Raw genomic sequence first — 54,640 nt, forward strand, 5'->3', positions numbered from 1 at the left:
AACGAGGCCTCGGTGAAGGAGACAGCCGAGGAGTGCGGCGGTGACGTCCGTACGTCGGTCGTGGACGTGGCCGACGCCGGGCAGGTCGACGCGTGGGTCGCCGGCACGATCGCGTCCTTCGGCCGGGCGGACGTCCTGGTGAACAACGCCGGGGTCATCCGGGACAACCGGCTGGAGCGGATGACCGACGACGAGTGGAACGCCGTCGTCGATGTCAGCCTGCGGGGCATGTTCCACTGCTGCCGAGCCGTCTTCCCGCACATGAAGCAGCAGGGCTACGGCCGGATCCTGTCCTTCTCCTCCATGTCCTGGCGCGGCAACTTCGGACAGGTCAACTACGCCGCCGCGAAGGCCGGTGTGGTGGGCATGGCCCGCACGATCGCTCTCGAGGGCGCCCCGCACGGCGTGACGTCGAACGCGATCGCGCCCGGCCTCATCGACACCCCGATGCTGGCCTCGATGAACGAGGCCGGCCGCGCGAAGCTCGCCTCCCGGGTGCCCATGAAGCACATCGGCGACCCGACGGACATCGCCGAGGCCGCGGCCTACCTGTGCTCGGAGGCGGCCCGGTACGTGACGGGCGTGGTCCTCGACGTGGACGGCGGAATCAGCATCGGCAGCGCCCTGCGCTGACACACCACGGATCGACGGGAAGGGCACGACAACATGGCTGACACCGCTGAACTCACAGTAGAGAACGACGTGATGGTCCCGATGCGCGACGGCGTCCGGCTGCGTACGGACATCTTCCGACCGGCCGGGCCGGGTCCCTACCCGGTGCTGCTCCAGCGTTACCCGTACACCCCCCGCGACGGGATCTCGGCGATGTTCGCGCAGATCATCGCCCGGCAGGGCTACGCCGTGATCGTGCAGAGCTGCCGCGGCCGGTACGGCTCCGAGGGTGAGTTCTATCCCTTCGTACCGGATGTGGAGGACGGCTACGACGCCGTCGAGTGGGCGGCGGCCCAGCCGTGGTCGAACGGCAAGGTGGGCATGTGGGGCATGTCCTACAGCGGCTTCTCGCAGTGGGCCGCCGCCATCGCCCGGCCGCCGCACCTGGTCGCGCTCGCCCCGTTCACGTGCAGCTGGGACTGGGGCGAGAGCGCGTGGTACTACGCGCCCGGCGTGCTCCATCTCGGCCTCGCACTGAGCTGGAGCGGCCTCATGACCACGGAGGAGGCCGACCGCCGGGGCGTTCCCTCGCCGCTGCCCGGCTTCGCCGCCGCCGGCGCGATCATGGACAGCAGGGGCCTCGGCGACCCGGCGAAGCTCGCCGAGATGGCCCGGCTGGAGGTGGAGGCCACCTACAGCATGCTCGATCGCCGCCCGCTGCGGGACGTCGAGGAACTGCGGGAGCTCGCGCCGTGGTTCCGCGACCACTGCGACCACGACGACCGCGACGACCCGTACTGGGAGCAGATCAGCGCCGCCGCCCACGCCGACGACATCGACCTGCCGATCTTCCACCTGGGCGGCTGGTACGACTTCTTCGCCAAGGGCAACCTGGACGCCTACACCGCGCTGGCGCGGACCCGCGAGGGACAGCGTCTGCTCGTCGGTCCGTGGAACCACAACTGCGTCCAGCAGCGGCCCGACGCCGACGCGAACGCCGGATACTTCGTCGACTTCAGCCCCGAAGCGCCGGTCATGCGGTTCTTCGCCCACCATCTCAAGGGCGAACTGCCCACCTACGAGGCGCAGGAACCGCCGGTCCGGCTGTACGTGATGGGTGACAACGTCTGGCGCGAGGAGCAGGAATGGCCCCTGGCCCGGACCGAGTGGACCCCGTACCACCTGCACTGCGCCGACGGTGACCGCAGCCTGTCGACCCTGCCGCCGTCCGACGAGCAGCCCGACGAGTACGTGTACGACCCGAGCGACCCCGTGCCCGGCTCGCTCCGGACCGGCGCGGCGTACAACGACCCGGTGGACCTCGACGCCGTCGCCCTGCGGTCCGACGTGCTCGTCTACACCACCCGCGCGCTGGAGGCCGAGGTGGAGGTCACCGGTCCGGTGGCGCTGGAGCTGTGGGCGTCGTCGTCCGTGGAGAACACCGACTTCACCGCGAGGCTCGTCGACGTCTTCCCCGACGGCGCCGCCGTCACCGTCTGCCAGGGCGTCGTCCGGACGGGACACGGCGTGGCGGAGCCCCGGACGCCCGGAACGGCGTACCGCTACGAGATCAGCCTCTGGTCGACGAGCACGGTCTTCAAGGCCGGGCACCGCATCCGGCTCGACATCTCCTCCAGCGAGTTCCCCACGTACGACCTCAACCCGAACACGGGCGAGCGCATCACCCACGCCACCTCGGACAGGACAGTGCCGGCCACCCAGCGCGTCTTCCACGACGAGCTGCACCCCTCGTGCCTGATCCTCCCGATCATCCCTCGCTGACGAACCGTCAAGGAGCGCCATGGAACCCGTGATTCCCGCAAGTCTGCGCCGTTCCCCGGACGACGGCTCGGCGACGTTCGCCCCGTACGGCACCCACGTGCCCTCCCTCGACACGTACGACTACGTCGAGGAGGAATGGATCGCCACCGGTGAGGAGGACGGCCACACCTACGCGACGACCGTGCTCGTACGACGGCCCCGGGACCGGGCGCGCTTCAGCGGCACCGTGGTCGCCGAGCCGCTGCATGTCCACGGCATCGCGCCGATCTGGATCTACAGCGGCCCCTACATCCTGCGGTCGGGCCACGCGTGGGTGGAGATCACCGCGCAGAAGACCACGCTGGACCTGCATGTGAAGGCGTCCAACCCGCAGCGCTACGAGTCCCTGCACATAGAAGGGCCCGACAGCGCGGACTTCGACCTGAACGTGAACCTGGGAGACCGCGAGCATTCGAAGACGTTCTTCGCCGAGCTGGTACGCCGGAACCGGGCGACGAGCACGATCCTCGCCCAGGTCGGCGCCGCCCTCCGATCGCCCGAGGGACCGTTCGCGGGCACCGAGCCGGCCCAGGTGGTCCTCGCCGGGCACTCGCAGACCGGCTGGGTGACCACCAGCTTCATCGACGACACCCACGACGTGCTGCGCCTCGCCGACGGCTCGCCCGTCTACGACGGCTTCTTCCCCTCGGGCTTCCCCCTCGACCCCTTCCACGACGTCGACGTACCGGTCGTGCAGGTCATGAGCGACGGAGACGTCTCCGTCCCCTCCTACTCGTTCGTCCCCGGCTACGAGGGCCGCCAGTACCGTCGCGACGACAGCGACAAGCCCGGCGACCGCTTCCGCCTCTACGAACTCGCCGGTATCCCCCACATGGGCACCCGTCACGCGCCCTACGACGACGCGTCGCTGTGGAAGGCGAACTTCCCGGACGACGACGTCACCTTCGGCCCGAAGATGAACAGCCTGCCCCACTTCGAACTCTTCAACATGGGCCTGCACCACCTGGTCGAGTGGGTGGCGAACGGCACCGTGCCGCCCCGCGCCGACCGCCTGGAGGTCGGCCCGGACGGCTACTTCGCCCAGGACGAGCACGGCAACACCCGGGGCGGGGTACGCAGCGCCCAGCTGGACGTACCGCACTCCACGTACCGGCCCAACCCGACCAACCCGGACGGCACTCCGAGCTATCTGACGGTCGGCAGCGACGAGCCGTTCGACGCGGGGAAGCTGCGGGAGCTGTACGGGAACTCGTCCGCGTACGTCGAGCGCTTCGACAGCCGGCTGGACGAACTCGTCGCCGAGGGCTGGCTCCTCGCGGAGGACACCGACGACATGCGGCGCGAGGCGCGGCAGATCGAGATCCCGTAGCGGAAACCGGTCGGCGGCGGACGGTGCGCCCGTTCCCGCCGCCGGACTCGCCGGCTGACTGGTCAGCTTCTCGCCCTCGACGTCGACATGAGGCAGCGTCCGGACCACGAACGCGTCGAGCAGGACGCCGCCCGCCAGGGCCAGACCCATGCCCTTCGTGACCTGCACGTCGACGAAGACGAAGGAGCCGAAGACGACCACCAGCCGTCCACCATGGCCGTGACCGGGCTCTTGCCGCGCGAGTACTCCTCGCGCATCCGGGAGACGAGGAAGACCTCGTAGTCCATGGCGAGGCCGAACAGGATGCCCATGATGGCGAGGAACGGGATCCGTCAACCGGATGCTGGATCACATCCACGCCGCCCTCGACGCCGACGACGCCTCGAGAGAACGGCTGCGCCAGTTCGTAGGGGACGCCTCCCACGAACTGCGCGCCCCCCTGCAGTCGATCCGCGGCTACGGCGAGCTCTGGACGATCCGGCCGACCTCGAACCCGGGGACCTGCCAACTACGCGGAGTCGTCGCCAACTTGCTGGCCAATACTGCGTGTCGCCCACGAGGGTCCGGGCATCCCTTCCGAGGCGCTCCCCCACGTCCTCGACCGCTTCTACCGCGTCGACAAGAGCAGAAGCCGCGCCCGCGGCGGCAGCGGCCTCGGGCTCTCCATCGTCGCGGCCATCGCCGACCTGCACGGCGGCACCCTCCACATCGACAGCCCATCGGGCAGAGGAACCCTGATCGAGGTGACTCTTCCCGTCCTGTGAGCGTCGCTCGCCCCGGACACGACCTAGGCGCGCATCGTGGTACCGCCGTCGACGGACAGGATCTGACCGGTGATCCACTCCGACAGGTCGGACAGCAGGAACGCCACGGTGGCACCGATGTCCTGGGGCTTGCCATGACGCGGCGCCGGCGTCCCCGTGAGGATCATGTCGCGGAAGTCCTCGGGCAGGTTCAGCTTCGTCTGCTCCGTCAGCACCAGACCCGGCGCGACACCGTTGGCGCGTATGCCGTCCTTGCCGTACTTGCGCGCGACGTGCCGGGTGAGCGCCCCGACCCCCGCCTTCGTCACCGAGTACGCGACCTTGTCCGCCATCCCGGCGTAGGCGGCGCCGGACAGGGTGTTCACCACGGAGCCGCCACCGCTCGCGATCATGTGGGGCAGGGCGTGCTTGAGGGTCAGCAGATAGCCCGTCAGATTGACGTCGATCGTGCGCTGCCAGGCGGCCAGGTCGATGTCCACCGCGTTCGTGTCCTTGGCGACCTCGTCCGGATGGATGTTGGCGGCCACGTTGAAGAGTCCGTCGATCCGCCCGTACTCCTTCATCGCCCGGTCTGTCTGGCTCTTGACCTGGTCCTCGTCCGAGATGTCGACGACCATGGCGATGCCTTCTCCCCCGGCGTCCCGGGCAACCTGCAGCGTGGCCTCGGCCGAGGCCTCGACGACGTCGCTCACCACGATCGCGGCACCGCCGCCCCCCAGGAACCTTGCCGTAGCGGTGGCGAGCCCGCCCGCGCCGGCGAGGACGACGACCTTGTTCTTGAGGCCTTCCATCAGCAATCTCCTTCAGGTTGGGCGCCACGACCTCAGGCTGGGCGCCACGACCCAAGAAACGTACATGCGTGTACGGATAATGACCAGTAGTCTGCGGTGCATGTCAGACGACGTTCGGCGCCCGAAGCGGCGCGACGGGGCCCGCAACCGGGAGCGGCTGCTGGCAGCCGCTCGTCAGGCGTTCGCCGAGCACGGGCCCGACGTGGCCTTCGAGGAGATCGCCCGCGCCGCCGAGGTCAGCCGGACCACGCTCTACCGCAACTTCGCCACCCGTGAGGAACTCGCGGCGACGGTCTTCGAGGACAACGTCGCGCGCATCGAGCGCCACGCCGCCGAGCTCGGCGAGCGACGGGACGGCATCGTGCGCCTCTTCGACTTCGTGCTCGCCATGCAGCGAGACAACCGGAGCCTCGCGCACGTCCTGTCCGGCGCGGACATCGAGTGGCTGACGGGTCTGTCCGCCCGGACCGTGGCGGCGTTCCGGTCCCACCTCGAACGGGGCCGCGAGGCGGGGCTCGTCCATCCGGACGTCGACGTCCAGGACATGATGCTGGCCTTCCCCATGGCGGCCGGAGCCATGGCGGACAACGACGTCGTGCACCGCGAACAGCTGAACGACCGCGTCCACGCCATGCTCCAGCGGGCCCTCTTCACCGACCGGGCGCGACCCGACTGACGGTCGGGCCCCTCGACACCGGCGGATCGGATCATCTGGACCGCGAGGTGATCGACGTCTCGGTCGTGGGCAACTGCGGAATCCAGTGAAGCGACCGCCGGTCAGCCGAGTTCGTCGCCGTCCCGGTCGGCTCCCGCCAGCACCAGCACGGCCGTTCCCGCCACGATCGTCGAGCCGGCCATGGCCACGGCCATGGGGACGGCGGTGTTCTCTCCCCCCAGTCCGACCAGCGGGGAGACCGTGGCGGCCAGACCGAACTGCAGAGCCCCGACGATCGCCGATGCGCTCCCCGCCGCCTGCGGGGCCCGGGCGACGGCGAGCGCCGTGGCGTTGGCCGCGATCAGACCGAGCGACGACACCGTCACGAAGACCAGCGGGACGGCGACGTCGCGGACGAGCGGTCCGGTGGCGGCGAGCAGGCACAGCATCGTGGCGCACACCGCCATGACGACGAGGCCGACGCGCAGCAGGAGACGGGCGCCGAAACGCGGGACGATCCTCCGGTTGAGGGCGCTGGTGGCGGTGAATCCGATGGCGTTGACGGCCAGGATCACGGCGTAGGTCCGGATCGAGAGGCCGAAGACGTTCTGGTAGACGAACGGAGACGCCGCGAGGTAGCTGAACAGGGTGCCGAACCCGAAGGCGAAGGCGAAGGCGTAACCGAGGAACGGGCGGTCGGCGAGGAGGGTGCCGGTGCGGCGGAGGGTGGTGGCGAGCCCTCCGCCGCTCCGCCGGTCGTGCGGCAGAGTCTCGGGGACCAGGAGGAGCGCGCCGAGGAACGTCAGGGCCGCCAGCCCCGCGAGGACAAGGAAGATCCCGCGCCAGCCGACGGCACCGACCAGTGCTCCGCCGATCAGCGGGGCGACGACCGGTGCCACGCCGGCCGTCATCATCAACAGTCCGTACGCCCGGGCCGCCCTCGCCCCGCGGGCCCGGTCACCGACCACGGCGCGGGCGATGACGATGCCGGCGGCGCCGCTGACGCCGTGCACGAAACGGGCCGCGACGAGCAGTCCGGCGGAGGGCGCCGCGGCGCAGAGCAGCCCCGCGAGCACGCTCACCGCGGTCCCGGCCAGCAGCGGCCGACGCCGGCCCCAGCGGTCCGACAGCGGCCCGATGACCAACTGCCCGACGGCCAGGCCGGTCATGAACGCGGTCAGCGTCAGCTGGACGCTGGTGGCCGAGGCATGCAGGTCACGCGCCATGCGCGGAAACGCCGACAGATACATGTCGATGGCCAGCGGGGAGACTCCGTAGGCCCCGGCCAGCGCCAGCAGCATCGCGGCCGGCAGGTCCGTTCCGTGTTCCACGGACGCGGTACGACGGTTGAGTCGTTCGGACCGTGCCCGCCTCGCGCGCATGGCCGTCACGCGGAGTCGGCCGCCGGCCGCGCGTGCCCGTTCCGCAGGGAGTCCAGCAGCCTCGGTGATGCCTGGAGTGCCGTTCGCTGCATCAGGTCGACGACGCCGCGCGTGCCGCCCATCTCCGATCCCCCGCCGGCCCGGCCCGGGCCCCCGTGGCGCAGGGCGGGGAGCGGGGATCCGTGCCCGGTGGTCTGCGCCATGTTCGTGGAGTCCAGCAGGTGGAGCCGCCCGTGCCAGGGGGCCGCCTCCCGGACGAAGGCGGTCGTCCAGGCGAGGTCGTCGCCGACCACGGAAGCGGCGAGGCTGCCTCGGCCGCGCGCGATCAGGTCCGTGGCGTGGGCGGTGTCGCGGTACGCCAGCACGGTGGCGGCCGGTCCGAAGGGTTCGACCTCGTGGGGTGCGGAGGCGTCCGGGTCCGCGGAGATCAACAGCGTGTCCAGGAAGGCGCCCTGCTCCGGGTCGGCGTCCACCACACGCACCTTGCCCGGGTCTCCGTACACGAAGCGGCCGGACTCGGCGATGGCGCGCACTGCCCGACGTACGTCGTCGCGCTGCTCCAGGCTGACGACCGCCCCCATCCGGACGCCCTCCGCAGCGGGGTTGCCGATGGTCACCCCGGCCAGCCCGGCCGAGATCGCGTCCAGGGCGGCGAGTTCGTGCTCGCGGGGGACGAGGACCCGGCGGATCGCGGTGCACTTCTGGCCCGCCTTGACCGTCATCTCGGTGATGACCTCGCGGACGAACGCCTCGAACAGCGGGGATCCGGGCTCGACGTCCGGCGCGAGGACGATGGCGTTGACGGAGTCGGCCTCCGCGTTGAACCGGACGGAGCGGGCCACCAGGTCGGGGTGGGTGCGCAGGGTCGCGGCGGTGGCGGCCGAGCCGGTGAAGGAGAGCACGTCCTGTTCGTGGAGCAGCTCGAGCGCCGTGCGCACCGAGCCCACGACCATCTGCAGGGCACCGGGCGGCAGGACTCCGGCCTCGGCCACGATCCGTACGAGGTGTTCCGTGAGGTACGCGGTGGGTGTGGCCGGCTTCACCACGCTCGGCATACCGGCCAGCACCGCCTGCGCCAGTTTCTCCAGCGGGGCCCAGACAGGGAAGTTGAAGGCGTTCACCTGGAGCATCAGGCCCGGCGAGGGGGTGACGAGGTGGACGCCGAGGAAGTCCTCACCGCGCGCGAGGCGTTCGGCGGGTCCCTCCAACAGGTAGGGGGCGTCCGGGAGTTCGGCCCTGGCCCGGGCGGCGTAGTCGCGCAGGACGCGGACGCCGCCGTCGACGTCGTAGCGGGCGTCCGTCAGGGTCGCTCCGGCGCGGGCCGACAGGGCGTAGAGCTCCTCGCGGCGGGCACGGACGGCGGCGGCGACCGCGTCCAGGAGGTCTGCTCGCTGCGGGAAGGTGAGGTCACGCAGGGTGGGACCGCCGACGTGTCGCGCGTGGGCGAACGCCCCGGCGACGTCGAGCCCTTCGGAGGAGACGTGGCAGACCGTCTCGCCGGTGACCGCGTCGCGTACGGTGACCGCCGACGCGGGCCCGGCCGTGGGGGTGACCCAGGTGTCCTGCAGAAAACTCTGGAGCATGGGATGCGGCTGCTTTCGTCGAGGGCGGATGGGCGCCAGGGCGGATGGGAGCGAGGGCGGGACGGGAAGGTCCGGGCACGTTCGGTCCACGGAATGGAGGCTCGGGACTGTCAGTCCACGGGGTGGTGGCCCCAGATGTCGGCGGTGTAGGTGCGGCTCACCCAGGTGCTCTCGTCGACCTGCACCCCGCCCGCGCCGATCTCGATGCCGAAGCCGGCGGGCGACTTCATGTAGAAGGAGAACATCCCGTCGTTGGCGTGCTTGCCGAGCGTCGCCATGAGCTCGACGTCGTGCTCGCGCGTCCGGTCCAGGGCCCGGCCGACCTCCTCCGGGCTGGTCACCTCGCACAGGATGTGATGGGTGCCCTCGTTCTTGTACGACCTGATGAAGGCGATGCTGTGGTGGCGGGGGTTGCAGCCCAGGAAGTAGAAGGTGCCCCAGGGGTAGTCGGCGGTGTCGCTCAGCCGGAAGCCCAGGATCTCGCAGTAGAAGTCCACCGCCTCCTGGACGTGCGGCGTCTTCATCACGACGTGCCCGAGGCCCTGTTCGCCGGTCACGAAGTCGACGCCCAGCGGTGAGACGAACTGGCTCGGGGCGAGGCGCCGGCCGCAGAACAGCTCGGTGCGGATGCCGAGGGGGCCGGTGAAGTGCACCATCCGGGCCACCTGACGGTCCCGGCACTCCTCGTCCGTACCGGCACTCACGTCGACCCCGGCCTCCTTGAGGCGCACGGTCATCGCGTCGATCGCGGCCGGGTCGCGGACCTCCCAGCCGATGACCGTCACACCGCCGGTCTCCGCCTCGGTCAGCCACATGCGGAACGGGTGCTGGTCCATCCGCAGGCGGTGGCGTGCGAAGTCATCGTCCGCGGCGGAGCCGCTGTCGGCCGCAGCCCCCGGCTCGACCGCGAGGCCTATCACTGTCCGGGCGTACTCGGCCCATGCATCCGGATCGGGCGCACCGATGCCCACATACCCAAGGCTCTGGATCGTCATGACGAGGACGATATTTGTCAGACCCTTGACGGTCAAGGGTCGTACGAATACGTTGACGCCATCGAGCCGAGGAGGTCTCCGATGTCGGGAGAAGTGCCCGAGAAGGCCCGCCTGCAGCCCGTCGACGAGGGCGAGCTGCACGAGAAGACACTGGCGTCACTCGCGCCGTACCGCGATCAGGACGGCCGGATCTTCACGATCTGGGCGACCCTCGCCCACCACGAGGACGCCCTGCGCCGCTTCATCGTCTTCGGCAACCACGTGCTGGGGAAGAACACCCTGCCGCTGCCGTCCCGGGAGCTGATGATCCTGCGGATCGCCGCCCGGGCGCGGGCCGCGTACGAGTGGGACCAGCACGTCCGGATCGCCCGTCGCGCCGGGCTCACCGACGACACGATCCTGGCCGCCGCCACCGGCGACTGGCACGGGCTGGCCGAGCTCGACCGGGTGCTGCTCACTGCCACCGACTCGCTCCTGGACCGCCAGGGCGTCGACGACGAGCTGTGGGACCGGCTGACGGCCCACCTGAGCACCGAGCAGGTCATCGACGTCCTCTACACCGTCGGCCAGTACCTGACCATCGCCACCGTCATCAACACCCTCGGGGTCCAGGTCGAGGGCGACCTCGCACTCCCCCTGCCCGAACCGACCGAGAAGAAGGAAGAAGCCGCATGAAGCTCGCCAACCTCGCCGGCCGCCCGGTCGTCGTGCGCGACGACCTCGCCCTCGACATCGCGGACGCCAGCAAGGGAGCGATCGAGCCGCGCCTTGAGGTGCTCTCCGACCTCTCGCTCCAGGACGAACTGCGCGCCCTCGCCGAGCGGGCCGAGGAGGCGGACTGGAAGCCGTTCGAGCCGCGTGACCTGGGCAGGGTGGCCAGGCCGTACAAGGCGATCGGGGTCGCCCTCAACTACCGCGCGCACGCCGAGGAGTCCAACCTGCCCGTGCCGGACGAGCCGTCGGTGTTCGCCAAGTTCGCCTCGTCCGTCGTGGGACCGTACGACGCCGTCGTGGTGGAGCCGCAGTACGACAAGGTCGACTACGAGGCCGAGCTCGTCGTGGTCATGGGACGGACCGGCAAGAACATCACCGAGGCCGAGGCATGGTCCTACGTGGCGGGTGTCACAGCAGGTCAGGACATCAGCGACCGCAAGGAACAGTGGCGCAAACCCATCAACCAGTTCACACTGCCGAAGTCGTACGACACCTTCAGCCCGATCGGCCCGTACCTGGTGACGGTCGACGAGTTCGAGGACCCGGACGACATCGAGGTGGCCGGGTGGGTCGACGACCTGGAGGTGCAGCGGGGCCGTACCTCGGACCTCATCTTCAGCGTGCCCGAGCTGATCGCCTGGCTGTCGAAGCGGGTGACGTTCGAGCCCGGCGACCTGATCTTCACCGGCACCCCGGCCGGCTGCGGTGTCCGCCGCACTCCTCGGCTGTACCTGACCGAGGGTAAGGTCCTGCGCACCGAGGTCACGGGCGTCGGCACTATGGTCAACCCGGTCGTCGGCGGCTGACTGCGGTCCGGTCGGACCAGAGAGGGCGGAAGATCGTGACGGACACCGTTGGAGAAGCGGAAGCCACGCGTCTGCGCCGGACCCGGGAGTTCTCGGAGCTGCTGCGCCACCACCATCGCGAGCTGGGCACGACCGATCCCCGGGATCTCGACGCGATCGAGATGGTCACCGACCTCACCCGTCTCGAAGCCCGGCTGACCAAGGACTTCGAGAAGCACGTCCACCGGCCGCTCGGTCTGACCTGGGCGGGCTTCCGCATCCTGAACGCCCTGTGGGCCTACGACGGTCTCGCCCAGCAGGACATCGGCCGGGTCTCCGGGTCCACGCGCGCCAGCATCTCCAGCGCGCTGACCACCCTGGAGAACCGCGGCCTCGTCACCCGGCGTCGCGTGGAGACCGACCGTCGCCAGCTGATCGTCGAGCTCACCGACGAGGGCCGCGAGACGCTGCGCAAGGCCATCGAGGCCCAGACCCTGCGGGAACGGGCGTGGACCGCCATCCTGCGCGACGACCAGCTGAGTGAGCTTGTTCACCTGCTGCGAACCCTGGTCAATCAGGAGACCCCGGCCGCAGACTGACCGGCACATACTGACCGCTCACACCCGAACTCACCGCGAACCCCCACATACCAACCGCACGCAGACGCGAGTCCATGCGGGTTGCGACATCCGCAAAATCATCAGGACTCTTACTGTCACACCTCTAACCTCCCAGTCGTTCCTCAGCAGGGTTTCTCAAAGGAGAGAATCATGGTCCGTCGTGTCGTCACCGGTGTCAGCCCGAGCGGCAAGCCCGTGATCGTCAGTGACGGCGAGCCGCCGCGCACCCGCCAGTACACCCACACCCCCGGCTTCGCCCGGTCCGTGGTGTGGAACACGGCGGCGCCCGCCGTTCCGTCGGCCGACCCGACGGAGTCCCTGAAGACGTTCGTTCCCGCCCCCGGCGAGACGATAGCCCTGACCGTCACCTTCCCGCCGACCAGTGTCTACGCCGACCCGGCCTGGGACCCGGCGGCCGCCGCCGGCGAACAGCTGGCGGCCACCCCGGGTCTGGCGGAGCTGTTCGAGCCCGACAACCCCGGCATGCACACCACCCCCACCGTCGACTACGGCGTCGTCCTGACCGGCGAGATCGTCCTCGACCTCGACGGCGGCGAGGTCGCCACGCTGGGGCCCGGCGACCTCATCGTGCAGAACGGCACCCGGCACGCTTGGCGCAACCCCGGCACCGAGCCCGCCACGGTCTTCTTCGTCCTGATCGGCGCCGGCGGCACCACATGAGCGCGCTGACGACCGCCGCCCCGGGTGCGCCCGTCGTCGAGCTCGATCTCGCCGAGCTGCGCGACGACCCGTACCCGGCCTACGCGGAGCTGCGCCGCACCGCACCGCTGGCGTGGGTGCCTTCGGTCGGACGGCATCTGCTGACCCGGTACGAGGACATCGTCCACGCGGAGAAGCTACCGGAGGTGTTCAGCTCCCGCGAGGAGGGTTCGCTGCTGCTGCGCACCGTCGGCCCCAATCTGCTCCGTGAGGACGACCCGGAGCACCGGCGGCTGCGGGCCGCGGCCGAGCCGCCGACCCGCCCCCGCCAGGTCCGCGACCTGTGGGCCGAGACCTTCGAGCGCAACGCGCACGACCTGCTCGACCGGATCTCCGGGCGCGGCGGGGGCGACCTGATCGGCGACTTCGCCGAGCCGCTCGCGGCGGCCAACCTGGCCGTGGTCCTGGGGCTGCGCAACGCGAGCGCCGACGACATCTCCGGCTGGTCGCGGGCGATGATGGCCGCGAACGGCAACTACGCCGACGACCCGGACATCTGGCTGCGTGCCGAGCAGGCCACCCGGGCCATCGAGGACGCGGTGGCCGAGATGGCCAAGGCCGTCCGCCGCGAGCCCGACGGCTCGGTGGTCTCCTCCATGGTCCACGCGGCCGACCCGGTGGAGCTGACCGAGATCCAGAACAACATCAAGGTCATCATCGGCGGCGGCGTCAACGAACCGCGCGACGTCTTCGGGGTCGGTGCCCAGGCACTGCTGCAACGCCCTGACGTACTGGAGCGGGTCGTGGCCGATCCGGGGCTCTGGAAGCGGGTCTTCGAGGAGACCGCGCGCTGGATCTCCCCGATCGGCATGTATCCGCGCCAGCTCACCCAGGCATACGAGATCGCGGGCGTCGCTCTCCCCGCCGGGAGCCGCGTGGCCCTCGTCATCGCCTCGGGGAACCGGGACGAGTCGGTCTTCGAACGAGCCGACGAGTTCGACATCGACCGGCCGCACCGGCCGCATCTCGCCTTCGGCGGCGGTCCGCACTTCTGCATGGGCGCGTGGGTCGCGCGCCACGAGGTCAGCGCGCTCGCCTGGCCCCTCGTCTTCAGCCGCCTCAAGGGACTCCGCCTCGTCGAGGGCGCGGACGACCTGATGGAGGGCTGGGTGTTCCGGGGTCTCACCTCCCTGAACGCCTCCTGGCAAGCCTGAGCCCGCCGGGCCCGTGAGCCCGGCAGGCCCCCCGAGCCGTCCCCATCGGGAGGACTTCATGCCCATCGTCATCTTCGAGTTGCCCGACGGCACCCAACGCAAGGTCACCGCCGATTCCGGGACGGTGCTCATGCAGGCGGCCGTGTCGAACGGCGTCGACGGCATCGTCGCCGAGTGCGGAGGAAACGCCTCCTGCGCCACCTGCCATGTCTACGTGGACGCACGGCACGGTGAACTCGTGGGGCCGCCGAACGACGTCGAGGACGAGATGCTGGACTTCACCGCCGCCGAACGCCGGCCCACCAGCCGGCTCAGCTGCCAGGTCCAGGTCTCCGACGCGCTCGACGGGCTGGTGGTCCACATCCCCGAGGAGCAGGTGTGAGCGCCACCGGCTCAGGCGTGGTCGTCGTCGGCGGCGGACAGGCCGGCTTCAGCGTCGTCCAGGCCCTGCGCGGCGCCGGGTACGACGGCCCGGTCACCGTCTTCGCCGACGAGCCCCGGCTGCCGTACCAGCGGCCCCCACTGTCCAAGAAGGCCCACACCGAACCGGAGGGCCTGGGCGTTGACCTGGTGCCGGAGTCCTTCTACCGCGAGCGGGACATCGGTCTGCGGCTCGGCGAGTACGTGGCCGCCATCGACACGGCCCGCTGCACGGTGACCACCGGCTCGGGCGGGCGCGTCCCGTACGAGCACCTCGTCCTGGCGACCGGCGCACGCAATCGCCCGCTGCCCGTCCCCGGCGCCGCGCTGAAGGGCGTCCACTCGCTGCGCTCCCTCGACGACGCCCTCGCGATCGGCCGGGCGCTGACGACGGCCCGGGACGTGGTGGTCGTGGGCGGCGGATTCATCGGGCTGGAACTGGCCCGGGTCGCCCGGGCACGCGGAGTACGCGTGACGGTGGTCGAACTGGCCGACCGGCTGCTCAGCCGGGCCGTCTCACCTCAACTCCAGGAACATCTGCGGGAGCGGCACGAGCGCGACGGCGTCCGGATCCACACCGGAACGGCCGTCGAGCGGATCGAGGGCAAGGGCGGACAGGTCCACCGGGTCGTCACCGACCAGGGTCCGCTCCCCGCCGGCCTCGTGGTCTACGGCATCGGGGCCGCGCCCAGGGACGAACTGGCCCGCGAGGCGGGTCTGGCGGTCGACGACGGGGTGCTCGTGGACGAGCAGTTGCGGTCGGTCTCCGATCCCAGGGTCTTCGCCGTGGGCGACTGCGCCCGGCATCCGCATCCGCACGCGGACGGGCTGGTCCGGCTGGAGTCCGTGCAGAACGCCATCGACCAGGGGACGCTCGTCGGCCGCCGTATCGCCGGGGGCGCCGCCGGGCCGTACGAGAGTCTGCCGTGGTTCTGGAGCGACCAGGGTCCGGTGAAACTGCAGATCGCGGGGTTGCGGGCGAGCACCGACGAGGTGCGGGTGGTGCCCGGTGACACCCCGGAACGGCTGGCCGCGTACGCGTTCCGCGCCGACCGGCTGGTGGCCGTGGAGACACTGAACTGGCCCGCAGAGCATCTGGCGGCCCGTCGGCTGCTCCAGCAGGACCCGCCCGTCTCCCCCGCCGACCTCGCGGGGTCCACCCTCGGCGCCCTCGCCCGCGCCCGACGTACGAAGGAGGTGCGCGCATGACCGCAGACTCCACCGAGGTGTGGTTCGGCGCCCACCTCGTGACGAGCGCGGCCGATGCCGGCTCACGGACCGCACTGGTCTTCGCGGACAGGTCCTGGACCTATGCCGAGCTGGACCTGTCCGTACGGCGCACGGTAGCCCGTCTCGACAAGTTCGGGGTGCGCAGGGGCGACCGGGTGGTGATGCAGGGGGCGGCCCGGCCCGAGGCGCTGATCACGCTGTTCGCCCTGACGCGGATGGGCGCGGTCCTCGTTCCGGTCCATCCCCAGGTGACCGGCGGCGAGCTGGCGGTGTTCCGCGAGGAGACCGCGCCGCGTGCGGTGGTCGGTGACGAGCGGTTCCTGAGCGCGGGGCCGGGCGACGGCGGTGGTACGTGTTTCCGGCTGACGTGGGGCGATCTGCACCCCGGCGACGAGGCATCGGCGCCGGCCGCCGATCCGGAGCCGCCCGCCGGATCCGATGTCGCGATCATCGCGTTCACCTCCGGGACCTCCGGCCGCCCCAAAGGGGTCGCGCTCACACACGACAACCTGCACTGGAGCATGGTCAACGGCCTGTCCCTGCTGCCTGTCGGCGAGAACGACATCGCCCTCGTCTCCACCCCGCTGGCCCATGTGGCCGTACTGGGCGGGCTTCCGCAGTACACGTGGGCGCGGCGCGGGACGGTGGTGCTGGCGCCGAAGTTCGACCCGGACCTGTTCAGCGACCTGGTCCGTGACCACCGGGTGACCTGCGCGTTCGCGGTGCCAGCCATGGCCGCGCTGCTGACCCGGCACCCCCGCTTCAGCAGCGGTGACCTGGACACCCTGCGGTGGATCCTGTCCGGCGGGGCACCGGCCCAGACGGCGACCCGGGCCCAGCTCCATGAGCGCGGCATCGGGGTCGCCGACTCCTACGGGCTGACGGAGACCTGTGCCGGAGTGACGTACTCGCCGCTCGACGCGGCCGCCGCCGTCGCGGGGCGTGCCGTGCCCCATGTCGAACTGCTGGTCGTGGACGGGGCGGGAGCACCCGCCCCGGCGGGTGTCGCCGGTGAGATCTGGGTTCGCGGGCCGTCGGTCGCCGCGCACTACTGGACGGCGACCGGGCCGCGGCCCGCCACCGACGCCGAAGGCTGGTTCCACAGCGGCGACCGGGGACGGGTAGACGCCCAGGGCCGGCTGGAGGTCGTCGGCCGGGTCAAGGACACGATCATCACCGGTGGCGAGAACGTCGACCCCGCCGAGGTCGAGAACGCGCTGGCCGACCTTCCCGGCGTGGTCGAGGTCGCGGTGTCCGGGACGCCGGACGAGGTGTGGGGCGAGGTCGTGACCGCCTTCCTCGTCTCCGACTCCGGCGAACCGACGCTCGACGACGTCCGCGCCCACCTCGAAGGACGGCTGGCCCGCCACAAGTGGCCCCGCCGCCTCTGCGTCGTCCCGGCACTGCCCCGAGGGGCGACCGGGAAACTCCAGCGACAGCGGCTGACGACGCTGCTGCACGACTGAGATCACGCCAACAGCCGCGGCGACGCCGTATCGACGGCAACGGTGCCGTTCGACGGCCGACATCGACACCCCAGAGCCGCACCTCCCAGCGGCCCACACCCAGAGAGCCCCACGCACATCCCGCACCCCCACACCCACATCCCCGACCCATGAGATGGGGGCCGGCTCCACCGGCGACATCTCCACACCACGAAGGAGTGGCCATGAGTGCGACCATGCGAGCCGCGCGGATGCACCAAGTCGGCGAGCCCATGCTGATCGAGGAACTCCCCGTTCCCGAGCCGGGCCCCGGCGACGTCCGGGTGTCCGTGCACGCCGTCAACATCGTCCCGAACCTCGCCAACATCCTGAGCATGTGGACCACTTGGTTCCCGCACAGCCCCCTGCCCACCCTCCCGGCGACCTTCGGTCTCGACCCGGCAGGTGTGGTCGAGGCGGTCGGCGAGGGCGTCCAGGGCTGGAAGGTCGGCGACCGGGTGTACGTCAACCCGGGCCGCAGCTGCGGGTCCTGTCGCTCGTGCCGGGGCGGCGACTCGATCAACTGCGCCAGCTACGCCTTCGCCGGCTACTTCGGCTTCTCCCCCACCGCGCTCGACCTCCTCGACCGCTACCAGGGCGGCCTCGCCGAGTACATGGTCGCCCCGGCGTACTCCCTGGTGAAGCTCCCCGACAACCTGTCCTTCAACGCCGCCGCCCGCTTCGGCTACCTCGGCACCATGTACTCCGCCCTCCGCAAGGCCGGCGCCGGTCCGGGCAAGTCGGTCCTGGTCAACGGCATCAGCGGCACCCTCGGCATCGGCGCCGCGCTGCTCGCGCCCGCCATGGGCCTGACCCACGTCTACGGCACCGGCCGCGACCGGGGCCTGCTCGACCAGGTCGACAAGCTGGCGTCCGACCGACTGCGTCTGCATTCCCTGAACGACGGCCCGCTGGACGACTGGATCCACCAGGAGACCGACAAGTACGGCGTCGACATCTACATCGACGCGCTCGGCCCGGGCGCCCCGCACGAGACGTTCCTGGCCGGCATGCGAGCCATGGCACGCGGCGGAATCGCTGTCAACATCGGGGCCGTCGCCGGTGACCTGCCGATCGACATCCACCGGATGATGGACCAGCAGCTGCGGCTCATCGGCTCGGCGTGGTTCACGTCCGGCGAGGGGCAGACCATGGCCGACATGGTGGAGGCGGGCCTGCTCGACCTGAGCCCGCTGGAGCACCAGGTCTTCCCGCTGGAGCAGGTCAACGAGGCCATCAGCGGCATCGCGGAACGCAACGGCGGCTTCAGCAACTTCATCATCAGCCCTACGGCGACGTCCTGATCCACATGACCGGGGGCCGTCGGTCAACTCCCCCTTAGGACCGGCGGCCCCCATCCCCATCCCCCTTCATCTCTGCTCTCGTCTCTCCTCGCTTTGGAGCCCCGATGCACGCACAGCACGCCCCGCGCCCGGCAGACCCCCTCGACCTCGTGGAACTCGACAACCTCCTGACCCCGGACGAACGCGCCGTCCGGGACGCCGTCCGCACCTTCTGCGACCGGCGTGTAGAGCCGCACATCGCCGAGTGGTTCGAGAACGGCGAGATCGAGGACATCCGCGGGCTCACCAAGGAACTCGGGGAGCTCGGCCTGCTGGGCATGCACCTGGAGGGGTACGGCTGCGCGGGCATGAGCGCCGTCGACTACGGGCTGGCCTGTCTGGAACTGGAGGCGACCGACTCGGGTCTGCGCTCGCTGGTCTCGGTGCAGGGCTCGTTGGCCATGTTCGCGATCCACGCGTTCGGTTCCGAGGAACAGAAGGAGGAGTGGCTGCCCCGCCTCGCGGCGGGCACCGCCATCGGCTGCTTCGGACTCACCGAGCCCGACTCCGGCTCCGACCCCGGCAGCATGCGCACCGCCGCCCGCCGCGACGGCGACGACTGGATCCTCGACGGACGCAAGATGTGGATCACCAACGGCTCGGTCGCCGACGTGGCCGTGGTCTGGGCCCGCACCGACGACGGTGTCCGCGGCTTCATCGTGCCCACCGACAGCCCCGGATTCTCGGCTCCGGCCATCAAGCACAAGATGTCGCTCCGGGCATCGGTGACGAGCGAGCTGGTCCTGGACTCCGTACGCCTCCCAGGGAGCGCCATGCTGCCGGAGGTACGGGGGCTGAAGGGCCCGCTGTCCTGCCTCAACGAGGCCCGGTACGGCATCGCCTGGGGCGCCATGGGCGCTGCCCGCTCGTCGTTCCGAGCGGCGCTCGCCTACGCGGGCGACCGGGTGCAGTTCGGCCGCCCGATCAGCGGCTTCCAGCTGACACAGGCCAAGCTGACCGACATGGCCGTCGAGTTGGCCAAGGGCACACTGCTCGCCTTCCACCTCGGCCGCGCCAAGGACGACCGCGGGCTGCGCCCCGAGCAGGTCAGCTTCGGCAAGCTCAACAACACCCGCGCCGCGCTGGAGATCTGCCGCACCGCCCGCACCATCATGGGCGCGAACGGCATCTCGCTGGAGTACCCGGTGATCCGGCACGCCAACAACCTCGAGTCGATCCTGACCTATGAGGGCACCGCCGAGATGCACACGCTGATGATCGGCCAGGCGCTCACGGGGCAGGCGGCGTTCCGGTGAGCGCAGGGCCGGGCACGGACGTGCGCAGGGTCGGTGTCGTCGGCTGCGGGCTGATGGGCGCGGGCATCGCCGAGGTCTGCGCCCGGGCCGGGCTGGACGTGGTGGTGCACGAGGTGAACGAGGAGGCGGCGAAGGCCGGTCGGTCCCGGCTCGCCGCCTCGCTCGACCGGGGTGTACGGCGCGGCAAGCTCACCGGCGAGGAACGCGACGCCGCGCTCGCCCGGCTGCGGGTCGTCTCCGACCTCATGGACCTGTCCGACCGGGACCTGGTGGTGGAGGCGGCGACGGAGGACGAGGCAGTAAAGCTCGACCTGTTCGCCGCCCTCGACCGCATCGTCGTACGCGAGGACGCGCTGCTCGCCTCGAACACCTCCTCGCTGCCCATCATGAAACTGGGCATGGCCACCACCCGCCCGCACCAGGTGATCGGGGTGCACTTCTTCAATCCGGTCCCGGTGCTCCGCCTCGCGGAGATCGTGCCATCCCTGCTGACGAGCCCTCAGACCCAGGCGCGGGCGGAGGCGTTCGCAACCGGCACGCTCGGCAAGCAGGTGATCCGCTCCCAGGACCGGGCGGGCTTCGTGGTGAACGCCCTGCTGGTGCCGTACCTGCTCTCCGCGATCCGGATGCTGGAGTCCGGCTTCGCCTCGGCGGAGGACATCGACAACGGCATGGTCCTCGGCTGCGCCCACCCCCTGGGCCCGCTGAGCCTGGCCGACCTGATCGGCCTGGACACCCTCGCAGCGATCGCCGACGCGATGTACACCGACTTCAAGGAGCCGTTGCACGCCGCGCCTCCGCTGCTGTTGCGCATGGTGGAGGCCGGACTGCTCGGCCGGAAATCGGGACGAGGCTTCCACGACTACTCGGGTTCCCAGAAAGGCAGTTGACCCATGGCGCAGGAAGTACGCGGCGTGATCGCACCAGGCAAGGACGAACCGGTGCGGGTGGAGACGATCGTGGTGCCCGATCCGGGGCCGGGCGAGGCCGTGGTGCAGGTGCAGGCGTGCGGGGTCTGTCACACCGACCTGCACTACAAGCAGGGCGGCATCAACGACGACTTCCCGTTCTTGCTCGGCCACGAGGCGGCCGGTGTGGTGGAGTCGGTCGGCGAGGGCGTCACGGACGTCGCGCCGGGCGACTTCGTGATCCTGAACTGGCGGGCGGTGTGCGGTCAGTGCCGGGCGTGTCTGCGCGGGCGGCCCTGGTACTGCTTCGACACCCACAACTCCAGGCAGAAGATGACGCTCACCTCGACCGGGCAGGAGCTGTCTCCGGCCCTGGGGATCGGCGCGTTTGCGGAGAAGACACTGGTGGCAGCCGGACAGTGCACCAAGGTGGATGCGTCGGTGGCGCCGCAGGTCGCCGGGCTGCTGGGATGCGGGGTGATGGCCGGGATCGGCGCCGCGATCAACACCGGCAACGTCGGACGCGGCGACACGGTCGCGGTGATCGGCTGCGGTGGTGTCGGGAACGCGGCCATCGCGGGCTCGAACCTGGCCGGCGCGGCGAGGATCATCGCGGTGGACATCGACGACCGCAAGCTGGCTACCGCCCGCACGATGGGCGCAACCCACACGGTCAACTCCAAGGAGACCGACCCGGTGGAGGCCATCCGCGAGCTGACCGGCGGGTTCGGCGCCGACGTCGTCATCGAGGCGGTCGGCCGCCCGGAGACCTACCGGCAGGCCTTCTACGCCCGCGACCTCGCCGGCACGGTCGTCCTGGTGGGTGTCCCCACCCCGGAGACGAAGCTCGAACTGCCCCTCCTGGACGTCTTCGGACGCGGCGGCACCCTGAAGTCCTCCTGGTACGGCGACTGCCTGCCCTCCCGCGACTTCCCGATGCTCATCGACCTGCACCTCCAGGACCGCCTGGATCTGGGGGCGTTCGTGACCGAGACCATCCAACTCGACGAAGTGGGGAAGGCCTTCGAGCGCATGCACCAGGGAGACGTCCTGCGCTCGGTGGTGACGCTGTGAGCGGGACCGTACGCGTCCAGCGGGTCGTCACCGCCGGGACCTTCTCGAACTGACGGTCCTGCACACCCCCGGGCACACTCAAGGCGCGGTATGCCTCCACGCCGAGGAACTGGCCACGGTCTTCACCGGGGACACCCTGTTCCAGGGCGGGCCGGGGGCCAACTGACGTTCGTACTCGCGCTTCCCGACGATCATCCGCTCGGGCTGTTCACGCACCCTCACCCCGAACGTCCGCCACACCCGGGTCTGCGGCTACGGGAACTCGGGCGGGTCCAGGGCCAGCTCCGCCCAGATGGTCTTGCCTGTGCCGGTGTGGCGCGTGCCCCAACCACGGCTGACTTGCGCCACGAGCAGCAGGCCGCGACCGCCCTCGTCATAGGTACGGGCACGGCGCAGGTGGGGTGCGGTGCTGGTGCCGTCCGACACCTCGCAGATCAGGTGGCGGCCTCGGAGCAGTCGCAACTCGATGGGCGGTTCGGCGTGCCTGATCGCATTCGTGACCAGCTCGCTCACCACCAGCTCGGTGACGAAGGATGCCTCCCGCACATTCCACGCATCGAGTTGCGCGGTGACGAGCTTGCGCGCGCTGGCCACCACGGCGGGGTCGGCCGACAGGTCCCAGGTGACAACGTGCCGGGGATCGAGGGCCTGGGTGCGGGCGATGAGCAGAGCGATGTCGTCAGCGGGGTGCTCGGGTGGCACTGTGGCGAGCACGTTGTCGCACAGAGCGTCCAGGGACGTCGCCGGGTCGGCGAGGGCCCTACTCAGACGCGCGGTCCCCTCGTCGATGTCCTGCTCGCGGGACTCGACCAAGCCGTCGGTGTAGAGAGCGAGCAGGCTCCCCTCGGGGAGGCTGACCTCAATGGTTTCGAAGGGCAGCCCGCCCAGACCCAGCGGTGGACCGGTCGGTACATCCAGGAAGTCCACGGCGCCCGCACTGGTGACCACGGCGGGGACCGGATGTCCCGCACTGGCCACCGTGCAGAGACGGGAAACCGGATCGTAGACCGCGTACAGGCAGGTGACACCGAGGCCAGCGGCCATCTCGGCGGACTGGTCGCGAGGCGAGGCGCCGTCCGTGTCCGTGTCCGCCGAGAGCCGGATGACCAGGTCGTCGAGATGGGTGAGCAGTTCGTCAGGCGGAAGGTCGATGTCGGCAAGGGTGCGGACAGCGGTCCGCAACCGTCCCATGATCGCCGATGCCTGGACGCCATGCCCGACCACGTCGCCGACGACCAGGGCGACTCGGGCGCCGGACAGCGGGATCAAGTCGAACCAGTCGCCGCCCACCCCGGCGAGGGTGTCCGTTGGCAGATAGCGGAAGGCCGCATCCACCGCAGGCTGCACGGGCAGTCGCTGGGGAAGCAGGGCCCTTTGCAACGCCAGCGCGGTCTCCCGCTCCCGGGTGTACCGGCGCGCGTTGTCGATGCAGACCGCGGCCCGGGCAGTGATCTCCTCGGCCAGCAGCAGATCGCCCTCGGTGAAGGACTCCGGTCGTTGGTGACGCAGGAAGACGGCCACTCCCAGGGTGTGGCCGCGGGCCGTGAGCGGCACAGCCATGACTGAGTGGATACCGAAGGCACGGACCGACTCCTCCCGGCCAGGATGCCCCACCGACCAGTCGGCGGAGTCAGGGGCGAATTCGGCATGGAGCACAGCTCGGCCAGTGGCCAGGCACTCCGCCGTCGGGGAATCGGCGGCGTAGCCGTCCACCTCGCCGGGGCGGAGCACCGCCTCGGCCATGTTCGGAAGCACGGACTGCTGGGCAACGCGGCGAAGCACGAACGAGCCTTCCGCACTCGGCCCGGCCATCGCACCCTCTGGTGGCACCGCCTCAGCCCGCTCGACGTCCGGAAGAAGATCGACGGTGGCACGCTCGCCGATCTTGTCGAAGTGGTCTGCCGCCGCGTGTAGCGGTGGCGGCGGACGAGCAGGAAACTGTGCCCGGCATCGAAGCCGGGCGGGGTGTCGTCGCCGATGATCTCGATCATCGCCCAGTCGTGGTGGCGGTCGCCCTTGGTGCCGTGTCCGGTCCGTATCCGCTGCCAGGCCCGACGCGGCAGCTTCGCGAGCACGGCAGCCGTGTCGAAGCGGCCGGCCGGGGTAGTGACCCGGTGGGTGGCGGGCACCGCAATCGCGTAGCCGAACCCCAACTCACGTATACAAAGGCGCAGGTCACGGCCGCCATAAACCTCATCGGCCGCCACCCAGCGGGCCGGGAATCCCTGCGCCCGAGCACGCGCGAGCATCACGGCGGCCTGCTGCGGCTTGGTCGCGAAGGCCACCTCGTCGGGCACCCCGGCCAGCTCGCGTCGCTCGTCGTCGAAGGCCCAGTCCCGCGTCAGGTACAGGGCCCGGTCGATCAGCGCGCTCCCGGCGGCGCTCGCGTAGGTGAGGTGGACTGCGACCTGGCACAGACCCACCCCGCCCAGCGCGCCGGAGTACTGCCGCGCCGCCCCGACCGCATCGGTGGAGGACTTCTCATCCCCGGTCTCGTCCACCACCAACACCGCCTGCGCGTCAGCGAGATGGCCCACCGCTAAAGAGGCGACGCACGTGCGTACCGTCTCGTGGTCCCATACCGCCCGCGACAAGAAGTGCTGCAGCCGGTGCGGACCGCAATGCCCCAGCGCCTCGGCCAACGTCCAGCAGTTGAGCCGCTGAAGCCCCATCAGCACCGCCTCGACCGTCTCCCGCAAGGTCTGCCGGGACTCGCGGCGCGGGAAGCAGTCCGCCACCAGCCCCATGAACGCCCCGGAGGAGTCCCGCCACACCGCCCGCGCCAGCGTTGCTTCCACGGCCACCGCGCTCTGATTCTTCGTCACAAAAGATCATGATCACGGTGGCCGTACCCATGCCCACGAGCACCCTCGACAGATCGCTGACCAGCGACGATCCGGCCACCTACCGGGAACTACAGCTGCCATGACTGACACCAGGTCATTTCGCATGAGACATGTGCGCGAAATCTCGAAAGGACGGCCGATTTTGATGCGGCGGCCCCTCCGTCCCCCGGCGGGCTGTTGTCAGTCGCACATCACCTGAACGACGCGGCCCTGGGTCCGGGGCCGAGGAACGACGACCGGCGGGTAACTGTTTCGAAGTTCAGTTCGACCTTGCGCTGGGTACGGTGATCGCTGGGCGGGAGGAGCGCCCGGAGAGCATCTCGCAAGCAGCATCGCGGTGTTGACCCACGGAGAGCAGGCCGGGGGCTCCGCCAGTGTCCAACCTGCACGTCCCTTGTTCCTCAATGTGACGCAGGAGAAATCATGGCATCCGTACCGCTCGCGCCGAAGCCGCTCCCCCTTGCAGGGCACACCCTGTCCTTATTACGCACCCCCTTGGCCTTTCTGAACTCTCTTCCCGAGACCGGCGACCTGGTCGAAGTCAGGTTCGGCACTGTGCAGGTGTACTTTGCCTGTACGCCGGAGCTGGCCCGGCAGGTCATCATGGATGAACGTACGTTTGACAAGGGCGGTCCCTTCTACAAGAGGACCCGGGAGATCTTCGGCAATGGCCTGGGAACGTGTCCCCACGCGGAGCACCGGCGCCAGCGTCGACTCATCCAGCCGGCGTTCACGTCCGCGCGCTACGGCCATTACGCCAAGGTGATGACCGAGCGGATCGGTGAGGTCGTCGGAGGGTGGCGCGAGGGGCAGTCCCTCGACCTCTTCCCCGAGATGCAACGCATCACCGCGTTCACTGTCATGACCACGATGATCGGGCCCCAGGCGCTGGGGCCGGACATTATGCCCCGGGTCATCGAGGACATGAACACGGTCGTCAAGGGAATGTACTTCCGGATGTTCCTGCCCTCCGCGCTGGACCGGGTCCCCCTTCCGTCGAACCGTCGGCATGAGCGCGCCATGGCGCGCCTTCGATCGGATCTCGGGGCCGCTATCGCTCGCTACCGTTCCGTCGAGGACGATCAGCAGGACTTGATGTCGATCCTTGTCCGTGCCCAAGATGAGGAGAGTGCCGAGGACGGCCGGACGCGGCTGACCGAGGAAGAGCTGGTGAGCCAGGTCGAGACCATCTTCGTGGCGGGCGCCGACTCCACCGCCGGGATCATCGCCTGGGCTCTGCACCTGATCGCTTCTCGTCCCGGCATCGAGGCCGCACTGCAGCAGGAGGCCGACGAGGTGCTCGTCGATGGCGCTGCCGGCTTCGAGGACCTGCCCAGACTGAAAGTCGCCGGCCGCGTCATCACCGAGACCTTGCGCCTGTACCCACCGGGATGGCTGCTGACCCGGACGGTCACACGCGACACCCGCCTGGGCGAGTACGACCTGAAGGCAGGATCCATGGTTGCCTTCAGCCCCTACCTCATCCACCACCGCGCGGATCTCCATCCCGACCCGGAATCCTTCGACCCCGACCGTTGGGCCGGAACCACCCCTGCCAGGGCGCCGGTGAACGGCTCCATGATCCCGTTCGGCGGTGGCGGGCGGAAATGCATCGGTGACACTTTCGCCACCTCCCAGGCAATTCTGGCCCTGGCCATGGTGGCCGCACGCTGGAGTCTGCGCGATGCCCCCGGCGCCCGGCCCCGGCCATCACTCAGCGGGCTCCTGGTGCCGAAAGGGATCCGAATGATCCCGTCCGCCCGGCAGGCTTGCCGCACCTAGGGCGTTTCTTTTGGATCGGCCAGGGTCCCCGGCGCCCGGCACGGCACCTCGCGGCGGTGTCGCACGACGCGAGTACGCCCGGTCCGTCCAGTGCGCGGATCATGCTCCGCCTTGCGACGTACCCCCACAGCCCGAAAACGCGGGAGGTGCCCCACCACCGGACACCGCGGCCTGATCCGCCCTGATCCCAAAAACGCCCCAGTGCCTGCTGCGGCACCAGCCGACATCACAGCACGCCACGGCCCCTGGATCACGGCACCGACGCCGACCTTGCCCGGTAGCCGACCGCCCGGATCGCCGCCCGCTACCTGGACCTGATCACCGCCAGGATCCCGGGGGATCCTGATCTGTACGGGCGCTTCGTCCATGTCCAGCACATGCGCTCAAGCCCGGCCCTGTTCATCGCCTCTGGAACGACGCGCAGGTTCCTGTCGACGCCGAAGGGGGATGACCCGTGCCCCCGTGCCCGCACGGCCTGGTGCGGCTGCGAATCGATCTCCTTCGCCTGTCCGATCACGTGCACGAACCACGGAAGCGGCGCTTGCCCGCACCGAAGCCTCAAGGAGCGAATGGCCTTGGACGAGTTGCCCGAACGGAGCCGCTGAATGCCACAGAACATGGATCTCCACATCCCCTTCCCCTCCAGGATCAGCCCGGACTTCGAGCGAGCCTGTGCCGAGCAACTGGTCTGGGTGCGCGCGATGGAGCTGATCCGATCGGACGAGGCTGCCGAACGTCAGTTACAGGGCGACTACGCCGAGTTGGGGGCGCGGCTCTACACGTCTGCCGTCGGCGCCGATCTCGATCTGGGCGTCGACCAGTGCAACTGGTTCTTCCTGTTCGACGATCTCTTCGACGGACCTCGGGGCGAGGATCCCGTCGAGGCCGAAGAGCTGATCAACGCGACGGCCGGTGCCCTCGATCGATGCCCCCCTGACGCGGCTCCGATCGTCCGGGCGATGGCAGACATCTGGAGCCGTAGCCGCGAAGGGATGTCACCCGCCTGGCAGGAACGTGCCGAGCGTCACTGGCGCCTCTACCTGGGCGGCCACATAACCGAGGCGGAACACCGAAGACGTGGAATCATGTGCACCTCCGAGGAACACATGGTGGTGCGGCGGGCCACGGTCGGCGTTCAACCCGTACTGGATCTGGTGGAGCGAACAGGCCACTTCGAGGTGCCGGCTCGCGTCTTCGGCAGTCCGGTCATGGCAGAGATGCGGCAAATCGTCGAGGACGTGGTCATTCTCCAGAACGAGATCGTCTCAGTGGAGAAGGAAATGGCCAGGGGCGAACAGAACAACCTGCTGGTCATCGTTCAACACGAACGCGATTACACCTTGCCCCAGAGCATCGAGCACGTCCGTCGGCAGGCACATGACCTGGTACAGAAGTTCCTAACGATCGACGGACGCCTGTTCGAACTGCTCCAGCCCCTGGAACTGAGCGCCCAGGAGCATCGAAGCGTCGACAGGTACCGGGTCGAGGCACTGCGGACAACCATGCGCGGCTGCTACGACTGGCACGCCCGATCGGGCCGCTACACGGCCTCGTACATTCGGCCGCCCGACGTCCTCGGCTACCTCGAAGACGTCGGGATGCCCCCTGTGGGTCGGCAGGGTTGACCCGAAGTCGGATCAATCATGTTGAGTTGCCGGTCAGGACCCGCGGAATCTTGTCGGACCAGTACGGCGGACACCCGGCCTCCGGGCGGGTGACCACGTCGCGTTCGCCCTCTGCGGTGCCTACGCATCTCCTCGGCCAACAGCTGAAGCCGCGTACGTCCGGTCCTGCCCCAGCTACTGAAGCCCCATCAACCCGGATACACCGCCTGAACGACGCCGCCCTGGTGTCAGTCGTGCCGGGCGAGACGTCGCCCGGTGCCCAGCCGCGGAAGTAGGACACCTCGCCGGTGTAGCGGTGTCGCCGCGCGACCAGCACACTCGTCCCGGCCTCCTTCTCGTTCCGGTTCTCGTCGGGAGCGTCGTCGGGGCGGACATCGAGCCAGGCCCAGTCGTACTCGCGGGTGCCCTTGGTGCCGTGTCCGGTCTGTCGGCGCGTCCACTGCCCGGGCCGCACCTTGTTGATCAGTTTGCGGGCTTCCCACCGACGGCCGGACCCGTCGCTGACCTGATGCGTAGCGGCGATTCCGACCGTGTAGCCGAGTCCCAACGCCCGTATCCCCCGGCGCAGTTCGCGTCCGCAGTACACCTCGTCGCCCGCGAACCAGCGGGCCTCGGCCCCGGCCGCGAGCGCATCGGCGACCATGGTCAACGCCTGCTGCGGCTCCGTCGCGAAGACGATCTCCTCCGGCACCCCGGTCACCCCGCGGCGCTCCTCGTCCGCGGCCCAGTCCGCCGGGAGATACAGGGCCCGATCGATGATCACCTTCGTCGTCGCAGTGACCACCGCCAGATGTACCGCCACCTGGCGCAGTCCCACACCGCCGAGCGCACCCGAGTACTGCCGGCCGGCACCCACGCAGTCCGTGGACGACTTCGCATCTCCCGTCTCGTCCACGACCAACACCACGTCCTGCCCGGCGAGTTCACCGATCACCAGGCCGGTGATCTCCTTCCGGGCCTTCTCGTGGTCGAAACGGGCGCGGGACAGCAGATCCTGGAGCCGGTGCGGGCCCGGGTGTCCCAGCGCCTGCGCGAGCGTCCAGCAGTTCCGCGTGCCCACTTCCAGCAACAGTCCAGCGATCAACTCCGCCGCTGTCCTGCGCGCCTCACATCGCGCGAAGCAGCCCGAGACCACCGCCATCGCCCTCCCGAACGTCTGGCCCCACGCCCGCTCGACTATCGTGGCCTCTACGGCCACCGTGTCTTGATACGTCGTCACAAACGTTCATGATCGCGGTGGCCGTCCCTGTGCCCGCACACACCCCGGCAAGCCGCTGAACAGCGAAGACAACGGAACTACAGCTCCCGTGATAGAGGGTTGATGGCTATTCAGAAGGCGTTCCGTCCGTTTCTGGTAGCGGCCTCGTCCGGGTTGGGTGAGGAAACCTTGGCGGGTGAGGCAATGCCTGGCTGGGGTGCTGGTTGAAGGCGTTCACGATGGCCTGGTGGGCAGTGCTCGACTCGGGCGGATCCGGTGCGTCCCCGGTGGGGAAGCGCGGCCCCGTCATGCGCCGACGCCTCGCAGTGGTCGAGCGATGTCGATGTCCCGCCGAAGTGCGCTGAACCGGGGCGGCTCCCGACTCGCATCGAGAACGACGGCGCGCAGCCGATCTCCGCCCCGGCGCGGTGTGCCCTCATACCACCATGAGGGATGCTTCACTCAGCCGACGAACCCGATCTCGCCGGCATCGACCTTCGCTCCGAGCATGTCGAGCGTGGCCGATGTTTCCCATCAGACAGCGACGAGCTCCATGCCGAAGTAACCGCCACCGACGGGGTACGTCTTCGAGCGGCGCCATCCCGCGGCTGTGAAAACGGCGTCGAATTCAGTCAGGTCGCGTTCCCTGCCGTTCGTCATGGCGAGCATGGCCATGTCGGACACGGTGGCGAAGTCGGGGCGGCCGAGCTCGCCGACGACCAACTCGACGACCAGTGCGCGTCCACCCTCGTTCACGGCAGACCGGCAACTGCGCAGAATGGTTACGCATTGGGCATCGTCCCAGTCGTGCAGGATCGTCTTCACCAGGTAGAGGTCCGCCGAGGGAACCTCCTGGAAGAAATCGCCCGCCACCGCGGAGAAGCGGTCGGACAAGCCACGCTTCTCGGCTTCGGCGCGTGCACCGTCGACGGCGTGCGGCAGATCCAGGACCTGGCCGCTCAGCTCGGGGTCGGCTTCCATCAGCGCCAGAACGAAATCACCGTGCGCACCGCCGACGTCGACAACGGTGGACACGCCGGCGGTGGAGAGCGCGGCCACGGCACCCTGTGTCACCAGGCCGGACATGTTGCCCATCGCCTGAGAGAAAAGGGCTGCTTCCGCAGAGTTCTCCGGCCGCGCGAAGTACTCGAAAAGGTCCATTCCCAGCGCCTTCTTGGTCTGGGTACTTCCTTGTCGCACAGCCTCGGTGAAGTGGGCCCAGGACTGCCAGTGGCCGGGGCTGGTCTGGACCAGCGCCATGGAGCGCATGGAACCGGGCACATCCGAACGCAGCAGTCGGCCCAGCCCGGTGAGGCGGAAGCGGTGCTGCCCCTGATGGTCCAGCATGCCCAACGACGAAGCCGCGCGCATCAGACGGTACGTGGTCTGCGGATGGCTGCCGGCGCGCTCGGCCACTTCTTCGGCCGTCAGGGCGCCGTCAGCGAGGTGATCGGGTATGTGCAGCTCAGCCAATGCCCCCAGGACCTGGGCGGCGACGAGGCCACCCAGCAGGTTGAAGACGGCGCCGGCATCGGCTGGAGGATCGCTCGGTGTGACGTTGGTTCCCTTGGCCGTACCAGTCGTGCCAGCCACGTCGCTTATGCCAGTCACGTCGTTCATGCCAGTCACATCAGTCATGTTGGTCAATACCTCTCAAGAGAGTCGATGCCGGCCGGCAGTCGCCAGGCGGTCGGGGTCGAGGCGTCCGGGCGAACACCTCCCGCCGATCGCGCGGCAGAGCCAGTTCCGCTGTCGCCTCGCCGCCGTCGGTCGGCGCGTCGCCAGACCATTCCGCTCCGGTCAACTTCCCCACCCGTGATTCATGTGGGGAGTGCACCCTGAAGACACCAGCGGCCCGTCCGCCGTAACAACCCGCGTATGTGGCGTAGGGCACACCGAGCGGGCGTTAAGCCCCTTCTCTCTTTCGGGACATGGATCGAAGACCGTATCCGAGTGACTTGTCGGACGAGCAGTGGGCGTTGGTGGCCTGGCTGTTGCGGCAGCGATCCGGTGCGGCCGTCAGGGCTTGGCCGGCTTCACCTTCTTGTCGATGCCGTTCACCCGCACGGTGACGTTCGCCCGGTTGCGCGCGCGGTCGGCCACGATGCTGTACGAGGTGACCTTCCCGTCCCGCCACTTGCAGCTGACCTCGTAGCCGCCGCGGGCGCGGAGCCCGGTGAAGGAACCCCTGGCCTCCCAGTCCTCCGGCAGGGCGGGCAGCAGGTGGATGACGCCGTCGTGACTTTGCAGGAGCATCTCCGCCACGGCGCCCGTGATGCCGAAGTTGCCGTCCATCTGGAAGGGCGGGTGGTTGCCGAACATGTTGGGCAGCGTGTTGTAGGCCAGCAGTCCGCGCAGCATGATCTGGGCGCGATGCCCGTCACCGAGGCGGGCGAAGAGGGCCGCCCGCCAGGGCCAGGTCCACGAGCGGCGGCTGTCGCCCGACACCGTCGCGGCCGTGAACGGGACGCCTTCCTTCTCGCCGCACCGTGCCTTGAGCGAGACGAGGGCGGCGGCCGCGAAGGCAGGCGTCTTCGGGGTGATCTGACGGCCCGGATAGACCGCGAAGAGGTGCGATGTGTGGCGGTGGAAGTCGGTGGGGCTGTCGATGTCCTCCTGCCACTCCTGCAGCTGACCCCACTGGCCGATCTTGTTCGGCGCGAGGCGTGCTTGCATGTCCGCGACCTTGGCCCGGTAGGCGGGATCCGCCTTGAGCACCGCCTCGCAGTCGAGGTAGTTCTGGAACAGGTCCCAGATGATCTGCTGGTCGTACATGACGCCGTCCTCGCGCGGCCCGTGCTCGGGGGACCAGCCGTTCGGCGAGACGAGGAGTCCGTCCTCGCGCTCCTTGAGCTGGTCCTCCCAGAACTGACAGATCTCCTTGATCATCGGGTGGGCGACGGTGCGGAGGTAGCCCAGGTCCTGGGTGAACGCCCAGTGCTCGTAAAGGTGTTGGGCGTACCAGGCGCTCGCGACGGTGTTCCACTCCCATGAGTTGCCGCCGAAGATGCTCTGACTGGTGCGGGCCGTCCAGCCGCGCGTGTCCTCGCCGAAGGCGTTGCGGGTCGCCACGCGGCTGGGCACCGCCACCTGCTCGACGAACCCGACGAGCGCCTCATGGCACTCCGACAGGTTCGTCGTCTCGGCTCCCCAGTAGTTCATCTGGACATTGATGTTGGTGTGGTAGTCGGAGGCCCACGCCGGCTGGTTGCTGTCGTTCCACAGACCCTGGAGATTGGCGGGCAGGCCGTTCGGGCGGGAGGAACTGATCAGCAGGTACCGGCCGTAGTCGAACATCGACTGCTCGAGCGTCGGGTCCTCGCCGCCCGCCGCGTAACGCGCAAGCCGGGCGTCGGTCGGCAGAGCGACGACGGCTTTCTCGGAGGTGCCCCAGTCGACCGAGACACGGTTCATGAGGGTGCGCATCTCGTCCGTGTGCTCGTCGCGCAGCTCGTGGTAGGACCGGGCGGTCGCCTTGGCGAGCGTCCTGGCGACGATCGGTTCCGGATCGGCTCCGCGCCACCCGGCGGCGGCGTCGAGCCTGTAGTCCGTGCGAGCGTCGAGGAACAGGGTCAGGGTCGTGCAGCCGCTGAACCTCAGCACCGACCCGTCGGCGCGCAGGTCGCCGTCGGTGTGCACGGCCCGGACGGTGCACGTGTGCTTCAGTCCGTTGCCCATGACACCGCTGAAGGCGATCCGCCCGGCGCCGGCGTCGACGGTCGTCGGGGCGTCGTCCTGGGCGGACGTCAGCGATATCGCTCCGGAGAGTCCCCGGGCGCCGTCCGACGTGTACCGGAAGACCATGACGTCTGCGGACCGGCTGGCGAAGGCCTCGCGCACGACGCGTCGTCCCGGCGCGCCGAATCGGGTGACGTGAACGCCCTTCACAAAGTCGAGGCTGCGCCGGTAGTCGACGACGGTCCGCTGTGTGCGTGTGTCGAAGCCCTTGCCCTCCAGCGCGATCTCAGCGACCTGGAAGCCGTTGGAGGACGCGCCGGGGGTCAGGGTGAGCCGGTAGACACGGTAGGCGGTGGTGTTGGTGATCCGGAAGGTCCGGGTCTCGCCGCGGCCGGCGAAGGGCGCTTGGGGGTTCTGCGTGTCGAGAGTCGTCCAGGTACGCCCGTCCTGCGACGCCTCCAGCACCCATCGCCGGGGGTCGTCCCGCGGCCGGTCCGGGGCCGCCGTCAGCGCGTACGAGGTGACGACGACCGCGCGGGGCAGGTCGGCCTGCCAGACGACCGCCGGTGCGGCGGCGTCAACCCGCCAGACCGTGGCCGGATCGCCGTCCACCGAACACGAGATGTCCGTGGCCCGCGACCGGGCCCTGGCACCGGCACCGGCACCGGCACCGGAGCCTTTGGAGTGCCCGCTCGGCGACGACAGGTAGATCGAACCGCCCCCGCCGAGGTCGACGCCGGACAGACCGATCTCGCTCACCTGAAAGTGGCTGACGCCCGCCTTGGGGATGAAGTCGAACCGGTAGAAGCGGTAGGCCGCAGGATCGGCGCAGGTGAATTCCTTCGTCTGGAAACGGCTCTCGAAGGGCGCCTGCAGAGTGCGGCTGTCCAGCGTGGTCCAGGTGGCGCCGTCGGCGGAACCGGAGAACGTCCACTCCTGCGGGTCGCGCTGCGGCACGTCGTTGGCACTCGTCAGACGGTAGGACGCGACCGCGACGGGTTCGGGCAGCTCGACCAGCCACTGCACCTTCGAACCCGGTCCCTCGATGCACCACTTGGTGCTCGAATCACCGTCGTACGTCTTGTCGACACCCTCCGACGAGGAGGAACTGTACGGTCCCCCCGGGGCCGTGACCTTCGGACTCGCACGGGGAGCGAAGGCCACGACGACGTCACCGAAGTTCCGGTACGAGCCGAAACCGGTCATGCCGGTGTCGAAGTCACTGTCCGGCTTGCCCGCGAGAGCGTTGTCGTAGTTGTTGACCCCGCCCCACAGGCTCTGTTCGTTGAACTGGATGCGCTCCTCGTAGGGATCGGCGAAGAGCATGGCGCCGAGCCGGCCGTTGCCGATCGGCAGGGCCTGTGACTCCCAGTCCATGGCCGGTACGGAGTACTTCAGCGCCTTGCGCGACAGGGTCGGCCACTGGACGCCCGCCGGCGCTACGGTCCCCGCGGCGACGGCCTGCCCCACGGGGATACCACCGGCCAGCTGAGTGATCAGAGGGGCAAGGGCGAAGGCACCGCCGAACTTGAGGATGCTTCGTCGCTGCGGTTGGGACTCATTGATCACAGTGAAATCTCCCGGCCCAGTCATCGGCTCTTTCACAAAGGAAACGGCTGCACATCGATCTCCATCGAGGGCGCGATCATCGTCACCGGAGAATAGATCGGATGTCTATAGGCGTGCGCCACCGACTCGTCTGTTGCCTCCCATTCGCTGTCGCGGCGGGTGTGGCGCGCCTTCCATGCCGTGGTGGCCTGCTGATTCACGGGGGTGCGCCGTGGGTGCTCGGGGCGCCGGGGTGGAGTGGTGGCGCGGCTACCGTGGGTGCACAGCGTAGGTCAGGTGCGTCACCCGCGACGACGGCTCCGAACGGACCGGCTCCAGCGCGACCCTGGACGCGTCCACGCCGTCGAACAGGCGGGTGCCGGCGCCGAAAAGCACGGGTGACAGCGCGATCGAGAACTCGTCGACGAGGCCGGCGTTCAGGTGCACTGGGCAGCCGCCGGATGAACACGTTCGACCACAAGGTCGTTGAGGGCTTCATCCAGACCATGGAACGCAACGGCATCGGCCTGGCCACGCAGTCCAATGCCTTCGACAAGCTCACATCAGTCCTGCTCGACGCTCACCGGTTGGGTCTTTTCGCCGAGAGCCCTCTCACTGGTGATGAGCGGCTGTGGTCTGCGCAATGGCGAGGCGGCTGCGGTCAATCTCCGCAACATCGTGGCTGACGACGTCTACCGGATCACGCAAGCCATCGCCAAGAGGCAGGCCACCGCGACCGCCGGCCATCTGTCTGCTCACCGGGCTCGCCAGCGCTGCGCGCTCAGTGGCAATCGCCCCGGAGGTTCGGGGGCTCTTCGCAGTCGAGGGTGCGGACGCTGACGGCTGGTCGCCGGGCTCGACGAGTCTTGGTTTGGTCGTCGTGGGGCAACGCTGTGAGCCTGATCGTGCGGTCCTGGCTTGTCGCGTGGTCAAGCCGATGGTGGGTGCCGCCGCTGTAGTTGTGCGGGAATCGCGAGGCACACGGGGGTCATCTCCTGTCCGATCGCGGACCACATCGGCCCGGGGTGCGAGGACGAATCAATCGGGGGACTTGAGCACCGTCGGGAGTTGAGATGCGCGGGCGGTGGTCCGGCGACTGGTTCGGTAGCGGCCCGGGGTCGTTCCGACGATGTTGGTGAACGCCGCGATGAAGCTGCTGGGGTTGGCCCATCCGCAGGCGTAGGCGGTTTGGGTGGTGTCGTGGCCGTCGGCGAGGAGCACGAGCGCGTGGTAGATGCGTAGCTGCGTGCGCCACTCGTAGAAGGTCATGCCGAGTTCGTTGCGGAACAGTCGGCTGAGGGTGCGGGTGCTGGCTCCGATCGTCTTCCCGAGTTCGGCGAGCGTGGCGTTGTCTGCCGGCCTCTCGTGCAGCATCCGGGCAATGGCTTGCAGTCGGTCGTCCCGCGGCTCCGGCAGGTGCAGTGGCTGTTCGTGTGCTTCGCGGAGTTCATCGACGAGGACTCGAAGGAGGCGAGAGCGCGCGGAGCGACTGTAGTCGGGCGCGGCGGGGTCGTGGTTGCGGGGGCCGGTCAGGGCGAGCAGGACCTCGCGGGCGAGGCCGGAGGCCAGGAACACGGCGGGATGCTCTGGTATGAGCCGGGCGATGGATGGCGCGAGAAAGACGATCCGCATATCGGTGTCGCCGTGGGCGCGGTGGTAGTGCGTGAACCCGGCGGGGGTCCAGGCGACCCGGTTGGCGGGAACGATCGACGTGCCGCGCTCGGTGTGAACTGCCAAGACGCCGCTGGCTGCGTATACCAGGTGTCCCCGTGCGTGCGACTGCACTGCGCTTGTTTCGCCGGACGGCCAGAGGTGGCGCCCGCCAGACGGCCACACATATGACGTCACACCGGCGATCAGGCGAGTTTGGCGGCGAACAGGCATCGGTTGGCAGCCTAACGGTAGTAAGCCACACCTTGGCCTGGTGACACTGCCTCCATGCGGAGTGGTCTTCAGCCGCGCGGAGCGCCCGACCGCACCACATGTCATCGAGGCATCGTGCCTCGATGGCGCGGCTCGAGAGAAGGAGAAACGCATGGCGACGTTCGTCCTTGTGCCCGGCGCCTGGAAGGGTTCCTGGTCGTTCGAGGCGGTGGTTCCGCTGCTGGAGCGTGCCGGTCACACCGTTCACGCCCTCACCCTGACCGGTCTGCGGCCGGACGACGACAACGCGACGGTCGCGACCGCCAACCTCGACACGCACGCCGACGACGTATTGCGGCTCCTCGATCGCAACCACATCACCAGCGCGACGCTGGTCGGCCACAGCTACGCCGGGATGGTGATCGCCGCCGCCGCCGACCGCGCCGGCGGCCGGATCTCACGACTGGTGCATCTCGACGCCTACGTACCGCGCGATGGCGAGTCGTGCTGGTCGTCAACGAACGAGCACTTCCGGCAAGTGTTCGCTGGCGGCGCTGCGGCCACCGGCTACGCCGTCCGACCGCCGGACGGCGGCGATCCCCGCCGCCGTCCCCATCCCCTCGCCTCGTTCCTGCAAACGATCCGGCTCACAGGCACGCTCGCCCAGGTCCCCCGCCGGGAGTTCGTCTACTGCTCGGGATGGGAAGACCGGACGCCGTTCGCTGAACTCCGCACCCGACTCCAAGCCGATCCCCAGTGGCAGGTTCACGACCTCCCAACCGGCCACGACGCAATGCACGAGGCCCCGGAGGCGGTCGCTGCACTGCTGCTCGGCGACTGCATCGCGGCTACGTCGACGCACAGATGACAGGCCTGCCGGCGAGGGCCGCACAAGCCCAGTTCATCCGGCCCCCATCATTCATGACTCTTCCGGGGCCACGGCGTCCCCGGGGGCCACCCACTCCGCGCGCATGGCCGAGATCGGGAGGCCGCGTAGGGGCGCAGAGGACCCATCGGAAAGACCTCGACGTGCTTGACGCTACCTAGGACCGTCCCGACCTGACCATGTTCGGCCGGCTCGACGCGCTCGGCCTCGAAGTCACCGGGCAGTGGCTCGACCCGGATCACGCAGTGCCGGCGTGCCGAGTCGTTGAACCGGACCGGTGGTGCCGCCGGTGCGGCTGTGAAGGATCGCCGCGCGCCACGGTGACCCGGCGGCCGGCGGTACGCGCTCGCTTGGTGGACCGGCAAGGCGGGAGACCCAGCCGCTGCCGTGGAGGCCATGAGGGACCTGCTGAGCCGACTGGAACGGATAGCGAGCCCCGACCATCCCGATCTCCCCTAACGGCTCGGCCGCTCCATCCAGGACCTCATCGCGATCGTGTCCGGCCTGCGCAAGCACGGCGTCGGATTCACCTCGCTGCACGAGGCGCTCGACACGACCACGCCCAGCGGGTGCCTGGTCTTCCACGCCTTCGCGGCCCTGGCGGAGTTGAGCCGCGAACTCATCGTCCGGGACACCAACGAGGGCCTGGACGCCGCCCGCGCCCCGAGGTGCTCGCCTGGGCCGCCCGCCGTATCCCGCAGGAGCGGGCGTCGTACACAGGCCGCCGGGCAGCGTGGCCAGTGCGCGGTGCGGGTCCTACCGGAAGGCGGCGATGTTGCGTCGGGCCCAGTCGGCGAAGGTGCGGGGCGCTCGGCCGAGGACCCGCTCGACGTCGGGGCTGATCCGCTGCTCGGCGGGGTTGGGCTCGCCGATGGCATCCAGGGTGGTCTCGACCACGGCCTCGGGCATGAACCGCAGCATCTGCGCGCGGGCCTCCTCGCGGGTCTGCTCGATGAACCGGACCGGCTCGCCGAGCGCGTCGCCGAGCGCCTCGGCTCCTTGCCGGGGTGTGGTGAGGGCGGGCCCGGTCAGCTCGTAGACCTGGCCGGCGTGGCCGTCCTCGTGCAGGGCTGCGGCGGCGACTTCCGCGATGTCGGCCGGGTCGATGGTCGGCAGGCCGACGTCACCGAACGGCGCGGCGACCGTCCGATGCGCACGGACCGTCTCCGCCCAGGCGTACGCGTTGGAGTTGAAGGCACCAGGCCGCAGGATCGTCCAGTCCAGGTCCGACTGCCGGACGGCGTCCTCGATGGCCCGCATCATGCCTCCATGGGATGCCGACCGGGGCCGGGTAGCGACTCCTATGGAGGACAGCAACACGATGCGGCCGACTCCGCCGGCTTTCGCGATGTCGAGGATGTCCCGTGGGCTCAACAGATGGGCACTGGCACCGCCGTCGTGCAGGAACAGCGCGTCAGCGCCGTCAAGGACGGGCCGAAGGCTCTCCGGGTCGGTCAGGTCGGCCTGCCGTTCTCGCACGCCGTCCGGTACGGCCGCGTCCGAGACCCCTCGGGACACCGCGGTCACCTGCCCGCCGACTGCCGCGAGTGCCCGCACGAGCGGCCGGCCCACGTTACCGGTCGCTCCCGTCACTACGATCATGAGTAACTCCCCCTGTCAGTTCACCTGGTGGTGCTCGCCCGAGCGGGCGAGCACGTCGCGGTTCGGAATGACCTCGCTGCGACCCGGTGAAGCTAACACCGTCGGTATAGTAGGTACCTACAGGAAAGTGACTATCCATAAGGGGCCCCATGGCTGGCGACGCGACCTGGACGGCATCCGCACCGACAGACCCCGAACTGGCCTGTCCGATCAGCCCAGTCGTGGACATCGTGTTCAGCCGGTGGACCACACCGATCCTGTGGTCCCTTCACATGCACGGTCGGCAACGGTTCGTCGAGCTGGAACGCCGGATCACCGCGATCACACCGAAGGTGTTGACCCAGCGGCTGCGGCAGCTGGAACGCGACGGCCTGATCGTGCGCACCTACCACCCAGAGGTCCCCCCTCGGGTCGAGTACGAGATCAACGAGCTGGGCCAAAGCCTCGCCCCGCTGTTCGCCCACCTCGCCGAATGGGCCGCCGGCAACCTCGACAAGGTCGACCTGGCCCGGCACGACTATGACGCCAGGCCCTCGACGTCGGTCATCCGCTGATCGCTTCACAGCTGTCGGCGACTCGACAAGAAGCCGTTCGCGAGGGCTACCACCGCTCGCGCGAGTACTTCCCGGAGAAGCGGGCCGGACGGAGAGCGTGCAGCCGTACGCCGCGTTCACGCCAGGTCGTCGACGTGCTCCTCGGCCGGCCGTGCGAGCGGTCGGGGGTGGCGAGGCCGGGGATCCGTCGGCCAACGAGTACGTGACGGTGCCGTCGTAGGCCGCGAGGAGCAGTCCTCCGGTGTAGGGGCCGACGAAGACGCCGAGCTGGGCAAAGGTCTGCGCGCCGAAGTAGGAACCCCGACGCTCCTCCGGCGCGATCCGGTCGACGATGGCGAACTCCGCCGGGTAGATCAGGATCTCCCCCAGCGAGAACACCACCATCGCGGCGACGAAGTGCCAGGTCACCTCCGACAGCGCGAAGCCGACCATACCGAGGACGGTCAGCAGGCCACCGGCGGTGATGGAGGTGACGCGGTTGCGCTTCTCCATGAACCGGGTGACGCCCAGTTGCGGCTCTGTCCGGTCGTCGGGGACCGCTGGTGGCTGAGAGACACCCCGCACCTGGGCCGACGACCGGGTCGACCGGCGGATCGAGGTGCCGCTCGATGCGGCGGGCCTGACGCGCTGACCGGCCTCACTCCTCCCAGCCGGGCTCCGGGACCGGTTTGCCCGGCGGGGTGAAGGCCGCGAGGACCGTGGCGGTGATGTGTGCGGCGGCGCGGTCCGGGGTGAGGTTTCCGGTACGGACCTCGTCGGCGGCGCCCTTCATGATCGAGTACAGGACGTTGATGAGCCACGGGATCGACAGGTCGGTCCGGAAGGCGCCTTCGGCGCGACCCCGGGCGATCAGGGTCTCGACCCGGGCGGCCGGGCCGTCGTGCAGTTCGCGGATTCGGCCCGGCGGGAGTTCTCGCTGGGCGGCGACGAGCAGCGCGCGCGCCCGGTCGACGAGGTGCCAGCTCGCGTCGACGAGGCGGGCGAGGGCGAGCCCTGGGTCGCCGGTCAGGTCGACGTGGTCCAGCGCCGCGTTGCCCTGCCCGATGGCCCTGGCCATCGCGGCGTCGACGAGCTCGGCGCGCGAGGCGAAGTGGGAGTACAGCGTCACCCGGCCGACGCCGGCGGCGCGCGCGACCTCGCTGAGGCTCGCGTCCGGGTTGTGTCCCAGGTCGATGCTCCGGAGGGCGTCCGCGCGCTTGGCGGTGCTTCGCGTACTCATGCCGCGAAAACCGCAGACGCCTACGCACCGGGAGAACCCCATCCGATGCGCTGGCTCACTCTGGGCCTGCTGGGGCCGGCCCAGCTCATGCTGATCCTCGACCTCACCGTGGTGGCCATCGCGCTCCCCCACATGGAGGCCGATCTGCATCTGGGGCGCGCCGCCCTCACCTGGGTGGTCAGCGGATACGCCCTGACCTTCGGCAGCCTGATGCTGCTCGGCGGCCGGGCGACCGACCTGTTGGGCGCCAAGGGCGTGGCCCTGGCCGGACTCACCGTCTTCACCCTTGCCTCCCTCACGGCCGGACTCGCGACCGGTGCGCCCATGCTGCTCACCTCCCGGGTGGCGCAGGGCGTCGGCGCCGCGCTGTTGTCGCCGGCGGCCCTGTCCGTGGTGGTGCGGCTCTTCGACGGCGACGAACGCAACAAGGCGCTCGGCATCTGGTCGGCGCTCGGCGGCGGGGGCGCCGCCCTGGGCGTGCTGCTCGGCGGGGTCATCACGGCCGGGCCGGGCTGGACCTGGGTGTTCTTCATCAACGTCCCCGTCGGCCTGGTCATCCTCGTCGCGCTCGTCCGCCGGCTGCCGGACGCCTCCCCCAGCAGCTCGGTGCGGGTGGCGACCATGAGCGCGTTGACCCGGATGCCCTGTCGGCCGTACTCGGCGGCGGCACGGGTCGGTCCGAGCACCGCCCGCTCGGCGGCGACGTAGGTCGCGGCGGCGCCGGTGGCGAACGGCCCGGCGGTGCTGGAGGTGTTGACGATCACCCCGCCCGTCTCCCGCCCGAGCAGCACGGGGATCTGCTCCCTGAGGCAGTTCCAGACCCCGCGCACGTTCACGTCCATGATCCGGCGTAGAGGGCGTCGTCCGTCTCGTGCAGCGGTGCCCCGCGCACACCCCACCCGGCGTTGTTGAACGCCGCGTCCACGCCGCCGTACGTCTCGACGGCGAGCCGTACGGCCCGCGCGACCTCGGCGCGCGAGGTCACGTCGGCCGGTGCCGCCGACGCCCGGCCGCCCGCCTCCCCTGTCTCCGCCACGAGCACGTGCAGCCGCGCCTTGCGCCGGGCGACGAGCCCGACCGAGGCCCCCTCGGCTGCGAAGAGCCCGGCAGCGGCGGCGCCGATCCCGCTGGACGCCCCGGTGATTTCCGGCGGGCGGGGGTACCCGGGGCAGATGACGTCCTACGAAGCGGCAGCGGCGAGTTCCGCGTTCGGTGTGGTGGCCGTGCTCATCGGCGGTCTGGTGATCACCGGCGCGCTCATCTGGGCGGTACGCCTGGGCACGAAGGTACGGCGGCAGGAGTCGCGGCCACCGCGGCCCTCCGAGCAGCCCACCCGCCCGGCGCCCGGCACCGGCCAGGACAGCCATGAGAGGCGGGAACCGAACGAGATGCCCCGCGACGGCGCGCGCCTCACGCCCCATGAACTCGGCGCCTCCGGCACCCGACGCAGCGACGACCAGACCCGCCCGCGCTGGAACTCGGGTGCCGACGGCTCGTCCGGCGACGGACCCGGCAGGACTTGAGCAGGACTGACGGCGGTCATGAGGAGGGCGGAGCCAGAGCCGGCTCCGCCCTCCTCATGACCGCCGTCAGTCCTCGCTCCGCATGACGTTCCCCTCGTTCCCCCACCGCTTCGGTTCCGCCTCCGCGTCGGCCGTCGCGCGGACGCAGGTGCGGATGCCCTGCCCGCGCAGCCGGCGCGCCCTCGCCCAGCCCGTCTCGGGTCGGCGGAGGGTGTCCGTCTCCTTCGCTTCCGCAGTCACAACGGTTCATCTTCCTTTCTGTGCACGGTCCGTTCCCCTCGCTCCACCTGTCAGTCACCGAGTCTCCACGGACCGCCCGAAGAAACACGGAAACGGCGGTTCCACAAGCCCTCCCCCGATCCACCCCCTCCTCGCCGGCCCGACACTCTGACCGATTTATCCGCATTCAATGAGGTTTGCACGGAACTGGGCGGGCCACTCGGACGAAGAGGTGGCCATGTCCAACACCGAGAACACCAGAAACAGCAGGCCGGAGCCGATGGAAGTGATGCGCCGGGCACGCGCCCAGTTCGCGGAGCTGACCGGCGTCGCCGCGGAGACCGTCTCGTCCTTCGAGCGCACGGAGGAGGGCTGGGTCCTCGAGATCGAGGCCCTCGAACTCTCCAAGGTGCCGGACACCATGAGTCTGATGGCGGGCTACCAGGTCGAGCTCGACCCGAAGGGACGGCTCACCGGCTACCGGCGCGTCCGCCGTTACGAACGAGGGCGGGCCGACGCACATCGGCCCGGCGGCCGATAGGGCCGCCGGATCACCCGTTACCACCGGAGGAGGCAGCACCGGCATGACCGTTGTCCCGGCACAACAGACCAGCGGTGGAGGCGGCAGCAGCCTCTACGACGTGCTGGAACTCGTCCTCGACAGGGGTCTCGTCATCGACGCGTTCATACGCGTCTCCCTGGTCGGCATCGAGATTCTCAAGATCGACATACGGGTCGTGGTGGCCAGTGTCGACACCTATCTGCGGTTCGCCGAGGCATGCAACCGCCTCGACCTGGAGGCGGGGCCGCGCAAGGCCCCGGGCCTGCCCGACCTGGTCGGCGAGATCACCGAGTCCGGCGCCCGCGGCAAGTCCAAGGGTGTACTGGCCGGCGCGGCCGAGACCGTGTCCGGCGCCGTCAAGCAGGCCCGCGGGGAGGCCGAGACCGAGACCGGGCCGCGCGACAGCGAGCCCCGGCCACGCGACGCCGAGTCCCGCCCGCGCGCCCGTAAGAGCACGGCCTCGCGCCGCAGGGAGCGGGAGGAGGAGCGGGAGTGACTACGTACGTCTATGGCATCACCACCGCCTCGCATCCGGCTCTCCCGGACGGCATGGCGGGAGTCGGCGACCCCCCGGTGACCGTGCGGGTCCTCAAGAAGGGGCGGCTGGCGGCCGTCGTCAGTGACGCGCCCGAGGGACTGCGCCCCAAACGCCGGGATCTGCTCGCCCACCAGGCCGTGCTCGCCGAGGCGGGCGGCGCCGGCTGTGTGCTGCCCATGCGGTTCGGCAGTGTCGCTCCCGACGACGACGCGGTCACCGGCGTGCTCGCCGAGCGCTCCGAACACTACGAGGAACGGCTGCGGGCCCTCGATCACAAGGTCGAGTACAACATCAAGGCCACCCACGTCGAGGACGCCGTACTCCGCCGGGTGCTGACGGACAACCCCGAGTTGCGGGCCATCGCCGAGGCCAACCGGCAGGCGGGCGGCGGCACCCACGAACAGCGCGTCCAGCTCGGCGAGATGATCGCCGCCGCGGTCAGGGCGCAGGAGGCCGAGGACTCGGTCCTCGTACAGGAGGCTCTGGAGCCGTTCGCCGCGGCCGTCGGCGTGGGGCCCGAGTCGACCGGCTGGCTGGCCAATGTCTCGTTCCTGGTGGACCGGGACGCGGCGGCCGACTTCGTCAAGGCGGTGGCCGGGTTCGGAGAGTCGCAGCCGCACCTCGATGTGCGTATCAACGGCCCCCTGCCGCCGTACAGCTTCGTCGAGCCGGGCCCGGCGGTACCCGCCGGCACGGGCCGGGGGAGGTAGGTGGGTGTCATGGGACTGATCGGAGAGATTCTGCTGCTGCCGTTCGCCCCGGTGCGGGGCAGCGGATGGGTGCTCGAACAGGTCCGCCGTGAAGCCGAACGGATCTACTACGACCCCGCCGCGATCCGGGCCGAACTCGCCCGGCTGGAGGAGCAGTTGGAGCACGGGGAGATCACGGAGGAGGAGTTCGACCGGGCGGAGGACGAACTCCTCGACCGGCTGGAGATCGCGATGCGCGAGAACCGCGAGAACCGCGGGAACACAGAATCGGACGGGAGAACAGCGCCATGAACGGCATGGGACTGGGCCTTGCGCTAGGGGCCGGATACCTCCTCGGACGCACGAAGAAACTGAAATTCGCCCTGGCCCTCGGCTCTCTGGCAGCCGGCAAGAAGCTGAACCTGACCCCGGGCGGCGTCGCGGAACTGGTGTCACAACAGCTGCGCGACAACCCGCAGTTCAAGGAACTCGGGGAGCAGCTGCGCGAGGATCTGCAGGGCGTCGGCAAGGCCGCCTCCGGGGCGATGGTCGAGCGCCGGATGGAGTCGCTGGCCGACCGGCTGCACGACCGTACGTCCAAGGTCCGCGACCAGCTCTCCGGCGTCGTGCCCGAGGACGAGGAAGAGCCCGACGAGGAAACGCCCGTCGACGAAGAGCCTGACGAGGAAGAGCCCGAGGAAGCAGAGCCCGACGAGGAAGCGGCCGACGAAGAAGAGCCCGCCGAAGCAGAGCAGGCGGAGTCCGCCGAGGAAGACGAGGAGCCTGAGGAGCCTGAGGAGCCCGAAGAAGCTGAGGAGGACGAGGCCAAGGGTGCCTCCGGTGGCGGCGACCGGCCGCGGCGGAAGCGTACGGCCCAGAAGACGGCGCCGAAGAAGCCCGCCCGCAAGGCGCCGGCCAAGACACCCGCCAAGAAGGCCCCGGCACGCGGTTCGGCCGGCAAGAAGACGGCGGCCAGGAAGAAGACCACGGCTTCCAGGGCCCGATCGGCCAAGGGAGGCGAGGACCGATGACCAGGACCCCTGGTGCGAACGACGCCGGCCCCCTGTCCGAGCTGGTGCAGAGCGAGGCCGCGGACCGGCTCAAGGAAGAGGTGCAGGAATACCTCGCGGCCCAGGCCCAGCGCATGCTCATGGGCGTGGGGCACAAGCTGGGCGATACGACGGCCAGACTCAACGGCATCGCCGAGGGCGGCAGCTCGGGCGGCCTCGGCCGGCTGCTCGAAGGCGGACGGAAGCTCGCCGAAGGCAAGGGCCCGCTGCGCTCGGTCCTGGAACTCGGTGCCTCACACGCGAAGGACAGCGTCATGGGCGCATTCAAGAACCTCGGAGGCGGCGGCAAGGGCAAGCCCAAGGGCGGTCCGAGCAAGAAGCCCACCGTCATCATCGAGCAGATCGACGTCGGCGTACCGCTGCGGACCGCCTACGACCAGTGGACGCAGTACCAGGACTTCAGCACCTTCGCCAAGGGCGTCACGAACGCGAACCGCGCGGACGACATCCAGTCGGACTGGCAGCTGAAGGTCCTCTGGTCCAACCGCAGTTGGAAGGCCACGACCACGGAACAGGTCCCGGACGACCGGATCTCCTGGACGTCGGAGGGCGCCAAGGGCACCACAAGGGGTGTCGTCTCCTTCCATGAGCTCGCCGAGAGCCTCACCCGCGTCCTGCTGGTCATCGAGTACTCCCCCTCGGGCTTCTTCGAGAAGACCGGCAACATCTGGCGCGCCCAGGGCCGCCGGGCCCGGCTCGACCTCAAGAACTTCGCCCGCTTCATCACCATCAAGGGTGAGGCCGAGGACAGCTGGCGCGGCGAGATCCGCGACGCCGAGGTCGTCCGCTCGCACGAGGACGCGGTCGCGGAGGAGAACGAGGAGAACGAGGAGAACGAAGAGGGCGAGGAGGAATACCAGGAGGAGGACGCGGAGGGAGCCGCCCCGGACGACGAGTACGACGACAACGAAGCAGAAGCGGAGTACGAGGAGGACGAGGACGAGCCCGAGGACGCCTACGAAGAGGAAGAAGAGGCTGAAGAGGGCGAACCGGAGCCCGCCGAGGCCGGTGCCCGCCGATGACCACGCCGGGCAGGCTGCCGGAACCGTACGGCCAGGGCGGAACCAGTCTCGCGGACGTCCTGGAGCGCGTCCTGGACAAGGGTGTCGTCATCGCGGGCGACATCCGGATCAACCTTCTCGACATCGAACTGCTCACGATCAAGCTGCGCCTTGTCGTCGCCTCCGTCGACAAGGCGAAGGAGATGGGCATCGACTGGTGGGAGGACGACCCGGCGCTCTCCACCCGCGCCCGGCGCGACGCGCTGGCCCGGGAGAACGCCGAGTTGCGCGAGCGGCTGACCCGGCTGGAGGAGCTGGATCCCGGGCTCGCCTCTCCGGACGTCCGCGAGAGGAGTCGAGACGTCCGCGAGAGGAGTCGAGATGACGGCACTGCGTTACGTGTACGCCGTGTGCCGGCCCCTTGGTTCGCCCCTGCCCGCCGGTCTGACGGGCGTCGAGGGAGATCCCCCCACGCTGCTCGCCCACCGCGGCATGGTCGCCGTGGTCGGCCGGGTGGCGGAGGAGGACTTCGCCGAGGAGCCGCTCCGCCGGCATCTGGAGGATCTGGACTGGCTGGCGGCGACCGCCCGCGCGCACGCGCAGGTCGTCGAAGCGCTCACCGCCGTCACCACACTCCTGCCGCTGCGGCTCGCCACCGTGTTCCGGGACGACGACGGCGTACGGCTGATGCTGGAGGAACGTGAGGACGACCTCCGCCGGACCCTGGACCGGCTCGCCGACCGGGTCGAGTGGGGCGTGAAGGTCTACGTCGAGGCCGGAACAGAGGCCGAGGCCGCGACCGAGACCGCCGGCACGGGCCCGTCGGCCAACAGACCCGCCTCGGGCCGGGACTACCTGATGCGACGGCGCCGTTCGACAAGGGCTCGGGAGGACGCGTGGCAGCGGGCCGAGGAACTCGCGGGCCGGCTGCACGCCACCCTCCGCACACGGGCCGAGTCCTCCCGCCTGCACCCGCCGCAGCACCCCGCCCTCTCCCGGACCACCGGACAGAACGTGCTCAACGCCGCCTATCTGGTGCCGCGTTCGGATTCCGAGGAATTCGTGGAAACAGTGAGCGGTATCAAGGGCGAGGAGCCCGGAACGCGCGTCGAACTCACCGGCCCGTGGGCGGCCTATTCGTTCGTGGACACAGAAGGCGTGGACACAGAAAGCGACGTGGACACAGAAAGCGAAGAGAAGACGACGGGCGAGGAGAGGCAACGATGACCGCCACAGTGGAGCGCCGAGAGGTGGCTCTCGTGGACCTGCTCGACCGGCTGCTCGCCGGTGGGGTGGTGATCACGGGAGACATCACCCTGCGCATCGCCGACGTGGACCTGGTCCGCATCGACCTCAACGCCCTCATCAGTTCCGTGAACGAGAACGTCTCGTCTCCCTGGGGGGATACGCCGTGACCGCTCGCCGCAACCGACTCGACCTCGAACCCGACACCGTCGAGCGCGACCTCGTGAAACTCGTCCTCACCGTGGTCGAGTTGCTGCGCCAGCTGATGGAACGGCAGGCGCTGCGCCGCTTCGACCAGGGCGACCTGAGCGAGGAGCAGGAGGAGCGCGTCGGACTCACGCTGATGCTGCTCGACGAGCGGATGACCGAGCTGCGCGAGCGCTACGGGCTGCGGCCCGAGGACCTCAACCTAGACCTCGGCCCGCTCGGCCCGCTCCTCCCCCGCGAGTGAGCGAGGTCGTCCCCTTCGCGCGCGCGGCTCCGGGGGCCCTGCGGAGTACGGGGCCCCCGGAGCGCCTGGTCCCGTGGGACCGGTGAGCGGTCGAGCGGTCAAGCGGTTCGGACCTCAGATCGGACCTCATTCGGACCTCAGAGGGGTGAGCCGGAGTCCCCGGGGCGGACGCTTCCGCGCCAGCCACCGCCCTCGCCGCCGCTCTCGACGTATTCCTTGAATCGGTGCAGGTCACCCTTGACCCGCCGGTCGATCACGCCCAGCGCGTCCGCGCCCTTCTCGGCGACACCGCTCGGCTCGATGTCCATGGTGAGCGCCACCCGGGTGTGCGCGTCGTCCAGCCGCTCGAACCGGACCGAGCCCCGCTGCCGGGTGCCTCCGCCGACGGAGCGCCAGGTGATCCGGTCGTCCGGCTGCTGGTCGACGATCTCCGTGTCGAACTCGCGCCGTACCCCGCCGATCTTGGTGGTCCAGTGGTTGTGCAGGTCGTCGACCTGCCTGACCTCCTCGACGCCCTCCATGAACTTCGGGAACTCCTCGAACCGGGTCCACTGGTTGTATGCCAGGCTCAGCGGAACCGCGACGTCCACCGCTTCCTTGATCGTGCTCATGGTTCCTCCTCCGGTGTGAGGTCACCGAGTACCCGGGAAACCAGGGCGGAGACGTCTGTGGCCGCTGCCGCCGCCACGCGTGTCACGGCGTCGCGCCGGGCACTCGGTGGCGATGAACACGAAGCGAGCGATCCGTGGGTCCTACTGGCTCGAGTCCGCGCCGCCCGGCGCACCCGATCCCCCGCCGGCCGGTGACCTCGCCGTCGAGGTCGCCGTGGTCGGCGGCGGCATCGCCGGACTGAGCACGGCCTGGGAGCTGGCCCGGCAGGGACGCGAGGTGGCCGTCCTGGAGGCCGGGCGCCTCGCCGCCGGGGTCACCGGGCACACGACGGCCAAACTGACCGCCCTGCACACCCTGGTCTACGACCACCTCAGACGCACCCGGGGCCCGGAGGGCGCCCGGCTGTACGCGCGCTCGCAGACCGCCGCGATCCGGCACGCGGGCGAGATCGTCGGCGAACTCGGCGTCGACTGCGACTGGGAGGAGGCCGCCGCCTTCACCTACGCCGAGGATCCCCGGCACATCGGGGAACTCCGGGCGGAGGCGGAGGCGGCCCGCGAGGCGGGGCTGCCGGCCGAGTTCGTCACGGAGACCGAGCTGCCTTTCCCGGTCGCCGGGGCGGTCCGGGTGACCGGGCAGGCCCAGTTCCATCCCCGGAGGTATCTGCTGGCGCTCGCCGACGACCTGCGCCGGCACGGCACCCCACGGGGACGGCGAGCGGCTGCTGATCGTCACCGGAGAGCATTTCACCCCCGGCACCGCCGATGTCGAGGAGCGGTTCGCCCGGCTGTCCGCCTGGGCCGACGCCCGCTTCCCGGGGCTCACGATCACGCACTGGTGGGCCACGCAGGACAACGACTCCACCGACTCCGTCCCCCTCGTCGGACCGCTCCACCCCGGCAGCCGCCACACCTACGTGGCGACCGGGTTCGGCGGCTGGGGTCTGAGCGGCGGCATCATGGCGGGCCGGCTGCTCGGTGAGCTCGTGGCCGGCCGCGAGGTCGAGTGGAGCGGTCTCTACGATCCCCGTCGGCTGGCCTCCGTCGTCCGTGAGGGAGGGACCTTCCTGAAGCACCAGGCCCAGGTGGCCCGGCACTTCGTCGGCGACCGGATTCCGCCCCTGACGGGACCCGGTCCGCAGGACATCGCCCCGGGCGACGGGGCCGTCGTGCGGGTGGGCGGACGGCAGTGTGCCGTTCACCGTGACGAGGGCGGCCAGCTCCAGGCGGTCTCGGCCCGCTGCACCCACCTCGGCTGCCTCGTGGCCTTCAACCGGGCGGAACAGGCCTGGGAATGCCCGTGCCACGGCTCCCGCTTCGCCCCGGACGGACAGATCCTCCAGGGCCCCGCCGTGCGGCCCCTGGAGAAGCGCGACCTCTGAGGCCGCCCACAAGGGCCCGGCCGTGTCCCCCCACGGACCGGCACCGGGAGGGTCACGGAAGTATCGGCTCGCGGCGATTCGGCCACGGTCGGCGGCCCGGCCGCCGTGCAATGCGGGGGTGGACGATGCCTGTGCCCCGGAATCACTGGTGGGGAACGCGGCTCAAACACGCGTGTTCGAGACGGGTGGGCGGCTCGTTGTCCCGGTCATCATCAGACATCCCCAACCCGGCCTTCGGGCCGCGCTGTTGGTGACCGGCATGCCCCCGACCCCTCGTCGCGCGAACCGCAGGAGAAGCCATGATCCCCACCCTTGTCCTCCCCCGTCCTCGTCCCGGGCGGCCCGAGGCCGTCCGGGCAGCTGACCGAGCCGGTGTGACCACCGGTGACGGCGCCACCCCGGTGCGCGTCGCGGACAGCTCACGCCCGACACCGAGGTGGGGGGCATGACCGACCCGCAGTTCCTGCCGGCACCTGTCCGTGCCTGGGCCGAGAGCACCCTGGGCGCGCTCGTCGCCGTACGCCCCGCACCGCCCGGCCCGTCCCCCGCCGGTGTGTGGCACGTCGTCCGTGCGTGCGACGACGCCCGCTTCCAGGTCAAGATCGCCCCCACGCCCGGGGCCTTCACCCGGGAGACGTTCGCCTACCGGCACGCCGTGCCCGCCCTCGGCCCCGGCAACGCGCCGCGTCTGGTGGCCACCTCCGCACGGCAGTTGGCGCTGATCGTGACCGCCCTCCCCGGCACGCCCCTGGGTCGGCTGCGGCCGACGGACGTCGTGCCCGGAACGGTCCTCTGGCGGGCCGGATCCCTCCTCGCCCAGCTGCACCAGGCCGGAAGGCCGACCGTCACCGCGTACCGGGAGGCGTCCTCGGTGCTGTCCCGCCTCGCCGACGAGTCGGCTCACCACGTCGACATGGCCGGCGACTGGCTGCCGGCGGAGGACCAGAAGTTCGTCATGGCGCTCGCCGACCGTTTGCGGGTCGTCGACCGGCTGCCCCTCGGGTTCGTGCACGGGGGCGCCCTGGCATCGAGTCTTCTCTGGTCCGACGGGTCGCGGGCGGCGCTGCGGGACTTCGAGCGGTCGCGCTTCGCCCCGGTCGTCCTGGACTTCGTCCATCCGGCCGACGGGCTCTGGGCCACCCGGCGCGACACGTTCTTCGACGGTTACGGCCGCGCCCTCGGCCACGGCGAACGGCTCGCCCTGCGCTGTCTGACGGGCCTGCGCGCGGCGCGGTCGATGGCCGAGGGTCGCGCGGCCGGCGACCGTACGGCCGCGCGCCGCGGCCGGGCCGTACTCCACCGGCTGAAGAACGAGGTGAGCGCGTGATGCCCGGGCGACCGCTGATCGTCCCCGGCGGGCCGGCGGTACGCCGTCCGGGCCGGGGGCAGGGAGGGGGCCGGTGAGCGCCACGTCCCGGCCGGAGGCGACGAGCCGTGCGGTGGGCACCGGCAGGGTGCCGCCCCCGCCGCCCGCCGAGCTGCGCTACGGCGGCAAGTTCAGCAAGAACCCGTTGGAGGAGGCCGCGTTCGCGGCCATGGTCCGGCGGTTGCCGGCGGTGCTGTCGCGGACCGCGCGGATGGCGTGGGCGATCGACCGCCGGGCCGTGCTGCTCCTTGCCGGCTGCCAGCTGGCCGTCGGTGTCGGCGCCGCGGTCCAGCTGACGGCCACCGCGCACGCGATGCGTTCGGTCTTCGGCGCCGGGCCCGTGCCCGACCGGCTCCACCAGGCGCTGCCCGCCCTGCTGGTCATCGCGGTGGCCGCGATGACCGGGCGGGCGGCGACCGCGCTGTCGTCGTACGCGGACGGCCGGATCACCCCCCTGCTGACCACGGAGGCGGACAGCACCCTGGTGGAAGCCGTGTGCCGGATCGAGGCCGCCGCCCGCGCCGAGGACGGCTGCGCCGACCGGCAGGAGGCCGCGGAGATGGGCGTGGTCCGCAGCCACTTCATGATCCAGGACGCCACCCGTCTCACCGCGGCCGTCATCCGTATGGTCACCGCGAGCGGGGTGCTGACGGTGCTGCACCCGCTGCTGCTGCCCCTGCTGCTGCTCGCCGTCGTCCCCGCCGGAGTCGGCGCGGTGCTGCACGCCCGGGTCACCTACGAGACGCACTACGCGAACGTGGGCGACCGCAACGTACGGCAGAACCTGCGCGGGTGGGCGACCAGCGCGAAGTTCACCGACGAGATCCGCGCCAACACCATGACCGGCTACCTGAACTTCTGGTACCGGTCGATCTCCGAGCGGATCGACGCCCGCACTCTCGCCGTCGCGCCCAGGATGCTGAGGATCGTCCTGTGCAGCTCGGCGATCGGCGGGGTCTTCCTGGTGGCCACCTGGGCCGCGCTGGCCTGGCTGGTGAGCACCGGGAGGATCGAGCCGGCGATCGCCGGGACCGCGGTCGTCGCCGTGCAGACCACGCTCGCCGCGCTCTCCCAGCTGGTCACCAACGGCGCGGCCATGTTCCACACCTCGCTCTACCTCGCCGACATGGACTCCTTCCTCGACTACGCCGCCGAACGTGCCCCGAAGCGGGGCGAGTCGGCCGTCGCCGGGCCGTTGGCGGAGATCCGGGTGGAGGAGGCCGTCTACCGGTACCCGGGCAAGGAGAGACCGGCCGTGGACGGGGTGTCGCTGACGGTGCGCCGGGGCGAGATCCTCGCCCTGGTCGGCGAGAACGGATCGGGGAAGTCCACGCTGTCCCGGCTGCTCGCCGGAATCTTCCTGGCCGACAAGGGCAAGGTCCGCTGGAACGGCCGGGACGTCACCGGCCTCGACCCCGACAGCCTGTGGAACCTCTCCGGGCTGGTGCCGCAGAGTTTCGCGCAGTGGCCGCTGTCGGTACGGGACAACGTCACCCTCGGCCAGCCCCGCGAGGAGGGGGACGGCCTGGTGTGGGAGGCGGTCGACGCGGTCGGCCTGACCGGGGCCGTCGAGGAACTCCCGGCCGGTCTGGACACGCTGCTGGCCCGGGAGCTGTGGGGCGGCAGCGAGTTGTCCGGCGGGCAGTGGCAGCGTCTTGCCTGCGCCCGCGCCCTGTACCGCAAGGCGGGGCTGCTGATCCTGGACGAGCCGACCTCGGAGATGGACGCCCGCGGCGAGCACACGATCCTCCGGAAGATCAGGGCGCTGGCCGGCGACTGCGTCACGGTCGTGGTGACCCACCAACTGGTCAACACGAAGATCGCCGACCGGATTCTCGTCATGGAGCACGGCCGGATCGCCGAACAGGGAACCTACGACCAACTCGCCGCCGGAGGCGGCCTGTTCGCCGAACTCCTGGCCCTCTCCACCAACCGCTGACCCTCCGGGGTGCCGCGCCCCGGGTCCTCCCGGCGCGGCACCCCACTCCCCCGAGGAGCCCTACCGGTGGCATTCACCAGGACCGACGAGTGGGACGCGCACTACGCGAGCGGCAGGACGTTCCGGCCTCTCACCGACGCCGAACGCCGACTGCTCGCCGCACACGCCCCCGCCCCTGCCGACGGGGTAGCCCTGGACATCGGCTGCGGGCTGGGCGCTACAGGGGCTGTTGGAGCAGCTGCTGGCGCCCCTCGGCGGCCTGGACAGCGCCCGGACGCACGCGTTCACCAGCGAGCTCAGGACCCTGCTCGACGTGCCGCTCGATCCCGCCGAGACCTCCCAGGAGACGTCATGACCGTCACCGCACCGCCCGCCGACAGCCGCGTCATCGCCCTGGCGCACTTCGCGGCCCGGGCCGTCCTGGAACACGTCCTGGCCCGTCACGGAGCCACCTACCCGCAGCAGATCACCCTCCGGACGGCCCTCACGGCCGACGGGCCGCTGGACGCCGACGCGCTGGTCGCCCGGGTCGCCTCGACGCTCAGGGCCGACCCGGAGTCCGTGCGCGCGACGGTCGGCGAACTCCTCACCAAGGGGCTGCTGACGGACGAGGGGCCGCACATCGGACCCACGGCCGCCGGGCGGGAGCTGTTCGCGACCGTCGGCGCCGAGACGGCCCCGGTCTCCGCCCGGATCTACGCCGGGATCCCGGCCGAGGACCTCGCCGTCGCCGGCCGGGTGCTCGCACACGTCACCGAGCGGGCGAACGCGGAGCTGGCCGCCCTGAACGCCCGGTAGCCTCACCCGTCCAGTAGTGGAATATTCAACAATGGCGTCCGGTTGACGGCCTCGAAGGAGGCACGAGTGGACATCATGTACGACACGACGCAGGACACGGCCTACTACGCACACGGAACGCCGGCCGAGCGCTGGGAGCGCGCGCGGCTGTTCTTCGACGCGCGGGACTACACCGCCGCGGCGCGGGTGCTGTCCGGGCTGGTCGAGGAGGTGCCGGAGCAGACCGGACCCCGGCTGCTGCTGGCGCGCGCCTACTACCACTCGGCCCAACTGCACCGCGCAGAGACCGAGTTGCGGCTGATCGTCGAGCGCGACCCGGTCGAGCACTACGCCCGGCTGATGCTGGGCCGCACCCTGGAACGGCAGGGGCGGCACGAGGAGGCGGGACCGCATCTGCGGATCGCCTCGGCGCTGGCCGGTGACTTCCCGGAGGAGTGACCCGACCGACACGGGAGCAGGGAACGGGGAGCGGCCCGGCGGTGGTCTTCACCGCCGGGCCGCTCGTGTACGTACGCGGGTCAGGCCGGTGTCCGCAGCCCCCGCCGGTGGGCTATCTCCCCGAGGACGACGTCCACCACCAGGAAGGCGGCGAGCGGGATGCCGAGGAGCGGGACGAAGTAGCCGACCACGGCGACCGCCGCCATCAGCGGGACCAGGACGTACGGCGGGACCTGCGCCCAGGCGCCGCGCGGGATCGGTCGGCCGAAGGCGTTGCCGCGACCGCGCTGCCACCACATCCGGTAGCCCCACACGATCAGCAGGATCAGGGAGAGCGCGAGAAGCATCAGCGCGAGCTGGTTGACC

The 54,640-nt window shown here is 70.2% G+C and carries 51 protein-coding genes and 12 pseudogenes (2 of these 63 only partly in view); 43 read left to right on the forward strand and 20 right to left on the reverse strand.

The annotated features are described in order from the left end of the window. The 3 genes in view from ACFPIH_RS36765 to ACFPIH_RS36775 are tightly spaced (at most 33 nt apart) and all read left to right on the forward strand, a layout consistent with a single transcriptional unit that may run on beyond the window. Positions 1-633, forward strand: partial view of an SDR family oxidoreductase gene (locus ACFPIH_RS36765; protein ID WP_381182449.1) — the 3' portion only. It extends 90 nt beyond the left edge of the window; 633 of the gene's 723 nt are visible here — the last part of the coding sequence; the start codon falls outside the window, past its left edge; the stop codon is at positions 631-633. 33 nt (positions 634-666) lie between these two features. Next, a complete protein-coding gene (locus ACFPIH_RS36770) occupies positions 667-2,394 on the forward strand; it encodes a CocE/NonD family hydrolase (RefSeq protein WP_381182447.1) in 1,728 nt (575 codons plus the stop codon). A 19-nt stretch (positions 2,395-2,413) separates the two neighbouring features. After that, the gene (locus ACFPIH_RS36775) at positions 2,414-3,763 is read left to right on the forward strand and encodes an alpha/beta hydrolase domain-containing protein (protein ID WP_381182445.1); all 1,350 of its coding nucleotides are present in this window, start codon (positions 2,414-2,416) and stop codon (positions 3,761-3,763) included. A 62-nt stretch (positions 3,764-3,825) separates the two neighbouring features. On the opposite strand, the gene ACFPIH_RS36780 is transcribed toward ACFPIH_RS36775, so the two are convergent. After that, positions 3,826-4,074, reverse strand: coding sequence for an MMPL family transporter (locus ACFPIH_RS36780; RefSeq protein ID WP_385878463.1), 249 nt, complete (start codon positions 4,072-4,074; stop codon positions 3,826-3,828). Positions 4,075-4,332: 258 nt separating this feature from the next. Between ACFPIH_RS36780 and ACFPIH_RS36785 the strand changes: the two genes are divergently transcribed. Continuing rightward, positions 4,333-4,527 carry an ATP-binding protein gene (locus ACFPIH_RS36785; protein ID WP_385878479.1) on the forward strand — a complete coding sequence of 65 codons (195 nt, stop codon included), beginning with the start codon at positions 4,333-4,335 and terminating at the stop codon, positions 4,525-4,527. A 23-nt stretch (positions 4,528-4,550) separates the two neighbouring features. On the opposite strand, the gene ACFPIH_RS36790 is transcribed toward ACFPIH_RS36785, so the two are convergent. Next, a complete protein-coding gene (locus ACFPIH_RS36790) occupies positions 4,551-5,318 on the reverse strand; it encodes an SDR family NAD(P)-dependent oxidoreductase (protein WP_381182442.1) in 768 nt (255 codons plus the stop codon). 100 nt (positions 5,319-5,418) lie between these two features. On the opposite strand from ACFPIH_RS36790, the gene ACFPIH_RS36795 reads away from it, so the two are divergent. Continuing rightward, complete coding sequence (locus ACFPIH_RS36795) at positions 5,419-5,994, forward strand: TetR/AcrR family transcriptional regulator (protein WP_381182437.1); 576 nt, start codon at positions 5,419-5,421, stop codon at positions 5,992-5,994. Positions 5,995-6,095: 101 nt separating this feature from the next. Here ACFPIH_RS36795 and ACFPIH_RS36800 read toward each other — a convergent pair whose 3' ends face one another. The 3 genes from ACFPIH_RS36800 to ACFPIH_RS36810 form a co-directional block, all read right to left on the reverse strand. Further along, positions 6,096-7,304 (reverse strand): multidrug effflux MFS transporter, encoded by a 1,209-nt coding sequence (locus tag ACFPIH_RS36800; RefSeq protein WP_381182435.1) that lies wholly within the window; start codon positions 7,302-7,304, stop codon positions 6,096-6,098. A 56-nt stretch (positions 7,305-7,360) separates the two neighbouring features. Continuing rightward, positions 7,361-8,938, reverse strand: a complete 1,578-nt coding sequence (gene paaZ / locus ACFPIH_RS36805; RefSeq protein ID WP_381182433.1) for a phenylacetic acid degradation bifunctional protein PaaZ — start codon at positions 8,936-8,938, stop codon at positions 7,361-7,363. Positions 8,939-9,048: 110 nt separating this feature from the next. Beyond that, positions 9,049-9,933, reverse strand: a complete 885-nt coding sequence (locus ACFPIH_RS36810) for a VOC family protein (RefSeq protein ID WP_381182431.1) — start codon at positions 9,931-9,933, stop codon at positions 9,049-9,051. 81 nt (positions 9,934-10,014) lie between these two features. On the opposite strand from ACFPIH_RS36810, the gene ACFPIH_RS36815 reads away from it, so the two are divergent. The 13 genes and pseudogenes from ACFPIH_RS36815 to ACFPIH_RS36875 form a co-directional block, all read left to right on the forward strand. Beyond that, positions 10,015-10,608 (forward strand): carboxymuconolactone decarboxylase family protein, encoded by a 594-nt coding sequence (locus ACFPIH_RS36815; RefSeq protein ID WP_381182429.1) that lies wholly within the window; start codon positions 10,015-10,017, stop codon positions 10,606-10,608. Next, positions 10,605-11,453: a fumarylacetoacetate hydrolase family protein gene (locus ACFPIH_RS36820; RefSeq protein ID WP_381182427.1), complete on the forward strand. Its 849-nt coding sequence runs from the start codon at positions 10,605-10,607 to the stop codon at positions 11,451-11,453. The genes ACFPIH_RS36815 and ACFPIH_RS36820 overlap by 4 nt, the downstream gene beginning before the upstream one ends. 35 nt (positions 11,454-11,488) lie before the next feature. Next, complete coding sequence (locus ACFPIH_RS36825) at positions 11,489-12,031, forward strand: MarR family winged helix-turn-helix transcriptional regulator (RefSeq protein ID WP_381182426.1); 543 nt, start codon at positions 11,489-11,491, stop codon at positions 12,029-12,031. Between the two features lie 171 nt (positions 12,032-12,202). Beyond that, on the forward strand, positions 12,203-12,733 hold the full coding sequence (locus tag ACFPIH_RS36830; protein WP_381182424.1) for a cupin domain-containing protein: 531 nt from the start codon (positions 12,203-12,205) through the stop codon (positions 12,731-12,733). After that, entirely contained in the window at positions 12,730-13,926 is a 1,197-nt protein-coding gene (locus ACFPIH_RS36835; protein WP_381182422.1) for a cytochrome P450, read from the forward strand. The genes ACFPIH_RS36830 and ACFPIH_RS36835 overlap by 4 nt, the downstream gene beginning before the upstream one ends. Before the next feature lie 58 nt (positions 13,927-13,984). After that, a complete protein-coding gene (locus ACFPIH_RS36840; protein WP_381182420.1) occupies positions 13,985-14,308 on the forward strand; it encodes a 2Fe-2S iron-sulfur cluster-binding protein in 324 nt (107 codons plus the stop codon). Then, entirely contained in the window at positions 14,305-15,555 is a 1,251-nt protein-coding gene (locus tag ACFPIH_RS36845; protein ID WP_381182418.1) for an NAD(P)/FAD-dependent oxidoreductase, read from the forward strand. The genes ACFPIH_RS36840 and ACFPIH_RS36845 overlap by 4 nt, the downstream gene beginning before the upstream one ends. Continuing rightward, positions 15,552-17,042 carry a class I adenylate-forming enzyme family protein gene (locus tag ACFPIH_RS36850; protein ID WP_381182416.1) on the forward strand — a complete coding sequence of 497 codons (1,491 nt, stop codon included), beginning with the start codon at positions 15,552-15,554 and terminating at the stop codon, positions 17,040-17,042. Before ACFPIH_RS36845 ends, ACFPIH_RS36850 begins: the two co-directional genes overlap by 4 nt. Before the next feature lie 203 nt (positions 17,043-17,245). Beyond that, positions 17,246-18,364, forward strand: a complete 1,119-nt coding sequence (locus tag ACFPIH_RS36855; protein WP_381182414.1) for an alcohol dehydrogenase catalytic domain-containing protein — start codon at positions 17,246-17,248, stop codon at positions 18,362-18,364. A gap of 104 nt (positions 18,365-18,468) precedes the next feature. After that, positions 18,469-19,659, forward strand: coding sequence for an acyl-CoA dehydrogenase family protein (locus ACFPIH_RS36860; RefSeq protein WP_381182412.1), 1,191 nt, complete (start codon positions 18,469-18,471; stop codon positions 19,657-19,659). After that, positions 19,656-20,549 (forward strand): 3-hydroxybutyryl-CoA dehydrogenase, encoded by an 894-nt coding sequence (locus tag ACFPIH_RS36865; protein WP_381182411.1) that lies wholly within the window; start codon positions 19,656-19,658, stop codon positions 20,547-20,549. Before ACFPIH_RS36860 ends, ACFPIH_RS36865 begins: the two co-directional genes overlap by 4 nt. Before the next feature lie 3 nt (positions 20,550-20,552). Further along, a complete protein-coding gene (locus tag ACFPIH_RS36870) occupies positions 20,553-21,641 on the forward strand; it encodes an S-(hydroxymethyl)mycothiol dehydrogenase (RefSeq protein ID WP_381182409.1) in 1,089 nt (362 codons plus the stop codon). 49 nt (positions 21,642-21,690) lie between these two features. Beyond that, positions 21,691-21,804, forward strand: a pseudogene (locus ACFPIH_RS36875) (MBL fold metallo-hydrolase); the annotation flags it as partial. An 89-nt stretch (positions 21,805-21,893) separates the two neighbouring features. Here the strand turns inward: ACFPIH_RS36875 and ACFPIH_RS36880 are convergent. Together ACFPIH_RS36880 and ACFPIH_RS36885 are read right to left on the reverse strand one after the other, a co-directional pair. Next, positions 21,894-23,525, reverse strand: a pseudogene (locus ACFPIH_RS36880) (ATP-binding SpoIIE family protein phosphatase); the annotation flags it as partial. 71 nt (positions 23,526-23,596) lie between these two features. Continuing rightward, a pseudogene (locus ACFPIH_RS36885) lies at positions 23,597-24,388 on the reverse strand (IS701 family transposase); the annotation flags it as partial. 522 nt (positions 24,389-24,910) lie between these two features. Between ACFPIH_RS36885 and ACFPIH_RS36890 the strand changes: the two are divergent. Together ACFPIH_RS36890 and ACFPIH_RS36895 are read left to right on the forward strand one after the other, a co-directional pair. Next, positions 24,911-26,269 carry a cytochrome P450 gene (locus ACFPIH_RS36890; RefSeq protein ID WP_381182407.1) on the forward strand — a complete coding sequence of 453 codons (1,359 nt, stop codon included), beginning with the start codon at positions 24,911-24,913 and terminating at the stop codon, positions 26,267-26,269. A 605-nt stretch (positions 26,270-26,874) separates the two neighbouring features. Further along, positions 26,875-27,894 carry a terpene synthase family protein gene (locus ACFPIH_RS36895; protein ID WP_381182405.1) on the forward strand — a complete coding sequence of 340 codons (1,020 nt, stop codon included), beginning with the start codon at positions 26,875-26,877 and terminating at the stop codon, positions 27,892-27,894. A gap of 232 nt (positions 27,895-28,126) precedes the next feature. Here ACFPIH_RS36895 and ACFPIH_RS36900 read toward each other — a convergent pair. The 5 genes and pseudogenes from ACFPIH_RS36900 to ACFPIH_RS36920 form a co-directional block, all read right to left on the reverse strand. After that, positions 28,127-29,113 (reverse strand): annotated as a pseudogene (locus ACFPIH_RS36900) (IS701 family transposase); the annotation flags it as partial. A gap of 513 nt (positions 29,114-29,626) precedes the next feature. After that, the gene (locus ACFPIH_RS36905) at positions 29,627-30,730 is read right to left on the reverse strand and encodes a methyltransferase (protein ID WP_381182401.1); all 1,104 of its coding nucleotides are present in this window, start codon (positions 30,728-30,730) and stop codon (positions 29,627-29,629) included. Between the two features lie 381 nt (positions 30,731-31,111). Then, complete coding sequence (locus ACFPIH_RS36910; protein ID WP_381182399.1) at positions 31,112-34,339, reverse strand: glycosyl hydrolase family 95 catalytic domain-containing protein; 3,228 nt, start codon at positions 34,337-34,339, stop codon at positions 31,112-31,114. A gap of 32 nt (positions 34,340-34,371) precedes the next feature. After that, positions 34,372-34,539 (reverse strand): hypothetical protein, encoded by a 168-nt coding sequence (locus ACFPIH_RS36915; RefSeq protein WP_381182397.1) that lies wholly within the window; start codon positions 34,537-34,539, stop codon positions 34,372-34,374. A gap of 49 nt (positions 34,540-34,588) precedes the next feature. Further along, positions 34,589-34,765 (reverse strand): dihydrofolate reductase family protein, encoded by a 177-nt coding sequence (locus tag ACFPIH_RS36920; protein ID WP_381182395.1) that lies wholly within the window; start codon positions 34,763-34,765, stop codon positions 34,589-34,591. Positions 34,766-34,779: 14 nt separating this feature from the next. Between ACFPIH_RS36920 and ACFPIH_RS36925 the strand changes: the two genes are divergently transcribed. Further along, positions 34,780-35,004 carry a hypothetical protein gene (locus ACFPIH_RS36925; RefSeq protein WP_381182393.1) on the forward strand — a complete coding sequence of 75 codons (225 nt, stop codon included), beginning with the start codon at positions 34,780-34,782 and terminating at the stop codon, positions 35,002-35,004. 352 nt (positions 35,005-35,356) lie between these two features. Here the strand turns inward: ACFPIH_RS36925 and ACFPIH_RS36935 are convergent, their stop codons facing one another. Further along, positions 35,357-36,103: an AraC family transcriptional regulator gene (locus tag ACFPIH_RS36935; RefSeq protein ID WP_381182540.1), complete on the reverse strand. Its 747-nt coding sequence runs from the start codon at positions 36,101-36,103 to the stop codon at positions 35,357-35,359. A 250-nt stretch (positions 36,104-36,353) separates the two neighbouring features. On the opposite strand from ACFPIH_RS36935, the gene ACFPIH_RS36940 reads away from it, so the two are divergent. The 3 genes and pseudogenes from ACFPIH_RS36940 to ACFPIH_RS36950 form a co-directional block, all read left to right on the forward strand. Then, the gene (locus ACFPIH_RS36940; RefSeq protein WP_381182391.1) at positions 36,354-37,049 is read left to right on the forward strand and encodes an alpha/beta fold hydrolase; all 696 of its coding nucleotides are present in this window, start codon (positions 36,354-36,356) and stop codon (positions 37,047-37,049) included. A gap of 197 nt (positions 37,050-37,246) precedes the next feature. Further along, positions 37,247-37,405 (forward strand): annotated as a pseudogene (locus ACFPIH_RS36945) (ISL3 family transposase); the annotation flags it as partial. Between the two features lie 157 nt (positions 37,406-37,562). Then, a pseudogene (locus ACFPIH_RS36950) lies at positions 37,563-37,670 on the forward strand (recombinase family protein); the annotation flags it as partial. Positions 37,671-37,823: 153 nt separating this feature from the next. On the opposite strand, the gene ACFPIH_RS36955 reads toward ACFPIH_RS36950, so the two are convergent. After that, positions 37,824-38,669 carry an NAD(P)H-binding protein gene (locus tag ACFPIH_RS36955; RefSeq protein WP_381182389.1) on the reverse strand — a complete coding sequence of 282 codons (846 nt, stop codon included), beginning with the start codon at positions 38,667-38,669 and terminating at the stop codon, positions 37,824-37,826. Positions 38,670-38,818: 149 nt separating this feature from the next. On the opposite strand from ACFPIH_RS36955, the gene ACFPIH_RS36960 reads away from it, so the two are divergent. After that, positions 38,819-39,223 (forward strand): winged helix-turn-helix transcriptional regulator, encoded by a 405-nt coding sequence (locus tag ACFPIH_RS36960; RefSeq protein WP_381182387.1) that lies wholly within the window; start codon positions 38,819-38,821, stop codon positions 39,221-39,223. Positions 39,224-39,496: 273 nt separating this feature from the next. Here the strand turns inward: ACFPIH_RS36960 and ACFPIH_RS36965 are convergent. Further along, a pseudogene (locus ACFPIH_RS36965) lies at positions 39,497-39,715 on the reverse strand (MFS transporter); the annotation flags it as partial. A 145-nt stretch (positions 39,716-39,860) separates the two neighbouring features. After that, positions 39,861-40,442 (reverse strand): TetR/AcrR family transcriptional regulator, encoded by a 582-nt coding sequence (locus tag ACFPIH_RS36970; RefSeq protein ID WP_381182385.1) that lies wholly within the window; start codon positions 40,440-40,442, stop codon positions 39,861-39,863. 132 nt (positions 40,443-40,574) lie between these two features. On the opposite strand from ACFPIH_RS36970, the pseudogene ACFPIH_RS36975 reads away from it, so the two are divergent. Next, a pseudogene (locus tag ACFPIH_RS36975) lies at positions 40,575-40,982 on the forward strand (MFS transporter); the annotation flags it as partial. Positions 40,983-41,029: 47 nt separating this feature from the next. On the opposite strand, the pseudogene ACFPIH_RS36980 reads toward ACFPIH_RS36975, so the two are convergent. Next, positions 41,030-41,616, reverse strand: a pseudogene (locus ACFPIH_RS36980) (SDR family NAD(P)-dependent oxidoreductase); the annotation flags it as partial. Between ACFPIH_RS36980 and ACFPIH_RS36985 the strand changes: the two are divergent. Then, entirely contained in the window at positions 41,615-41,965 is a 351-nt protein-coding gene (locus ACFPIH_RS36985; RefSeq protein WP_381182538.1) for a DUF6479 family protein, read from the forward strand. The pseudogene ACFPIH_RS36980 and the gene ACFPIH_RS36985 sit on opposite strands and share 2 nt — an antisense overlap. Before the next feature lie 66 nt (positions 41,966-42,031). On the opposite strand, the gene ACFPIH_RS36990 is transcribed toward ACFPIH_RS36985, so the two are convergent. Beyond that, a complete protein-coding gene (locus ACFPIH_RS36990; protein WP_381182383.1) occupies positions 42,032-42,205 on the reverse strand; it encodes a hypothetical protein in 174 nt (57 codons plus the stop codon). Between the two features lie 217 nt (positions 42,206-42,422). On the opposite strand from ACFPIH_RS36990, the gene ACFPIH_RS36995 reads away from it, so the two are divergent. The 10 genes and pseudogenes from ACFPIH_RS36995 to ACFPIH_RS37040 all read left to right on the forward strand — a co-directional run bounded on the left by ACFPIH_RS36995 (position 42,423) and on the right by ACFPIH_RS37040 (position 47,740). Further along, positions 42,423-42,725: a gas vesicle protein GvpO gene (locus tag ACFPIH_RS36995; RefSeq protein ID WP_381182381.1), complete on the forward strand. Its 303-nt coding sequence runs from the start codon at positions 42,423-42,425 to the stop codon at positions 42,723-42,725. A 43-nt stretch (positions 42,726-42,768) separates the two neighbouring features. Beyond that, positions 42,769-43,242: a gas vesicle structural protein GvpA gene (locus ACFPIH_RS37000; RefSeq protein ID WP_381182379.1), complete on the forward strand. Its 474-nt coding sequence runs from the start codon at positions 42,769-42,771 to the stop codon at positions 43,240-43,242. Beyond that, the gene (locus tag ACFPIH_RS37005; protein ID WP_381182377.1) at positions 43,239-43,994 is read left to right on the forward strand and encodes a GvpL/GvpF family gas vesicle protein; all 756 of its coding nucleotides are present in this window, start codon (positions 43,239-43,241) and stop codon (positions 43,992-43,994) included. The genes ACFPIH_RS37000 and ACFPIH_RS37005 overlap by 4 nt, the downstream gene beginning before the upstream one ends. A 9-nt stretch (positions 43,995-44,003) precedes the next feature. Further along, positions 44,004-44,285 (forward strand): gas vesicle protein GvpG, encoded by a 282-nt coding sequence (locus ACFPIH_RS37010; RefSeq protein ID WP_381182375.1) that lies wholly within the window; start codon positions 44,004-44,006, stop codon positions 44,283-44,285. Continuing rightward, a complete protein-coding gene (locus tag ACFPIH_RS37015; RefSeq protein WP_381182373.1) occupies positions 44,282-45,004 on the forward strand; it encodes a DNA primase in 723 nt (240 codons plus the stop codon). Before ACFPIH_RS37010 ends, ACFPIH_RS37015 begins: the two co-directional genes overlap by 4 nt. Further along, positions 45,001-46,065, forward strand: a complete 1,065-nt coding sequence (locus tag ACFPIH_RS37020; RefSeq protein ID WP_381182371.1) for an SRPBCC family protein — start codon at positions 45,001-45,003, stop codon at positions 46,063-46,065. Before ACFPIH_RS37015 ends, ACFPIH_RS37020 begins: the two co-directional genes overlap by 4 nt. Next, positions 46,062-46,376: pseudogene (locus ACFPIH_RS37025) on the forward strand (gas vesicle protein); the annotation flags it as partial. The gene ACFPIH_RS37020 and the pseudogene ACFPIH_RS37025, both read left to right, overlap by 4 nt. A gap of 49 nt (positions 46,377-46,425) precedes the next feature. Further along, a complete protein-coding gene (locus ACFPIH_RS37030) occupies positions 46,426-47,271 on the forward strand; it encodes a GvpL/GvpF family gas vesicle protein (RefSeq protein ID WP_381182369.1) in 846 nt (281 codons plus the stop codon). Next, a complete protein-coding gene (locus ACFPIH_RS37035) occupies positions 47,268-47,459 on the forward strand; it encodes a gas vesicle protein (RefSeq protein WP_381182367.1) in 192 nt (63 codons plus the stop codon). Before ACFPIH_RS37030 ends, ACFPIH_RS37035 begins: the two co-directional genes overlap by 4 nt. Continuing rightward, positions 47,456-47,740, forward strand: a complete 285-nt coding sequence (locus ACFPIH_RS37040) for a gas vesicle protein K (protein ID WP_381182365.1) — start codon at positions 47,456-47,458, stop codon at positions 47,738-47,740. The genes ACFPIH_RS37035 and ACFPIH_RS37040 overlap by 4 nt, the downstream gene beginning before the upstream one ends. A 137-nt stretch (positions 47,741-47,877) precedes the next feature. Here ACFPIH_RS37040 and ACFPIH_RS37045 read toward each other — a convergent pair whose 3' ends face one another. Then, complete coding sequence (locus tag ACFPIH_RS37045; RefSeq protein WP_381182363.1) at positions 47,878-48,351, reverse strand: SRPBCC family protein; 474 nt, start codon at positions 48,349-48,351, stop codon at positions 47,878-47,880. 112 nt (positions 48,352-48,463) lie between these two features. On the opposite strand from ACFPIH_RS37045, the pseudogene ACFPIH_RS37050 reads away from it, so the two are divergent. The 6 genes and pseudogenes from ACFPIH_RS37050 to ACFPIH_RS37075 all read left to right on the forward strand — a co-directional run bounded on the left by ACFPIH_RS37050 (position 48,464) and on the right by ACFPIH_RS37075 (position 54,274). Further along, positions 48,464-49,733 (forward strand): annotated as a pseudogene (locus ACFPIH_RS37050) (FAD-dependent oxidoreductase). 445 nt (positions 49,734-50,178) lie between these two features. Further along, a complete protein-coding gene (locus ACFPIH_RS37055; RefSeq protein ID WP_381182361.1) occupies positions 50,179-51,060 on the forward strand; it encodes a phosphotransferase in 882 nt (293 codons plus the stop codon). A gap of 73 nt (positions 51,061-51,133) precedes the next feature. Continuing rightward, positions 51,134-53,038: an ATP-binding cassette domain-containing protein gene (locus tag ACFPIH_RS37060; RefSeq protein ID WP_381182359.1), complete on the forward strand. Its 1,905-nt coding sequence runs from the start codon at positions 51,134-51,136 to the stop codon at positions 53,036-53,038. 217 nt (positions 53,039-53,255) lie between these two features. After that, positions 53,256-53,393: pseudogene (locus ACFPIH_RS37065) on the forward strand (MarR family transcriptional regulator); the annotation flags it as partial. After that, positions 53,390-53,836: a MarR family transcriptional regulator gene (locus tag ACFPIH_RS37070; protein ID WP_381182357.1), complete on the forward strand. Its 447-nt coding sequence runs from the start codon at positions 53,390-53,392 to the stop codon at positions 53,834-53,836. The pseudogene ACFPIH_RS37065 and the gene ACFPIH_RS37070, both read left to right, overlap by 4 nt. A gap of 75 nt (positions 53,837-53,911) precedes the next feature. Continuing rightward, on the forward strand, positions 53,912-54,274 hold the full coding sequence (locus tag ACFPIH_RS37075) for a tetratricopeptide repeat protein (protein WP_381182537.1): 363 nt from the start codon (positions 53,912-53,914) through the stop codon (positions 54,272-54,274). A gap of 80 nt (positions 54,275-54,354) precedes the next feature. Here the strand turns inward: ACFPIH_RS37075 and ACFPIH_RS37080 are convergent, their stop codons facing one another. Next, positions 54,355-54,640, reverse strand: the 3' end of a protein-coding gene (locus ACFPIH_RS37080; RefSeq protein ID WP_381182355.1) for a PepSY-associated TM helix domain-containing protein. The gene runs 1,118 nt beyond the window's last position; 286 of the gene's 1,404 nt are visible here — the last part of the coding sequence; its start codon lies beyond the right edge, outside the window; it ends in the stop codon at positions 54,355-54,357.

Origin of the sequence: Streptomyces vulcanius (assembly GCF_042653945.1) — a bacterium.
Lineage (GTDB): Bacteria > Actinomycetota > Actinomycetes > Streptomycetales > Streptomycetaceae > Streptomyces > Streptomyces mangrovi.

What these genes read in the sequence shown, in the direction of transcription:
- ACFPIH_RS36770 (WP_381182447.1), top strand. Translation starts at nt 667, where the DNA reads ATGGCTGACACCGCTGAACTCACAGTAGAGAACGACGTGATGGTCCCG.
- ACFPIH_RS36775 (WP_381182445.1), top strand. Translation starts at nt 2,414, where the DNA reads ATGGAACCCGTGATTCCCGCAAGTCTGCGCCGTTCCCCGGACGACGGC.
- ACFPIH_RS36780 (WP_385878463.1), bottom strand. Translation starts at nt 4,074, where the DNA reads ATGGGCATCCTGTTCGGCCTCGCCATGGACTACGAGGTCTTCCTCGTC.
- ACFPIH_RS36790 (WP_381182442.1), bottom strand. Translation starts at nt 5,318, where the DNA reads ATGGAAGGCCTCAAGAACAAGGTCGTCGTCCTCGCCGGCGCGGGCGGG.
- ACFPIH_RS36795 (WP_381182437.1), top strand. Translation starts at nt 5,419, where the DNA reads ATGTCAGACGACGTTCGGCGCCCGAAGCGGCGCGACGGGGCCCGCAAC.
- paaZ (WP_381182433.1), bottom strand. Translation starts at nt 8,938, where the DNA reads ATGCTCCAGAGTTTTCTGCAGGACACCTGGGTCACCCCCACGGCCGGG.
- ACFPIH_RS36810 (WP_381182431.1), bottom strand. Translation starts at nt 9,933, where the DNA reads ATGACGATCCAGAGCCTTGGGTATGTGGGCATCGGTGCGCCCGATCCG.
- ACFPIH_RS36815 (WP_381182429.1), top strand. Translation starts at nt 10,015, where the DNA reads ATGTCGGGAGAAGTGCCCGAGAAGGCCCGCCTGCAGCCCGTCGACGAG.
- ACFPIH_RS36820 (WP_381182427.1), top strand. Translation starts at nt 10,605, where the DNA reads ATGAAGCTCGCCAACCTCGCCGGCCGCCCGGTCGTCGTGCGCGACGAC.
- ACFPIH_RS36830 (WP_381182424.1), top strand. Translation starts at nt 12,203, where the DNA reads ATGGTCCGTCGTGTCGTCACCGGTGTCAGCCCGAGCGGCAAGCCCGTG.
- ACFPIH_RS36835 (WP_381182422.1), top strand. Translation starts at nt 12,730, where the DNA reads ATGAGCGCGCTGACGACCGCCGCCCCGGGTGCGCCCGTCGTCGAGCTC.
- ACFPIH_RS36840 (WP_381182420.1), top strand. Translation starts at nt 13,985, where the DNA reads ATGCCCATCGTCATCTTCGAGTTGCCCGACGGCACCCAACGCAAGGTC.
- ACFPIH_RS36850 (WP_381182416.1), top strand. Translation starts at nt 15,552, where the DNA reads ATGACCGCAGACTCCACCGAGGTGTGGTTCGGCGCCCACCTCGTGACG.
- ACFPIH_RS36855 (WP_381182414.1), top strand. Translation starts at nt 17,246, where the DNA reads ATGAGTGCGACCATGCGAGCCGCGCGGATGCACCAAGTCGGCGAGCCC.
- ACFPIH_RS36860 (WP_381182412.1), top strand. Translation starts at nt 18,469, where the DNA reads ATGCACGCACAGCACGCCCCGCGCCCGGCAGACCCCCTCGACCTCGTG.
- ACFPIH_RS36870 (WP_381182409.1), top strand. Translation starts at nt 20,553, where the DNA reads ATGGCGCAGGAAGTACGCGGCGTGATCGCACCAGGCAAGGACGAACCG.
- ACFPIH_RS36890 (WP_381182407.1), top strand. Translation starts at nt 24,911, where the DNA reads ATGGCATCCGTACCGCTCGCGCCGAAGCCGCTCCCCCTTGCAGGGCAC.
- ACFPIH_RS36895 (WP_381182405.1), top strand. Translation starts at nt 26,875, where the DNA reads ATGCCACAGAACATGGATCTCCACATCCCCTTCCCCTCCAGGATCAGC.
- ACFPIH_RS36905 (WP_381182401.1), bottom strand. Translation starts at nt 30,730, where the DNA reads ATGACTGATGTGACTGGCATGAACGACGTGACTGGCATAAGCGACGTG.
- ACFPIH_RS36925 (WP_381182393.1), top strand. Translation starts at nt 34,780, where the DNA reads ATGAACACGTTCGACCACAAGGTCGTTGAGGGCTTCATCCAGACCATG.
- ACFPIH_RS36940 (WP_381182391.1), top strand. Translation starts at nt 36,354, where the DNA reads ATGGCGACGTTCGTCCTTGTGCCCGGCGCCTGGAAGGGTTCCTGGTCG.
- ACFPIH_RS36955 (WP_381182389.1), bottom strand. Translation starts at nt 38,669, where the DNA reads ATGATCGTAGTGACGGGAGCGACCGGTAACGTGGGCCGGCCGCTCGTG.
- ACFPIH_RS36960 (WP_381182387.1), top strand. Translation starts at nt 38,819, where the DNA reads ATGGCTGGCGACGCGACCTGGACGGCATCCGCACCGACAGACCCCGAA.
- ACFPIH_RS36970 (WP_381182385.1), bottom strand. Translation starts at nt 40,442, where the DNA reads ATGAGTACGCGAAGCACCGCCAAGCGCGCGGACGCCCTCCGGAGCATC.
- ACFPIH_RS36985 (WP_381182538.1), top strand. Translation starts at nt 41,615, where the DNA reads ATGACGTCCTACGAAGCGGCAGCGGCGAGTTCCGCGTTCGGTGTGGTG.
- ACFPIH_RS36995 (WP_381182381.1), top strand. Translation starts at nt 42,423, where the DNA reads ATGTCCAACACCGAGAACACCAGAAACAGCAGGCCGGAGCCGATGGAA.
- ACFPIH_RS37000 (WP_381182379.1), top strand. Translation starts at nt 42,769, where the DNA reads ATGACCGTTGTCCCGGCACAACAGACCAGCGGTGGAGGCGGCAGCAGC.
- ACFPIH_RS37010 (WP_381182375.1), top strand. Translation starts at nt 44,004, where the DNA reads ATGGGACTGATCGGAGAGATTCTGCTGCTGCCGTTCGCCCCGGTGCGG.
- ACFPIH_RS37015 (WP_381182373.1), top strand. Translation starts at nt 44,282, where the DNA reads ATGAACGGCATGGGACTGGGCCTTGCGCTAGGGGCCGGATACCTCCTC.
- ACFPIH_RS37020 (WP_381182371.1), top strand. Translation starts at nt 45,001, where the DNA reads ATGACCAGGACCCCTGGTGCGAACGACGCCGGCCCCCTGTCCGAGCTG.
- ACFPIH_RS37030 (WP_381182369.1), top strand. Translation starts at nt 46,426, where the DNA reads ATGACGGCACTGCGTTACGTGTACGCCGTGTGCCGGCCCCTTGGTTCG.
- ACFPIH_RS37035 (WP_381182367.1), top strand. Translation starts at nt 47,268, where the DNA reads ATGACCGCCACAGTGGAGCGCCGAGAGGTGGCTCTCGTGGACCTGCTC.
- ACFPIH_RS37045 (WP_381182363.1), bottom strand. Translation starts at nt 48,351, where the DNA reads ATGAGCACGATCAAGGAAGCGGTGGACGTCGCGGTTCCGCTGAGCCTG.
- ACFPIH_RS37055 (WP_381182361.1), top strand. Translation starts at nt 50,179, where the DNA reads ATGACCGACCCGCAGTTCCTGCCGGCACCTGTCCGTGCCTGGGCCGAG.
- ACFPIH_RS37070 (WP_381182357.1), top strand. Translation starts at nt 53,390, where the DNA reads ATGACCGTCACCGCACCGCCCGCCGACAGCCGCGTCATCGCCCTGGCG.
- ACFPIH_RS37075 (WP_381182537.1), top strand. Translation starts at nt 53,912, where the DNA reads ATGTACGACACGACGCAGGACACGGCCTACTACGCACACGGAACGCCG.